Origin of the sequence: Halopseudomonas pelagia CL-AP6 (assembly GCF_000410875.1) — a bacterium.
GTDB lineage: Bacteria > Pseudomonadota > Gammaproteobacteria > Pseudomonadales > Pseudomonadaceae > Halopseudomonas > Halopseudomonas pelagia.
This window is the reverse complement of the sequence record NZ_AROI01000026.1, coordinates 115,344-169,794: the sequence shown is the minus strand read 5'-3', so window position 1 is coordinate 169,794 and position 54,451 is coordinate 115,344. Positions and strand designations below refer to the sequence as shown.

The 54,451-nt window shown below is 57.2% G+C and carries 48 protein-coding genes (1 of these 48 running past the window's edge); 31 read left to right on the top strand and 17 right to left on the bottom strand.

Going from position 1 to position 54,451, the window contains the following annotated elements; all coding sequences use genetic code 11:
- Nucleotides 1–78: 78 nt before the first annotated feature.
- From K787_RS25780 to K787_RS0118150, 9 genes are all read right to left on the bottom strand, one after another.
- Nucleotides 79–609, bottom strand: a complete 531-nt coding sequence (locus K787_RS25780) for a UGSC family (seleno)protein (RefSeq protein WP_306362010.1) — start codon at nt 607–609, stop codon at nt 79–81.
- Entirely contained in the window at nt 606–2,042 is a 1,437-nt protein-coding gene (locus K787_RS0118185) for a hypothetical protein (RefSeq protein WP_022964249.1), read from the bottom strand. The genes K787_RS25780 and K787_RS0118185 overlap by 4 nt, the downstream gene beginning before the upstream one ends.
- Nucleotides 2,043–2,160: 118 nt before the next feature.
- Nucleotides 2,161–3,600: a methyl-accepting chemotaxis protein gene (locus K787_RS23650; RefSeq protein WP_022964248.1), complete on the bottom strand. Its 1,440-nt coding sequence runs from the start codon at nt 3,598–3,600 to the stop codon at nt 2,161–2,163.
- A 309-nt stretch (nt 3,601–3,909) separates the two neighbouring features.
- The gene (gene fabB, locus K787_RS0118175) at nt 3,910–5,127 is read right to left on the bottom strand and encodes a beta-ketoacyl-ACP synthase I (RefSeq protein ID WP_022964247.1); all 1,218 of its coding nucleotides are present in this window, start codon (nt 5,125–5,127) and stop codon (nt 3,910–3,912) included.
- Between the two features lie 11 nt (nt 5,128–5,138).
- Nucleotides 5,139–5,654 carry a 3-hydroxyacyl-[acyl-carrier-protein] dehydratase FabA gene (gene fabA / locus K787_RS0118170; protein WP_022964246.1) on the bottom strand — a complete coding sequence of 172 codons (516 nt, stop codon included), beginning with the start codon at nt 5,652–5,654 and terminating at the stop codon, nt 5,139–5,141.
- A 209-nt stretch (nt 5,655–5,863) separates the two neighbouring features.
- The gene (locus K787_RS0118165; RefSeq protein ID WP_022964245.1) at nt 5,864–7,414 is read right to left on the bottom strand and encodes a class I adenylate-forming enzyme family protein; all 1,551 of its coding nucleotides are present in this window, start codon (nt 7,412–7,414) and stop codon (nt 5,864–5,866) included.
- Nucleotides 7,415–7,508: 94 nt separating this feature from the next.
- Nucleotides 7,509–9,446 (bottom strand): ATP-binding protein, encoded by a 1,938-nt coding sequence (locus K787_RS0118160; RefSeq protein ID WP_022964244.1) that lies wholly within the window; start codon nt 9,444–9,446, stop codon nt 7,509–7,511.
- Entirely contained in the window at nt 9,443–10,366 is a 924-nt protein-coding gene (locus K787_RS0118155) for a hypothetical protein (protein ID WP_022964243.1), read from the bottom strand. Before K787_RS0118155 ends, K787_RS0118160 begins: the two co-directional genes overlap by 4 nt.
- A gap of 61 nt (nt 10,367–10,427) precedes the next feature.
- A complete protein-coding gene (locus tag K787_RS0118150) occupies nt 10,428–12,614 on the bottom strand; it encodes a TonB-dependent receptor plug domain-containing protein (protein WP_022964242.1) in 2,187 nt (728 codons plus the stop codon).
- Between the two features lie 147 nt (nt 12,615–12,761).
- On the opposite strand from K787_RS0118150, the gene K787_RS23645 reads away from it, so the two are divergent.
- From K787_RS23645 to K787_RS0118115, 7 genes are all read left to right on the top strand, one after another.
- Nucleotides 12,762–13,808: an NAD(P)H-dependent glycerol-3-phosphate dehydrogenase gene (locus K787_RS23645; RefSeq protein ID WP_022964241.1), complete on the top strand. Its 1,047-nt coding sequence runs from the start codon at nt 12,762–12,764 to the stop codon at nt 13,806–13,808.
- A complete protein-coding gene (locus tag K787_RS23640; RefSeq protein WP_022964240.1) occupies nt 13,808–14,125 on the top strand; it encodes a DUF4389 domain-containing protein in 318 nt (105 codons plus the stop codon). The genes K787_RS23645 and K787_RS23640 overlap by 1 nt, the downstream gene beginning before the upstream one ends.
- Entirely contained in the window at nt 14,122–14,592 is a 471-nt protein-coding gene (gene sixA / locus K787_RS0118135; protein WP_022964239.1) for a phosphohistidine phosphatase SixA, read from the top strand. Before K787_RS23640 ends, sixA begins: the two co-directional genes overlap by 4 nt.
- A 165-nt stretch (nt 14,593–14,757) precedes the next feature.
- Nucleotides 14,758–16,440: an AMP-binding protein gene (locus K787_RS0118130; protein ID WP_022964238.1), complete on the top strand. Its 1,683-nt coding sequence runs from the start codon at nt 14,758–14,760 to the stop codon at nt 16,438–16,440.
- 61 nt (nt 16,441–16,501) lie between these two features.
- Nucleotides 16,502–16,933, top strand: a complete 432-nt coding sequence (locus tag K787_RS0118125; RefSeq protein WP_022964237.1) for a hotdog fold thioesterase — start codon at nt 16,502–16,504, stop codon at nt 16,931–16,933.
- 156 nt (nt 16,934–17,089) lie between these two features.
- A complete protein-coding gene (locus K787_RS0118120) occupies nt 17,090–17,953 on the top strand; it encodes an alpha/beta fold hydrolase (RefSeq protein ID WP_022964236.1) in 864 nt (287 codons plus the stop codon).
- Nucleotides 17,954–18,107: 154 nt separating this feature from the next.
- Nucleotides 18,108–18,938: a DUF4892 domain-containing protein gene (locus tag K787_RS0118115; RefSeq protein WP_022964235.1), complete on the top strand. Its 831-nt coding sequence runs from the start codon at nt 18,108–18,110 to the stop codon at nt 18,936–18,938.
- A gap of 5 nt (nt 18,939–18,943) precedes the next feature.
- On the opposite strand, the gene K787_RS23635 is transcribed toward K787_RS0118115, so the two are convergent.
- Nucleotides 18,944–21,421, bottom strand: coding sequence for a penicillin acylase family protein (locus K787_RS23635; RefSeq protein WP_022964234.1), 2,478 nt, complete (start codon nt 21,419–21,421; stop codon nt 18,944–18,946).
- A gap of 88 nt (nt 21,422–21,509) precedes the next feature.
- Here K787_RS23635 and K787_RS0118105 point away from each other — a divergent pair, with 88 nt between their 5' ends.
- The 4 genes from K787_RS0118105 to K787_RS0118090 all read left to right on the top strand — a co-directional run bounded on the left by K787_RS0118105 (nt 21,510) and on the right by K787_RS0118090 (nt 25,590).
- Nucleotides 21,510–22,532 (top strand): patatin-like phospholipase family protein, encoded by a 1,023-nt coding sequence (locus K787_RS0118105; RefSeq protein ID WP_022964233.1) that lies wholly within the window; start codon nt 21,510–21,512, stop codon nt 22,530–22,532.
- Between the two features lie 52 nt (nt 22,533–22,584).
- On the top strand, nt 22,585–23,622 hold the full coding sequence (gene selD, locus K787_RS0118100; RefSeq protein ID WP_022964232.1) for a selenide, water dikinase SelD: 1,038 nt from the start codon (nt 22,585–22,587) through the stop codon (nt 23,620–23,622).
- The gene (gene mnmH / locus K787_RS0118095; protein ID WP_022964231.1) at nt 23,622–24,722 is read left to right on the top strand and encodes a tRNA 2-selenouridine(34) synthase MnmH; all 1,101 of its coding nucleotides are present in this window, start codon (nt 23,622–23,624) and stop codon (nt 24,720–24,722) included. The genes selD and mnmH overlap by 1 nt, the downstream gene beginning before the upstream one ends.
- A gap of 106 nt (nt 24,723–24,828) precedes the next feature.
- The gene (locus K787_RS0118090) at nt 24,829–25,590 is read left to right on the top strand and encodes an SDR family oxidoreductase (protein ID WP_022964230.1); all 762 of its coding nucleotides are present in this window, start codon (nt 24,829–24,831) and stop codon (nt 25,588–25,590) included.
- Between the two features lie 20 nt (nt 25,591–25,610).
- Here K787_RS0118090 and K787_RS0118085 read toward each other — a convergent pair whose 3' ends face one another.
- A complete protein-coding gene (locus tag K787_RS0118085; RefSeq protein ID WP_022964229.1) occupies nt 25,611–26,183 on the bottom strand; it encodes a Smr/MutS family protein in 573 nt (190 codons plus the stop codon).
- A 121-nt stretch (nt 26,184–26,304) separates the two neighbouring features.
- On the opposite strand from K787_RS0118085, the gene prmB reads away from it, so the two are divergent.
- Nucleotides 26,305–27,219, top strand: coding sequence for a 50S ribosomal protein L3 N(5)-glutamine methyltransferase (gene prmB, locus K787_RS0118080; protein ID WP_022964228.1), 915 nt, complete (start codon nt 26,305–26,307; stop codon nt 27,217–27,219).
- An 8-nt stretch (nt 27,220–27,227) separates the two neighbouring features.
- Here prmB and K787_RS0118075 read toward each other — a convergent pair whose 3' ends face one another.
- Together K787_RS0118075 and K787_RS0118070 are read right to left on the bottom strand one after the other, a co-directional pair.
- Entirely contained in the window at nt 27,228–28,013 is a 786-nt protein-coding gene (locus K787_RS0118075) for a hypothetical protein (RefSeq protein ID WP_022964227.1), read from the bottom strand.
- 81 nt (nt 28,014–28,094) lie between these two features.
- Nucleotides 28,095–28,868: a sulfite exporter TauE/SafE family protein gene (locus K787_RS0118070; RefSeq protein WP_022964226.1), complete on the bottom strand. Its 774-nt coding sequence runs from the start codon at nt 28,866–28,868 to the stop codon at nt 28,095–28,097.
- Nucleotides 28,869–28,980: 112 nt separating this feature from the next.
- On the opposite strand from K787_RS0118070, the gene aroC reads away from it, so the two are divergent.
- The 5 genes from aroC (at nt 28,981) to K787_RS0118045 (ending at nt 32,891) form a co-directional block, all read left to right on the top strand.
- Nucleotides 28,981–30,072, top strand: a complete 1,092-nt coding sequence (aroC, locus tag K787_RS0118065) for a chorismate synthase (protein ID WP_022964225.1) — start codon at nt 28,981–28,983, stop codon at nt 30,070–30,072.
- Nucleotides 30,073–30,101: 29 nt separating this feature from the next.
- Nucleotides 30,102–31,274 (top strand): MFS transporter, encoded by a 1,173-nt coding sequence (locus K787_RS0118060; RefSeq protein ID WP_022964224.1) that lies wholly within the window; start codon nt 30,102–30,104, stop codon nt 31,272–31,274.
- Between the two features lie 65 nt (nt 31,275–31,339).
- On the top strand, nt 31,340–31,882 hold the full coding sequence (locus tag K787_RS0118055) for a cupin domain-containing protein (RefSeq protein WP_022964223.1): 543 nt from the start codon (nt 31,340–31,342) through the stop codon (nt 31,880–31,882).
- A gap of 55 nt (nt 31,883–31,937) precedes the next feature.
- Entirely contained in the window at nt 31,938–32,129 is a 192-nt protein-coding gene (locus K787_RS0118050; protein WP_022964222.1) for a PLDc N-terminal domain-containing protein, read from the top strand.
- Nucleotides 32,130–32,891: an SDR family oxidoreductase gene (locus K787_RS0118045; protein ID WP_022964221.1), complete on the top strand. Its 762-nt coding sequence runs from the start codon at nt 32,130–32,132 to the stop codon at nt 32,889–32,891. It begins immediately after the preceding gene.
- 158 nt (nt 32,892–33,049) lie between these two features.
- On the opposite strand, the gene K787_RS0118040 is transcribed toward K787_RS0118045, so the two are convergent.
- Nucleotides 33,050–33,823, bottom strand: a complete 774-nt coding sequence (locus tag K787_RS0118040; RefSeq protein ID WP_022964220.1) for a ferredoxin--NADP reductase — start codon at nt 33,821–33,823, stop codon at nt 33,050–33,052.
- 109 nt (nt 33,824–33,932) lie between these two features.
- On the opposite strand from K787_RS0118040, the gene K787_RS0118035 reads away from it, so the two are divergent.
- Nucleotides 33,933–34,814 carry a LysR substrate-binding domain-containing protein gene (locus K787_RS0118035; protein WP_022964219.1) on the top strand — a complete coding sequence of 294 codons (882 nt, stop codon included), beginning with the start codon at nt 33,933–33,935 and terminating at the stop codon, nt 34,812–34,814.
- A 117-nt stretch (nt 34,815–34,931) separates the two neighbouring features.
- Here K787_RS0118035 and K787_RS0118030 read toward each other — a convergent pair whose 3' ends face one another.
- The 3 genes from K787_RS0118030 to K787_RS0118020 all read right to left on the bottom strand — a co-directional run bounded on the left by K787_RS0118030 (nt 34,932) and on the right by K787_RS0118020 (nt 39,956).
- Nucleotides 34,932–35,468 carry a glycine zipper 2TM domain-containing protein gene (locus K787_RS0118030; RefSeq protein WP_022964218.1) on the bottom strand — a complete coding sequence of 179 codons (537 nt, stop codon included), beginning with the start codon at nt 35,466–35,468 and terminating at the stop codon, nt 34,932–34,934.
- A gap of 254 nt (nt 35,469–35,722) precedes the next feature.
- Complete coding sequence (locus K787_RS23630; protein ID WP_022964217.1) at nt 35,723–38,980, bottom strand: EAL domain-containing protein; 3,258 nt, start codon at nt 38,978–38,980, stop codon at nt 35,723–35,725.
- A gap of 103 nt (nt 38,981–39,083) precedes the next feature.
- Nucleotides 39,084–39,956, bottom strand: coding sequence for a LysR family transcriptional regulator (locus tag K787_RS0118020; RefSeq protein ID WP_028615074.1), 873 nt, complete (start codon nt 39,954–39,956; stop codon nt 39,084–39,086).
- A gap of 157 nt (nt 39,957–40,113) precedes the next feature.
- On the opposite strand from K787_RS0118020, the gene leuC reads away from it, so the two are divergent.
- The 13 genes from leuC to K787_RS0117955 all read left to right on the top strand — a co-directional run.
- The gene (gene leuC, locus K787_RS0118015; RefSeq protein WP_022964215.1) at nt 40,114–41,547 is read left to right on the top strand and encodes a 3-isopropylmalate dehydratase large subunit; all 1,434 of its coding nucleotides are present in this window, start codon (nt 40,114–40,116) and stop codon (nt 41,545–41,547) included.
- On the top strand, nt 41,544–42,197 hold the full coding sequence (gene leuD, locus K787_RS0118010) for a 3-isopropylmalate dehydratase small subunit (RefSeq protein WP_022964214.1): 654 nt from the start codon (nt 41,544–41,546) through the stop codon (nt 42,195–42,197). Before leuC ends, leuD begins: the two co-directional genes overlap by 4 nt.
- A gap of 37 nt (nt 42,198–42,234) precedes the next feature.
- Entirely contained in the window at nt 42,235–43,317 is a 1,083-nt protein-coding gene (gene leuB, locus K787_RS0118005) for a 3-isopropylmalate dehydrogenase (RefSeq protein ID WP_022964213.1), read from the top strand.
- Nucleotides 43,318–43,393: 76 nt separating this feature from the next.
- Nucleotides 43,394–44,506 carry an aspartate-semialdehyde dehydrogenase gene (gene asd, locus K787_RS0118000; RefSeq protein WP_022964212.1) on the top strand — a complete coding sequence of 371 codons (1,113 nt, stop codon included), beginning with the start codon at nt 43,394–43,396 and terminating at the stop codon, nt 44,504–44,506.
- Nucleotides 44,507–44,583: 77 nt separating this feature from the next.
- Nucleotides 44,584–45,603 (top strand): aspartate-semialdehyde dehydrogenase, encoded by a 1,020-nt coding sequence (locus tag K787_RS0117995; RefSeq protein ID WP_022964211.1) that lies wholly within the window; start codon nt 44,584–44,586, stop codon nt 45,601–45,603.
- Nucleotides 45,604–45,779: 176 nt separating this feature from the next.
- Nucleotides 45,780–48,623, top strand: a complete 2,844-nt coding sequence (locus tag K787_RS0117990; RefSeq protein ID WP_022964210.1) for a FimV/HubP family polar landmark protein — start codon at nt 45,780–45,782, stop codon at nt 48,621–48,623.
- A 3-nt stretch (nt 48,624–48,626) separates the two neighbouring features.
- Nucleotides 48,627–49,481, top strand: a complete 855-nt coding sequence (gene truA, locus K787_RS0117985; protein ID WP_022964209.1) for a tRNA pseudouridine(38-40) synthase TruA — start codon at nt 48,627–48,629, stop codon at nt 49,479–49,481.
- A 60-nt stretch (nt 49,482–49,541) separates the two neighbouring features.
- Nucleotides 49,542–50,156: a phosphoribosylanthranilate isomerase gene (locus K787_RS0117980; protein WP_022964208.1), complete on the top strand. Its 615-nt coding sequence runs from the start codon at nt 49,542–49,544 to the stop codon at nt 50,154–50,156.
- Complete coding sequence (gene trpB, locus K787_RS0117975; protein WP_022964207.1) at nt 50,149–51,366, top strand: tryptophan synthase subunit beta; 1,218 nt, start codon at nt 50,149–50,151, stop codon at nt 51,364–51,366. Before K787_RS0117980 ends, trpB begins: the two co-directional genes overlap by 8 nt.
- Nucleotides 51,367–51,378: 12 nt before the next feature.
- Complete coding sequence (gene trpA, locus K787_RS0117970; RefSeq protein WP_022964206.1) at nt 51,379–52,182, top strand: tryptophan synthase subunit alpha; 804 nt, start codon at nt 51,379–51,381, stop codon at nt 52,180–52,182.
- 45 nt (nt 52,183–52,227) lie between these two features.
- Complete coding sequence (gene accD, locus K787_RS0117965) at nt 52,228–53,130, top strand: acetyl-CoA carboxylase, carboxyltransferase subunit beta (RefSeq protein WP_022964205.1); 903 nt, start codon at nt 52,228–52,230, stop codon at nt 53,128–53,130.
- Nucleotides 53,130–54,419 carry a bifunctional tetrahydrofolate synthase/dihydrofolate synthase gene (folC, locus tag K787_RS0117960; RefSeq protein ID WP_022964204.1) on the top strand — a complete coding sequence of 430 codons (1,290 nt, stop codon included), beginning with the start codon at nt 53,130–53,132 and terminating at the stop codon, nt 54,417–54,419. The genes accD and folC overlap by 1 nt, the downstream gene beginning before the upstream one ends.
- Nucleotides 54,412–54,451 carry the beginning of an SPOR domain-containing protein gene (locus K787_RS0117955; RefSeq protein WP_022964203.1) on the top strand. The gene runs 545 nt beyond the window's last position, so only the first 40 of its 585 coding nucleotides appear in the window; the start codon lies at nt 54,412–54,414; its stop codon lies beyond the right edge, outside the window. Before folC ends, K787_RS0117955 begins: the two co-directional genes overlap by 8 nt.

Sequence of the window (54,451 nt, the reverse complement as noted above, 5' to 3'; positions counted from 1 at the left end):
TACCGGGGTGCCCCCATCCGCCCTTACGGAGCACCGAGTTCATCAGCCGTCATGCACGGGCCACAAGGCCCGCCATCATCACGAGCCTTGCAGCGTTAACGCCTTCACTATGCTGTCGAATGCGTTGTCGGCCAGTGCGCGCAGTTCGTCATCGGTACGGTCCTGAATCGGGTGGGGTACGAACACCATCTTCGGGTCCATGCCCAATGCCTTGGACTGCAACGCTGCGGCTTCAACGAATTCGCTGGAAGCAATGCCTACACCGGGAATCTGCCGGCCTTCCAAGTCGCCTATATCATGCATACAGCACGAGGTACAGGAGCCTCAGTCGGCCAGGCCTTCCACCAGCAGATTGCACTCACTGGCGATCTGCTGTTTCAGATCGGTGGGCGCGATACGGGCGAAGGTAGGCTTGCGATAGCGTTTTACCTCGATGCCACGCTCGCTGAGCAGCTCATCCAGACGATCCAGCAGCACGTTGCCACGTGCCTTGGAAATATCCAGCAAGCCGACAGTCAGCCCCTCCAGCGTGGCGGGTCTGGCCGTTAACGCGCGGTTGGTCGCCGAACGTTCAGCGGTCGGGTCGAGCAGTATGGTCGGCGATATCATGCCGTTACCTCCTTGCTAACCGGGATGGAGCCGGTAGGGCCGGATGCAGCCCAACCAGCGATAACGGCGGAGAACAGACCGGCCGGGCCACCGGCCCTGACGATCAGTAATCCACCGGGGCGAAACTTGGGTAGATCGGCGCCGGCAAAGTTCTCCGGCATACCTTCGGTAATCTCCTGAGCACCCATCACCAAGTCCTTGCCAGGCAAGGTTAGCAGGCGGGCCAGTTCTTCGTGCAGGCGCGCCTTGCTCCAGCCGGCATCGGTAAATACTCGGCAGTGTTCGGGTGATACTACCAGGATGGCGTCGCCATGCATGACCAGCTTGTAGTGATCGACTGCGCGTAATGACAGGGCAAAACTGCGCGCCAGGGATTCGGGGGTACGTGATTTCTGATCAACAATAGCCTGTACGCCTTCGGCGGCAAATAGCGTGACCACTGACTGATCGGAGCTGAAACCGCGCTCCACCGCCAGGGAGTCCCAGTCGCTGTCTTCAGCTTCGGCAAAGCAAAAGGTGTATTTGCCGGGTGTGCCCATGGTCGCGCGGTCAATCTCGCCGGGACGCCCGCCACCGACATTGCGTACCACCAACTGCAGCGCTCGGCCAATACTGGCATTGGCGCGATTGCCCTGACCCAGACAGTTGACGCCGGCATTCATGCCGATGCGTTTGGTCACCGGACCATTGACCAGCACCAGCGGGCCGGCAAACATGGTGGTGCAGAGTATGCCGTGCATGCCGAACTCGTCGATCAGTGCAGCTTCCACGGCGGCCAGTACCACGGGCATATATTCGGGCTTGCAGCCGGCCATAACGGCGTTGATTGCGACCTTTTCCACGGTGCAGGGCACCAGATCCGGCGGCATCAGCCCGAGTACCTCATCGGCCTTGCGACTGGTGCCCAGCAGCATGCGATAGACGCGTTCAGGTGTTGGCGGGACGACCGGCAGACCATCACTCCAGCCACGCTCGTGGCAGGCTTCGATAGGGTCTTCGCTGTCGCCGATTTCCACCTCGCGGGATTGAAAGGTCACGGCTCCGAAGCGGATCGCCAATGTCTCAGCCATGCCCGGGTCCTGGGTTTTGGAGCCGCAGCCGGGGCGGGAAGGGGGCAGATCCGCACCCAGGTCCGAGATGCCGCTCAGCTGTTCCCAGTCTTCACGGAACCAGCCGTAGGTACGGTTCAGTTCTTGGCCGTTGGTGCGCTGAATCAGGGTGGGGACGATTTCACAGTCCAGCCGCCAGGACCATTCCAGGCTGTCGTCCTTAATCTGCAGACCGGAGCCCACATTGAAATCGGCGGTGTCCTGCACGATTACGGTGAGCGGTTGATCGCCATTGGCCAACTCGGCCAGCACGGGTTCGATCAGGGCGCAGGTCGGACAGGCGCGCTTGAGGATGACGATGAGTCCATCAGGTAATGTTTGCATACCTGAGTTGTAGCAGTTTGAGCGTCACAGGCAAGCACTATCATCGGGTTTGATATTACCTGCCCACTGTCATAGATCGAGACGATTTTGGCGCCAAATCAGTGCGTGCGGTAGTGTCTCAGCTAGCCAGTGCGGTCAATCTGTCCCGCCGACCGCTTCCGCCATGTTCCAGCAGCGCGGAAAGACGTACATCGGCTCCAATCACATATCGCAGTGCCCCATCCTGGGAGAACACCGGTGCTGACAGGGTGAAGCAAAAGGCATCGGTGGCGGAGGACCGGTAAACCGGACTGATATGGGGCGTCAGTTGGTCTTTCGCGCTGCGGAACCAGCTTCGGCTCGACCAGTTGCTGCCTTTCATACTCTGGGCGCTGCTGCTTTCCAGATCCGCCGCCGGAATATTCTCACTGACTTGTACGCCATCCGCGCCTACCAGGTACATCAGTTCGAAGCGGGTGTCCTGGGCCAGACAATCGCGCATAAGTTTCTCTGCGTCATGCACGCCGGCAGACAGACCCGGCTCGCTTGCCAGCGTCACTACACGCTGGCGTATCTGTTGGTGTACACCCAACTGAAATTCGCCCAGTCCTTCCAGTAGCCGGTCGCTTTCCAGGCGAACGGCGTCGCTGTGCTCACGGACTTGGGTCGCGCTCTGCTTCAGTTCACCCGCGACGTCAGCGACCTTTTGCACGTCGGCGCTGACCGAGCGCACCGCCGCACCGATCTGCTCAGTACCACTGGCCATGCCAGCCACACGCTGATCCAGTTGTGCCATGGATCCGGTTGCGTGGGTGAGTCCCTGGTCGACTCTTAGAATGCCGTCACGACCGTCTGAAATGGCCTGATGCATGCTGTCGCCGGCCTGATTCAAACGTTGCATACCGCCGCGCAAACCATTGATGATCTGTCCGACCTGATCCGTCGCCTGGGTGGTATGCCCGGCCAATCGCCGGACTTCATCGGCTACGACGGCAAAGCCGCGGCCTTGCTCTCCGGCACGGGCTGCTTCGATGGCGGCATTTAGTGCCAGCAAGTTGGTCTGCTGAGAAATATTGGCAATCATGGCGATCACCTGGTTGACCTCTTCAAGCTGCTTGCTGAGGGTTTGAATTTCCGCTGCAAGCAATTGCTCTGTTGTCTGTATGGTTTCGACTTGACCCAGAACCAGTTGACTGTCGGTTTCGCAGGCCTGCAGTTGCGCGGCTACGCTGTTGGCCAGGTTGGCCACGGCTGTCGCCCCCGGCACCAGTTCGGACTCCAGGCTTGCACTGATTTCTTCAATTGCGCTGGCGATCATCTCCGACGACTCTGCCAATTGATCGCCCTGGGTTTCTGTCGCTCTTGCAATGCTGGCCAGCTTGGGTGCGTGGGCGGCGATGCCGACGGCTGCGTGCAGGCTGAGGGTGATGCGCTGTTGCAGCTTGCCGATCAATTGACCAAGCTTGCCGCGCAGACCGGTTTGCTCAGGCACGCTGACACTCAGGTCGAGGTGATCGAATAACTTGTCCAGTTGTTCGACATCGCTTCTATCTTTACGCGAGAAGTTAAAAAGACTCATGACAGATTCCTTGGCAGAGTTGAGCTATCAATCTGATATCAGTCTTTGCTGCCAAGCAAATAGAGTGCCACGCTGCAGGCTGCGAATCTGCGTGCAGATCGGCGGATTAGTGCAATGATTTGGTGCGAGCGGTGGTTCGAGAGAGTGAAATAGTGCATTCAGAGCTGCGGGCTTTCTGAACGCAGCGGCCTCCGTGCGAGCGACCGCCTTGCGCCCTGCGTGCGGCATGTACTTATCTGTGCATTAGGCTGTGCCAAAAAAAAACGGGCGCTTTCGGCGCCCGTGTCTTATTGCAGCATCTGTCTTTTATCAGGCGCCGGTCCAGCGCTTGAGTACCAGTGTGGCGTTGGTGCCACCAAAACCAAAGCTGTTGGACATCATCAGATCCGCAGCTTCATCGGCACGCTCAAGCAAAATTGGCAGGCCAGCGGCGTTCTCGTCCAGTTCTTCGATGTTGGCCGAAGCGGTGAGGAAGTTATCACGCATCATCAGCAGGCAGTAGATCGTTTCCTGTACGCCAGCGGCGCCTAGCGAGTGGCCGGAGAGGCTCTTGGTCGAGCTGATTTTCGGTGCCTTGTCGCCAAATACTTCACGGATCGCCTTGAGTTCTGCGACGTCGCCTACCGGTGTGGAGGTGCCGTGGGTATTCAGGTAGTCGATAGTGCCATCAACGGTCGCCAGTGCTTGTTGCATACAACGCACTGCGCCTTCACCGCTGGGAGCGACCATGTCGTAGCCATCGGAAGTAGCGCCGTAGCCAACCACTTCGGCGTAGATTTTCGCGCCGCGGGCCAGGGCGTGTTCCAGTTCTTCAACCACGACCATGCCGCCGCCGCCAGCGATGACGAAGCCGTCACGCTTGTTGTCGTACGCGCGCGAGGCTTTCTCTGGCGTGTCGTTGTATTGGGTGGAAAGGGCGCCCATCGCATCGAACAGCATCGACTGCGACCAGTGCTCTTCCTCACCGCCGCCGGCAAAGACCATATCCTGCTTGCCGAGCTGAATCTGCTCCATGGCGCTGCCGATACAGTGAGCACTGGTAGCACAGGCGGAAGAGATGGAGTAGTTGACACCCTTGATCTTGAACGGGGTGGCAAGGCAAGCGGAGACGGTACTGCCCATGGTCCGCGGTACGCGGTACGGTCCAATCTTCTTCACGCCCTTTTCACGCAGGATGTCGATCGCTTCCATCTGATTCAGCGTGGACGCGCCGCCGCTACCAGCGATCAGGCCGATACGCGGGTGGCTGATGTCCTCAGCACTTAGGCCGGCATCGGCGATGGCCTGCTGCATTGACAGGTAGGCGAAGCCTGCAGCGTCACCCATAAAGCGCTTGACCTTACGGTCAATGGCGGCTTCCAGGTCAATATCAATGGTGCCGGATACGTGGCTGCGCAGCCCCATTTCCGCATAGGATGCATTATGGCGAATGCCTGATTTGCCAGCTTTCAGGCTGGCGGCGACCGATTCCAGGTCCTGGCCCAGGCAGGAGATGATGCCCATACCGGTAATAACGACGCGACGCATGGTGAGTATCCTCAGAAGCTATCGGTAGATGTAAATAGACCTACCCGCAAACCTTCGGCGGTGTAGATTTCACGCCCATCGACGGCCATGCTGCCATCGGCAATGCCGAGGGTCAGGGCGCGATTGATGGTGCGTTTGATATGGATGGTGTAGGTGACTTTCTTCGCGGTCGGCAGCACTTGGCCAAAGAACTTGACCTCGCCCGAGCCCAAGGCGCGGCCCTTGCCTTCATAGCCGAGCCAACCCAGGTGAAAGCCAACCAGTTGCCACATGGCATCCAGACCCAGGCAACCGGGCATGACGGGGTCACCTTCAAAGTGGCAGGCGAAAAACCAGAGATCCGGAGTGATATCCAGTTCGGCGACGATTTCACCTTTGCCATATTTTCCGCCAGTGTCGCTGATATGCGTAATGCGGTCGATCATCAGCATGTTGGGGGCGGGCAATTGTGCGTTTCCGGGACCGAACAATTCGCCACGGCTGCATTGAAGCAACTCTTCCCGGGTATACGCATTCTGTTTAGACATGTTTGCTCCTGCTCAACCCCGTTCGGTGGGGTGCGATTAATTCGGTTCTGCGGTGCTTACGGATTTATCCGCCAGCGTAAGTTCAGACTGCCCGTCCCGGTTTGGAGTCACAACCGGGCACAGACTGACGAGTCAGGCGTTGAGGATACCTGCGATGGGGGCCGAGGACAAAGATTCTCTGCCCCCGACCAAGGCAGTGTTGCGCTGAGTTAATCCAGTTCGCCGTATTCAGCCTGGAATTGGTCGCGCAGTTCGCGCTTGAGCACTTTGCCAATCGCGCTGCGTGGCAGTTCGTCGGTGAGGATCAAGCGGTTCAAGCGTTGGGTCTTGCCGACCCGCTCATTAAACCACTGGCAGATCGTCTGCGCGTCGGCCTGCACGCCGGGTCGCAGCACGGCATAACCTACCGGGGTCTCGCCCCAGTTGCGCGATTGAACGCCGATCACGGTTACTTCCAGCAGGTCTGGATGTTTGCGCAGTTCCTGCTCCAGATCGCTGGGGTAGATATTGAAGCCACCGCTGATGACCATGTCCTTGCGTCGATCCATCAGGGTCAGGAAACCTTCGTTGTCGAAGCGGCCGACATCGCCGGTGCGGATAAAGCGCTTGCCTTCAGCATCGTACCATTCGGCCTCGGCGGTCTTCTCCGGTTTGTTCAGGTAGCCGGTCATCATCGCTGGCGAGTGCCCGACGACTTCGCCGATTTCCCCGAAGGGCAATTCCACGCCGTCTTCATCGATTACGCGCATATCGTGATTTTCCAGGGGCTTGCCGACGGTGGCGAGCTTATCCGGAAATTGATGGGCAGCGAGCATGCACGAGCCTCCGCCTTCGGTCATACCGTAAAACTCGATCAGCCCGCCAGGCCAGCGCTGGAGAATGTCGGCTTTGAGTTCGGCGTGGAAGGGCGCGCTGGTGCTGAACTTCATCTGGAAGGACGACAAATCGTATTGGTCGAAATCCTCGCGGGCCATGATGCGTTGGTACTGCACCGGCACCAGCATGGTATGGGTTGCTGACAGCTGTTCTGCCAGCTTCAGGTACTTGGCTGCATCGAACTTGGCCATCAACACAACGGTACCGCCCAGGCCGATCGAAGGCAGGAAGGACACCAGCGTGGTGTTGGAGTACAGCGGGGTAGAAATCAGCGTGACGCACTCTGGCCCGTAGCCAAATACAATGCCACGCTGAATATGTGACCAGCGCATGCCGTGTGATTGCACGATGCCTTTGGGCTCACCAGTTGTACCGGAGGAGTAGATGATATTGAAGGGCATCTCCGGGGTGATGTTAACCGGGATGGGTTTGGTGTCGGCAAGCCATTGCGTAAAGCCCAAGTCTGCGCAACTATCATCCATGCTCAGCAGTGTGATCTGGTGTTGCTCTGCGGTACTGCGCAGAGCCTGATCAACGGCCTGGTCGACGAAGACCAGCTTGGCGGCAGAATCCCTGATCATGGTGACCAGCCCTTCCGGTGTGGAGGAGGGCGCCAGTGGCGCCACAACCACACCCGCACGCAGCGCGCCGATATACAACAATGCATAGGGGATTGAATTGCTGCCGCAGATGGCGATGCTGTCACCGGGTCGGAAACCGTCCCGTTGCAGCGCAGCGGCCACCTGGTCGACCTTGAGATCAAGCGCGGCATAATCAAGCTGCTGACCGTCCTGAATCAGCGCCGGATGGTTGCCTCGCGTCCTGGCGTGCAGGGCGATGAGGTCAGGCAATACGCTAAAGGGCGTCTCAAGGGTGATAGTCATGGGGACGATACTCGCGGGCAGTTGATGACAGCTGCCTAGTATCGCCGCTCGATGCGGCCTTGCACAGGAGTGAAATAGTGCTGGATCAGTACCGTCAATGATCACCTCTGCCGGGCTGCAGTTGCTCTTCCAAGGCCTTTTGCAAAGCCCGGCGAGACAGCGGTTTGCTGAGAAAACCCTGCATTCCGGCTTCCACACATTGCTGACGATCATCCTGCATCGCACTGGCCGTCAGCGCGATGCAACTGATCGGTGGTTGCTGCTGCTGATCGCAGTACGCCAGGTATCTGCGGTAGACGCTAAATCCATCCATATCCGGTAGCTGCAGGTCCATCAGAATTGCCGAAAACGCCTGCTCGCCATGGGTCAAATGGTCCAGTGCGGCTCGACCGTCTTCGGCGGTCACCACCTTATAAGACAGACTGTGCAGCATGCCCTCAATGACCATCTGATTGACCGGGTTATCTTCGACCAGCAAAATGGGTAGCGCCGGAGTGGCGCCTGTCTGGGCATCAGGCACGGCACTAGAGGCGTCCGGTTGAAGATCGGTGAGCGGCAGAGATAGGCTCAGGGTGAAGCACGAGCCTTGGCCTTCAATGCTTTGGGCATCCAGGCTGCCGCCCATCTTGAGTGCAAAGGTTCTGGCGATCGAGAGACCCAGGCCCGTGCCACCAAAGCGCCGAGAGGTGCTGCTATCGGCCTGCTGAAAAGCATGGAACATGCTCTCCAGCCGCTCGGGCGCAATGCCTATACCGCTATCGCGAACCTCGCAACGCAGCTGAATGCTCCGCCCTTGGTCTTGTAGACGCCAATGGGCGTCAACCTCGATGCTGCCTTGCTCGGTAAATTTAAGCGCATTGCCGATCAGGTTGACCAGTATTTGGCGGATCCGAGTCGGATCGCCAATGACCGCTGGATAAACCGGAGTGCCCTGGGTGGAAACCTTTAACGCGAGGCCTTTTTGGGTTGCAGTATGTTCGAAGACGGTGACCGAGTGATGGATTAATTCGGGCAAATTGAACGCGATTTCTTCAAGTTCCAGCACCCCACGCTCGATTCGCGAAAAATCAAGTATGTCGTTGATTACGTGCAACAGATGGTCCGTCGACTCCCCGGCGATCTGTACATATTCAGCCTGCTCGCCGCTTAGTTCGGTCGTTTCCAGCAGTTGCAGCATGCCCAGTACGCCGTTCATGGGGGTGCGCAGCTCATGGCTCATCATGGCCAGGAAGTCGGATTTGGCCCGGTTCGCCGCCTCAGCTTCTTCCCGCGCGGTATTCATCTGCTCCATGGCTTGCTGTTGTTCCTGGGCGGAGCGTTGTAAGGCGCCAGCGAGCGTATTGATGTTATGCATCAGCTTGCCCATCTCGTGCTGTTGATCTTCGGTGAGCCGCGTATCCAGATGCCCTTCCTGCAACGCCTGTACTGCTTGGCTCATCCGTGCCAACGGGCTGGACAGCGCACTGGCCAGGCGTAGCGCGAGGATCAAGGCAGCGAAAATGACTAGCGTAGCAAGTAGTAACGCGCGCAGGAGAATGTCTTCCTGACGATCATCGAATGCTTCCCTGCTCAGGCCGATGCGTACCTGCCCCAGATAGCGGAACGCGCTATCAAGCTGGGTAACAGGCGCATCCAGGAGATACAGCTCGTTTTGTAGCGGGATACTTTGACGCTGAATATCGGCGGCAAAATACTGTAGTGGCAGGGGCTGCAACTGTTGTTCCACCGATTGCAGAGCCAGCATCAACTGACCTGCCTGATCATATACTTCGACACTGCGTACATGGGGGGTGTCCAGTGCACCCCGGATTAAACTATCGAGGGTCTTCAGGTTGCCGCTGATCACCCCGTATTCTGCGGTGGGTGCCAGTTGCTCGGCAATCAGTGCCCCGGTCTCCTGCATTTGGCGATCCACGTCGTCGAGACGCGCGCTGACGAAGTAGGCAAAGACCACCAGTCCCAGCATCAACGCAGGAGCCAGAGCGATCAGAATCAGCCGGTTGTGAATGCTGCCGGTCTGCCACAGACTCATTGGCGCTCCTCCTGTTGTCTCAGCTTGTCAGCCAGGTCTTCATCATTCGGTGGTGGGAAGCCGAGAGAGCGTGCCACCTGCGCGTTGCTGAGCACTGAAAAATAGCGCGGGTAATCTATTGCTCCTGGTTGCCAGGGGCGAGTGAGCGTGTCATCAACACTCTGGGCCATCTGGCTTGGTGTGCTGTAGGTGGTGCTCAGACTGCCGGCGTTAATAAAAGGCGCACTAGGGCCAATGAGTACCTTGTTACGTGTGTAGCTGCTGAGCAGGATGGCTTTCAAGTTATTGGCGTTGTAAATGCTCGGGTCGTCGATGGCAACCAGTACATCGCTGTTTTCGAGCAGTTCGGTCAGTTGTCTGCTGAGCTGCTGCTGGTTTTCAAGCGGCAGACTGAAAAAATCAACACCTATGGCGCTGGAAGCCTGTTGCCATTCGGCCAACTGCGCCTGATGAGCGGGGCTATACAGGGCACCAATAGCGGATAGCCTGGGTGTTAATAATGAAGCCAGCTTCAGTTGTCTGGATGGTGCCGGGTTGGCCAGGATTATCTGGATGTGATCTGGCAGGGGCAGCCATTTCTGGTCCGCGAGGCTACTGCGGCTGATATAGATGCCAATGGTGGGTGTATCGATATTCTGCTCCAGCCGCCATTGCATGCTAGTGCTGCCCATGACGACCAGCAGTGAGGCGTTGGGTGCTGGATCATTATTCGCGAGGTTATGCACCAGCACCTCATCCTCGCTGCGTTGGGCGCGCAGGTGGTCGATAAATTCTGCGGTCAGGCTGCTGGGGCCGGGGATGATCACCAATAGGGTATCGGCGTTGCTCAGGGAGGATAGCAGCAGGCCACAACCGATCAGCAGCAGGCGGAGGATCTTCATCGCCTGGATGCCAATATGATCAATCTGTTCATGCGACATTCCCTGTCTGCCATTGTAGTTATTCGGGGCAGATAATGCTGCCCAGACTGGCTTGCGAATTTCAGAAATTCAGCTCGGCGCTGAGGTAATACTGGCTGCGGCTGTTAAATACGTTCTCCGGCCAGGTCAGCCCTTCATCATCGAGCCGGTATTGCCAGGTCAGCGCCAGGTTGAGATGGCTGGTGCTGGTTAAATCAAAGCGTTTGGCGATACGGCTGTCAAGCCGTTCGAAGCGGCGCTCATTAAGCATGTCTGCACCATAGTAGATCAGGCTGCTGTCAATCTTGCCTGGCCATTGCCGTAACCACGCTGCGGAGCCGCTATTACGGGCGGTTAGCCGCTGATCCAGTCGATTGGTCGCGACGAAGTCAACGTAGGCATAGGTCAGTCTTAGGCGATCAGCGCGGGTCAGGCTCCAGTCTATTTGAGTTTCAGCGCCGGTAAAGCGGGAAAAACTGTTGTTATTGGGTACGAAGTTCACGATCTGCAGCGGCTGGCTGATCATATCCCTGATCTCGTCATAAAACCCCTTTATATCGATCGATAGACCCAGGTCATGAAAATAGCCGTTATAACCGACCTCGTGCGAGCGCATGCGCTCCTGCTTCAAGTTGCCGGGGCCCTGGGCCAGTGCGTAATACTGGTCACTACCGGAGACAGGACCGCTGAGATTGTCCGCGGTATAGGTCCAGTTAGCATTGTTCTCGTACATATCCGGAGAGCGCACTGCCTCGGAGTACACCGCACGCAGACTGTGGGTGGGACGCAGAAAAAAATGCGCGGCGACCCGTGGCGAGAGAGAAAAACCGCTGAGGCGGTCGTCCTCGGCCATCGCGCCGGCATGTAATAACCAGCGATGGTGCGGCCGGTACTCCAGATGGCCGAATAATTGGCCTATCTGGTTATCTACCCGACCGCCAAACAGCGTATCGGAGCTTGCCTCATCATACCGCAGACTGCCGCCAAACACGGTTCGCAGGTTATCCGCCAGTTGCATGGTGTTCTGTATTTCAATCTCGTAGCGCGTTTCACGCAGATTTTCGTTCAGATCCCAACAGGCAGGCTGGCCGTCGCGCGCGGCGGCATGCTCGGCGACCACGCTATCAACCAACGGCAGTAGCTCTGGTGGCAGACCGTCCTTATTGACCAAATAGTTGGCAGCGAACAGCGGATCGCCCCAGGACCCGCGATTGCGCAAGATGTAGTTGATCCGCCTGGGGTAGACATTACCCGCCTGGTATAAGGTGCGTAGTTCGGGTGAAAAAACCACAGGGGAATCGCAGGCCCGCCATTGGCTGAGGCGCTCCATATGCTGCGCATAGGTCTTGATTTCTAGACGATGTGAGGGAGAGAGGTCATTTTTCCAGTGCAGTTGGGCAAAGTAGTCTCTGGCCGTGACGTCGGAGTTGGCTTGGTGCTCGGACATTACCCGGTCGTAAGTAAAAGCAGTGTTGCTAGGCTCGGCCAGCACGGTGTAGTCGTTGTCGCGCTGGTTCGCGCCCTCCTTGGCACCGAATTGCCAGCTTAAGGTCTGACGGGCTGACAGGGTGGTGTCGCCCAGCAGGTTGACCGCGTTCAGGCGTCGACCGTCACGAAAGTCGTTACCGTCGTCATCGGAATCGAATCCAGTATCTTCCTTGCCGAATACGCTGAGCCGGGCCAGGCTATTGCCAAACTCGAAGCCTTGGCTACCGTACAGATCTTTTACTCCACGATTACCCTGGGTTACTTTCAACCGAGTGCCCTGGGATAATTCGGGGCGGGTGGAGATGATATTGATCACGCCCATCAGCGCATTGGCTCCGTAAGTGACTGTATTGGGGCCGCGAAACACCTCGATGCGTTCGATATCTTCTACAGCCAGCGGAATATCGCTCCAGTCCACTGTGGCCAGGCCAGGTCGGTAGACCGAGCGACCGTCAACCAGTACCTGCATGCGCCGGGCTTCGGTGGTATTGGTGCCATGGTAATTGGCGTTGGCTCGGGTGCCATCCAGGTAGCCTATCTTCATGCCAGGCACCAGACGGAGTATTTCTGGAATGTCTCGAGCACCGGTGGCGCGAATCAGTTCACGGTCGATAACGGTCATGCTGCCAGGTACTTCGGCTGGGGATTGTTTCAAGCGGGTAGCGCTTAGCACGGAAGGGAGCTCTGTGCTGCTAAGCGTCAGGTCATCCATGGCGTAACTGTGCATGCTCGCGGTCAGGCACAGCAGCGGAAAAAACGGTCGGTATAGAGGTGATGCCATTATTTTGCAACCATTCAGGTTTTGTCAGCCCATATTACGCAGAGGTGTGTTTTTTGCCACCGCTGGCTAACTGATGTATCGGCAACATCGCATTTAGCCTTAGCTGTTTTATACTGCTGCTATCAATCACTGTTTCAAGGATTTTAGATGACCGATCACAAGACACCTGTCTGCGTACTGGGTGGCGGGAGCTTCGGTACGACTCTGGCGGCATTAATGGCTGCTGAAGGTGTTCCTGTCACCCTGTGGCTAAGAGATGAAAAGGTCGCCGAAGAGATAACCCGGCTGCGTGAAAATAGCCGTTATATGCCCGGTGTCAAGCTTGACCCCAGATTGACCGTCAGTACTGACATGCAGGCGGCGGTGGCCGCCGCCGAGCTGGTGTTTCTGGCCATTCCAAGTTCGGCTTTTCGCTCGGTACTCAGCCAGATTGGTCCTGCACTGGCGGGCAAGGGTGTCATTAGCACCACCAAGGGCATTGAACAGCCGGGATTTCTGATGATGAGCGACATTGCCGCCCAGGAAGCGCCAGACGCTCGTATTGCGGTGCTTTCCGGTCCCAATCTGGCCAAAGAGATGGCCGCCGGAGAGCTGACTGCCACGGTAGTTGCCAGCGATGATCAGGCGCTGTGTGCGGAGGTCCAGGCGGTGCTGGGCAGTAAGCGTCTGCGGGTCTACGCGAGCCAGGATCGCTATGGTGTAGAGCTTGGCGGCGCGCTGAAAAATGTTTACGCGATTATTTCTGGTATGGCTGCAGCGATGGGCATGGGCGAAAATACTCGGAGCATGCTGATCACGCGGTCACTGGCCGAGATGAGCCGCTTTGCCGTGCATATGGGCGCTAACCCAATGACCTTCCTCGGCTTGGCCGGAGTTGGGGACTTGATCGTTACCTGCATGTCGCCCTTATCGCGGAATTACCAGGTGGGCTTTGCTCTGGGGCAGGGCAAGACGCTTGAGCAAGCGGTAGCGCAACTCGGGCAGGTTGCCGAGGGCGTCAATACGCTAAAGGTACTGCGCCAGAAATCTGAAGAAGAGGGCGTGTATATGCCCTTGGTGGCCGGTTTGCATGCCATCCTCTTCGAGCAACAACCATTGTCCGCGGTGATCAGCCACTTGATGAACGCTGAACAGAAGCATGACGTCGAGTTCGCGGCGTTCATGGCCCCCCTCTCGCAGCAGGAGAAAATCTAATGAGCGCGCTCAAGCAATCCATCGGCTCGGCCGATTTCTGGCTGCGCCTGATATACACTTTGCTGCTGGCGCTGGCCTGGCAGGTCACCGAGCTGTTGCTGATAGTCGTGGTGCTGTTACAGATAGGCTACCGCCTGTTCACCGGTGAGGCGGACGCACGCCTGGCTGATTTCGGCAGCCGCCTCTCGGCCTATGCGGCCCAGATTGGCTGTTACGTGACTGGCGCCTCGGAACAAAAACCCTGGCCGTTCATGGAATGGCCTGCTGGCAGCGGATTACCTCCAGCGGTGCCAGAATCCCCCGCTGACAAGGCATGAAAATCTGGGTATTGCGCCATGGTCAGGCTGAAGCCATGGCGTCCAGTGACGAGCAGCGGGCGCTGACCGAGCAGGGCCGCGAAGAGGCGCTATTGATGGCGGCTCAGTTAATTGGTGAGCCGGTGGATGCCATTCTTGCGAGTCCTTACCGGCGAGCTCAAGAGACCGCACAACTGGTTCAGGCGCAGTTGCAGATTCGCCGCGGAGTCTCGACCGTTGCCTGGTTGACGCCAGATGATGACCCACGACAGGTACTGAATTTTTTGGCAGAGCGCTCGGAAACGACGCTGCTGCTGGTCAGCCATCAGCCTCTGGTCAGTCAACTGATCAGTCTGCTGGTTGAAGGTAGCCGGAACGGGCATTACCCCATGCCAACCGCTGGCCTGGCCTGTATCGAGCTGGATCTGCCTGCAGCCGGGCTGGGTCATCTGCGGGTGTTGACTAGCCCGGCGCACTTGCGAAGCTGATCACGCAGTCAGCATGCTGGCAGATATGCCCGCTATTAGGCGCTTTTGCAGTCTTGTCGGGGCGCTATTGTGGTGGGATAGTGTTCACTCGAACGGGTGGGCATGCGAGTAACAATAGCGCGGCCGCTCATCGCATAATAACAAAACCTAAACCGAGGTGCCGTCATGGGAGAGCAGGTCAGGCTGACCGTGTCATCTGCGTTGGAAGCGTTTTACCAACGTGAGGCAAAGCATCCGGATAAAATCTACCTGGTCCAGCCTCTGGGCGATGGTAGCGTGGAGAATATTACCTGGGGTCAAGCGGGTCAGGAGGCCCGCCGCATAGCGAGCTATCTGCGTAGCCTGGATTTTCCCGAGCGTAGTCATATTGCTTTAATTTCCAAAAACTGTGCGCACTGGATTATTGCCGATCTGGCGATCTGGATGGCAGGGCACATTTCTGTGCCTTTGTACCCCAATCTCACAGCCGACTCTACCCGGCAGATTCTCGACCATTCCGAAGCGCGCGCGGTTTTTGTCGGTAAGCTCGACGACTGGGAAAGCATGCGGCCAGGCATACCGCCCAATCTGCCGATGCTCGGACTGCCTCTAGCTCCCCAGGACCCACAGCTACTTAGTTGGCAATGCCTGCTACAAGCCAACGAGCCAATGCAGGGCGAACCCCTGCCAGATCCAGAACAACTGGCGACCATTGTCTACACCTCCGGCACTACAGGCATGCCCAAAGGCGTCATGCTCAGTTTCGCCAGCATGTACTTTTCGGCGAATAACTGCCTGCGTCTGTTCAATATCAGTGATCAGGATCGATTGCTGTCCTATCTGCCGCTGTGTCACGTTGCTGAGCGTCAATTTGTCGAAGTGGCGTCGTTGCTGGCAGGCGAGACGGTGTTTTTCGCCGACAGCCTGGAAACCTTTCAACGGGATATGCAGCGCGCCAGACCAACCGTGTTTTTCGGCGTGCCGCGGATATGGGTCAAATTCCATATGGGCGTCATCAGCAAAATACCCTCAGGTTTGTTGGATAACCTGTTGAAAATACCTGTTATTGGTCGTGTTATGGCGCGCAAGGTACTCACCGGCCTGGGGTTGGATCAGATCCGCTATGCCGTCTGCGGGGCAGCGCCAGTGGCCGACACCACTATGGCCTGGTATCGGCGCCTGGGGCTGAACATTGCCGAGGTCTACGGCATGACCGAAAACTGTGGTTATTCGCATCTTGGCCGGCCCAGTCGTTTCAAACCAGGCTGGATTGGCTTGCCCAATCCAGGCGTGGAAAGTCGGCTGTCGGCGGAGGGAGAGCTGCAAGTGCGCAGCCGTGCCACCATGTTGGGTTATTTCAAGGAGCCGGAAAAAACCGCCGAGACGCTGACCGAGGATGGTTTTCTGTGTACTGGTGATGTGGGTGAAATCGATAACGAGGGGTATTTGCGCCTGACTGGGCGCATCAAAGATATTTTCAAGACCTCCAAGGGCAAGTATGTAGCGCCTGCACCGATTGAAAATCTGCTGGCAGCGCACAGTCGCATTGAGCAGGTTTGCGTGGTTGGCAACAATCTTGGCCAGCCGCTGGCGCTGCTGCAGTTGTCGGCAGCGGGTCAGCAAGAAGCAGAACAAAATCGAGAGCAAATAGCTAAGACGTTCAGTGTGTTACTTGATGAAGTTAATTCAATGATTGATCGTCATGAACAGCTTTCTTGCCTGGTGGTGGTTGAAGATAATTGGGCCGTTGAAAACGGTTTCATGACGCCTACGCTGAAGATTAAGCGCAACGTGGTGGAAGCGACGTATCAGGACCAGTTTGAACTGTGGTCTATAAGCGGTCACAGGGTGCTCTGGCAGGAACAGTAGAGAACCTCCCCGCTGACCCTGATCAGGGGTCAATAGTGTCGGGTCAGATAATGGAGAACGAATGACAGCTATCTGGTATCAGAAGGTCGATCTTGCGGAGCTTAACAAGCCCGGCGAGCATATTAATTCGCTGCTTGATATCCGTTTTGAGGAATACGGTGACGATTGGATAAGTGCCAGCATGCCGGTAGATGCACGCACTCGTCAGCCCTACGGGATACTGCATGGCGGCGCTTCAGTGGTGCTGGCTGAAACATTGGGCAGCACTGCGGCTTATCTTTGCGTCGACAACAGCGCGGCATACTGTGTTGGGCTTGAGGTAAACGCCAACCATCTCAAAGCCGTGCGCAGTGGCCGGGTGACCGCGCTGGCCCGGCCGGTTCATATAGGGCGTACCACTCACGTATGGGATATCCGCCTGCATAACGATGCCGCTCAGCTCACCTGTATAGCGCGGTTGACTATGGCGGTAGTGCCGGTCGGCAAAGGCTGACGCTCAAACCGCTGCAGTGTGGTCTATTCGGGCGTTATAAGCGCTTATTCATGCGCGGCGCATTGCTTGTCTTGTCTGATTTGGCGGCATAGATTCCTCGTCCGAGCTGCGGCGAGGCTGTCGCACTCCTTGTTCTTTGGTCACTAGGATTCTGTCATGAGTGTCAGCAATCACGAAGTTAGATTTTCCCTTCCATCGCTTGAAGTGGCGGCCAAGGTCTGGGGCAACCCTGATGGTCTGCCGGTGATCGGCCTGCATGGCTGGCTGGATAACGCCGCGACTTTTGACCGGATAGCGCCGCTACTCGGCGACGTGCATTTGGTGGCGCTGGATCTGCCGGGCCATGGGCTTTCCGGGCACATGCCGGCGGCGGGTTACAGCCTGTGGCAACAGGCTGCCACGGTGCTGCAAGTGGCCGAGGATTTGGGCTGGAAACGTTTTGCGCTCCTGGGTCATTCAATGGGCGCCATTATCAGTGGCGTCCTTGCTGGCAGTTTGCCAGAGCGCATTATGGGCGCTTGCTTGATTGACGGGCTATTGCCGTTCACCTCCGAGGCCGAAGATGCGCCCAAGCAGATGGCGCGCTTCTTTGCTGCAAGCCTGGCATTGGAGAGCAAACGCAAACCCTTCTACGACAGTGTCGACAAAGCTATCCAGGCGCGGGCCCAGGGTAGCAATACGCAGATCAGCCATGAGGCGGTAAAGATCCTCGTGGAGCGTGGGCTAATGCCCGAGAATGGGGGCTGGACCTGGCGTACCGATCCGCAGCTTATGCTGCCTTCGCCCATGCGCTTTACCAGCAATCATGCGGTAGCCTTTATTGAAGCTATTACCTCGCCTACCTGTTTGGTGCTGGCCAATCAGGGCGTGATGCATAAACACCCTCAGGTGTTGGACCGCATCGAGCGGTTTCAGCATATCGAGTTGCACCAGTTGGACGGCGGTCACCACCTGCATCTGGAACAGCCCGCTGCGCAGGTTGCAACGATATTTGACAGTTTTTTCAAGAACCTGACTTGACCCGCAAGCGCTCAGGGCAAATGATCAAGTCAACCTACAGAGAACGTTGTTGTGTGTTCGGGTGGCGGCGAGGGAGGTTTCGCCACAGAGGCCGTGCTGAAAAAGCAGTTATAATCCCATGTGCCCCGTTCTGAGGGCGCTAATAGGAGCTTGAATGCCCTTTTTACCCACACTTGGTTTTACTGCGTCAGGCCTGATATTGTCGTTAATGGCCTTGCCCAGCATTGCTGAGGACGATCCTTCCCAGCGCCTTGTAGTTGAGCCTTTCCCTCGAGCTACCCTGGTCGATTCTTCTATTCAGGCGGACGCCGACCACGCGGTTGTGATTGGCAGTATCCGCCGAATTAACAATCAATTACGTGCCGAGCGCGAGGTGCGTACCCTTGGGGAGTTGATCCGCGCTACCTACCAGATCCCCACAGAGCATGGCCGCCAGGAAGCATTTGAGCATGCCAAGGAGCAGTTGCTCGACCAGCCAGGCAGCATGCTGTTTTTTTGCGAGGGCAGAGAATGCGGTAGCAGCAGTTTGTGGGCTAACCAGGTGCTGGGTAATGCGAGGTTGTATGGGCCTGAGGATAATCAGGCTTATATCGTTGTGCAGCTAGATGATGAGCCGCAGCGGTTTGTCAGCCTGTACGCGATCACCCGCGGTAACCGCCGGGTGTATGTGCATGTTGAGCAGTTCACGCCAGCGCAGGCAGTCACTGAGACGCTCTATCCGACGCCGGCAACCTTGCTCAAATTGCTGAACAAGGATGGTGAGGTGCTGGTGCCTGCGGATATGGCAGCGCAGCCTGAATCGGCTGACGCCTGGCTTCATCTGGTTAACCGGATGTTGCGATCCGACACGCGCTTACGTATCTCGGTCAGTGGTGACCAGGCCCCGGCAGCGGTTCAGCAGCTAGTGGATTTGGGTATACGCAATCAGCGCCTGGAGGTAGGTGAGTCCACCCCCCAAGCGGCGCTGCGTATCAACAAGCTGTGATATTCTCAGCGCCCTGCAGGTGACGGTTGCAGGGTGAGTTGATCGGGTAGCGCTTTAATGGCCTGCCAATCAAACAACTGTCCGCGGTAACGTCCCTGATTGAACAGCTCGGCCTGGTCTTGATAATGGTCGTTAAACGGATTGCCTGACTGACCCATGGGATTAATGCCCAAGCTGCGGTTCATATCCGACAGGTCTACCAGGCGCCGCGTCGAGGGGCCGGCCTTGATCCGGTAATGTCCCTCGCCGGTATTGAAGGACATGCTATTGAGGCTTTCTGCGCCACCATCTACGGCCACCTGCTGGCTATCCAAAAAACGCCCAAGCGGCATGCGCTCGCTTAGCGGGTGCGTATGCTGAAGACTGATGACCTGATCCCAGGTCCAGCGGTCTACGTTAGTGCCCAATTCTGCGCTCAATGACTCAATGGTTTTCACCCAGGCCTGCTCGATAGCGGCCTGGCGGCCGTCCATCACCGGCTGAAGGCGGTTGTCCCACCAAGGTGATGCAGGCTTCCAATACAAGCTAAAGAGGCTTTTTTCGGCCATTTCGGTATTGCGAAAGACGGCGAATTGCGGCCCGAGTTCATCTGCAAAAAGCGCTTCCATCAGTTGGTCCTGCCAGCGCTGGAACAGCGTCGCGCCCACTTGTTCACCGGTGAAGGCACCGTTCCATTGGCTGAGTATCTCCGCCGCTTTGGCGGCCGGCACGCGCAGATCGTTGCTGAGCAACTGTTCACTGAGCAGTGGCAGGGCGTCGTCCAGCACCGCCAATGCTTGCGGCCTGCGCGTGTCCAGCTGCATATCCTTGAAGCGCGCCAGGTCGAACTGCTCGTCGTTGTCGAGCAACTCCTTCAGCCGTTCTGCACGCTCGCTGGGTGCGTAATAGCCCGGCAATACGCGGCGGGTGCCGCTGCCTGGGTAGGGGTTGTTGGCACTGAAGATATGCCCGGAGGACGGGTTAATCACTCGCGGGTTGGCGCTGAACGGCTGGTAACCAAGAAAATCATCCCGACCGCTTGACCCGCTCAACAGTGAGTAGCTGTTGTTGCTGCTTGGCCAGCGTTTGAGCGTGCCGATGGCCCACATGGCAATATTGTCGTCAATATCAGCATAGATGAGGTTCAGGCCAGGCGAACCATGCAACGCAGCAGCCTGCTCGAATTCCTCCATTGTGTTGGCTCTGGGCAAGCCATAGAAGGCTTCTGCAGCGTCGTTATCGGGGTTCAGAAAACTCCAGAACAGGCTGACCGGAGGACGCGCGGCGGTCTCGGCATTCAGGGGTATGCCGGGCATGGGGTCGTTGATGATCGGCCCGTGGCGGGAGCTGCGCATACGCAGTAGCCGATCCTCATGGCCGCGCACCTTGATCACTTCTTCATGGAGGGTCAGATTCTGCCAGCCCGCATCTCCGGCGCGCACCTGATTGGGGTTGTCTGGATTGACGCGTTCGCGGTAGAAGTCCACCTCATCATTCATCAGCATGGTCAGCCCCCAGGCGTGGCGGCGTGTCTGACCGAGCAGCGGAAATGGAATGCCGGCAAGAAAGTGCCCGTAAACCTCATGTTCGGGGGTGCGAATGTGTGCTTCGAACCACACCGCTGGCGCGGAGTAGCCGATGTGCGGGTCGTTGGCTAACAAGGGCGCGTTGCTCAGACTGCGCGTGCTGTTGACTACCCAGGCATTGCTGCCTAGAAACTGCCCTGCGGGTAATTGCTCTTCGGCTTTGCTGATCTGTTGCAGTAGAGGATCCAGCAGGCCGCTGACGCCGCCATCGACAATACGCCGGGGCGGCATGGTCTCTGGCCAGCCTGGAACCAGATCTTGGGCATGACGTTCGCCCAGGTTGCCTCTGACATGGTCGATCAAGGCGTCGGTCTTGAACGCTTCAGCGAATGAATAGGCCATGTAGCCCATTACGTGGGCGATGTCGGCAATATCAAAATAGTCAGGTCTGGTCAGTAGCAGGCGGTATTCCAGTGGTACCTTGCCACTGTCTATATAATGATTGATGCCTGCTTGATAGGCCTGGATCAGTTCTACGTGCGGTTTTTCGCTGTTTGTTTCTTGGCGCTGGGCATCCAGGCGCTGGGCATCCAGGCGCTGGGCGTACTGCCGGGCAAAGCGGCTGATCCCCAGTGAGCGGAAAAATCGGTCGGTTTCAAAGGTGTCCTGGCCAAATAGCTCGGACAGGCGTCCAGCGCCAATGCGCCGGAGCATGTCCATCTGGAAAAGGCGGTCCTGGGCATGCAGATAACCCAGGGCACGGTAAGCATCATGATCATTTTGCGCGTCAATGTGGGGTACGCCCCAGGCGTCGTAGGAGACTGAAACGGGTTCCTGCAGCCCGGCCAACTTGAGTTGTCCGCTGCGCTGTGGTTCGGCGGTATATAGCGCCCAGGCTCCCAGGATCCCTACTGCGGCGACCAGAAGCAGCGCCGCCAAAAACCACTTCAAAGAAATCAGCACACGGGTATTGATCACGGGTAACCTTAAGGCTATTGGAAGATGTTTGCGCATGATGCTCAGACAGTCTTCTGCCGTCAATCGGGATTATTTTTAGGGGGGAGTCATGTCCCAACGTGTTGCATTGGTGCTGGGCAGTGGTGGTGCCAGAGGGTATGCCCACATTGGCGTAATCGAAGAAATCGAACGTCGGGGTTATACCATCGATTGTATTGCTGGCTGCTCGATGGGCGCGGTGGTGGGCGGCGTCTATGCCGCAGGCGGTTTGGACGCCTACCGTGAATGGGTCTCCGGATTGGCCTACCTGGATGTACTGCGTTTGCTGGATGTGGGTTTCGGCAATCTGGGCGCCATTCGTGGCGAGCGGGTTTTTGGGCGTATTCGCGAGATTCTCGGCGAGGTGAACATCGAGGATTTATCCATCCCCTTTACCGCCGTAGCGACTGACCTGACCAACCAGCAAGAGGTGTGGTTTCAGCAGGGCTGCCTGCATCAGGCCATGCGCGCCTCTGCGGCGATACCCAGCCTGTTTTCACCTGTGCGCCAGGGTGGCCGGGTACTGGTCGATGGCGGTTTGCTTAATCCGCTACCGATTGTGCCGGTGGTCTCGGCTCATTGTGACTTGATTGTGGCGGTCAATCTCAATGCCACGCATTGCGCCGGTTATACCTTGCCGATAGTGGAGCGCCCCGCGCCCATACGTCAGCAATGGGACCAATGGGTGGGTACGTTGAATGTGCGCAACTGGCTGGCCCGCCGCGAAATTCAGGAGGAGGGCAGCCTGCCGGATCCGCTGGCGTTTTTGCCCGAGGATGATATTGCACAGCAGCCACCTGCCGTGGGTAAGCATCTGCCGAAGAGAGGTGCTGTCGAGCCTGATACAGCAGTCAAGGTGGTCGAGGTTCCGGTGGGTCCTGCCAGTCTGCTGGAATTGGTGAACCTGTCCTTTGAGGCCATGCAAGCTTCACTGACGCAGTACAAAATTGCAGGCTACCCGCCGGATGTACTGATAGAGGTACCTAAACGGCTTTGCCGCTTTTTTGAATTTCACAAGGCGCCAGAACTGATAGAGCTGGGCCGGATGGTGGCTAGCGATACCCTGGATCGTTATGAAGGGCAGAAGCGCTAAGGGGCGACCCCATGCTAAAATGCACGGCTTAAACCATAGCGGGGAGAACCGGATGAGTCACGATATACGTCTGACCGAGTACAGTCACGGCGCGGGTTGCGGTTGCAAGATTTCGCCGCGGGTGCTGGATGAAATTCTCTCTGTGGGTCAGCCTGGCCCCGATTTTCCGCAGTTATGGGTAGGTAATGCGAGTCGCGATGATGCTGCCGTATTTGGCCTGGATGACGAGTTGGGGATTGTTAGTACAACCGATTTTTTCATGCCGATTGTTGATGATGCATTCGATTTTGGCAGGATCGCAGCGACCAACGCGATCAGTGATATTTATGCCATGGGCGGCCGCCCGATGATGGCCATCGCGATTCTGGGCTGGCCAATCAATCTGTTGCCGGCCGCGTTGGCCGGACAGGTGATAGCAGGTGCGCGTGAAGTCTGCACCGCAGCGGGCATGCCCTTGGCAGGCGGTCACTCGATCGACGCCCCTGAGCCAATATTTGGTTTGGCTGTTACCGGCCAGCTGAAGCGTAGCCAGCTCAAGCGCAATGACACCGCGCAACCGGGTGATAGGCTGTTTTTAACAAAGCCGCTGGGTATTGGCATTTTGACCACCGCGGAAAAGCAGAAGAAGCTGCGTCCGGAAGAGGCGGGTGTGGCACGCGATCTGATGTGCCAGCTAAACAGTGTGGGCGCCCGTTTTGCGACCTTGAAAGGGGTGCGGGCGATGACCGATGTCACTGGCTTCGGTCTCCTTGGCCATTTGGTGGAAATGGCTGAAGGCTCCCGGGTCAAAGCGCGCATCGCCGAGTCGCTGGTGCCGCGGTTGTCTAGCGTCGACTACTACCTCAGCCAGGGCTGCATACCTGGAGGCTCAGGGCGCAACTTTGAAAGTTATGGCCACAAGGTCGCACCGATGCCGGACGCCTGGCGTCACCTGCTATGTGATCCGCAAACGAGTGGGGGGCTGCTGGTCGCTGTGGACCCGGCAGAGGAGGGCGACTTTCTGACGCTGGCGGCGCAGGAGGGGTACTCACTACAAGCCCTAGGCGAGTGCGTGGAAGCAGATACAGGCTTCTGCGTCGAGGTGCTTTGATGCGCGATAACACCGAGGACTACCGCCAGTTATTTCTGCGGGCAATACCATTGATGGATGTGCGTGCCCCGGTGGAATTTCACAAGGGCGCTTTTCCGGGCACCATCAATCGCCCGCTGATGGACGATGCTGAGCGTCAGCAGGTGGGTACCTGCTACAAACAGGCTGGGCAGCAGGCGGCCATTGAGCTTGGCAACCGCCTGGTGTGTGGCGATCTCAAGGAAAAACGCATCGCCGAGTGGGTCGCTTTTGCCCAGCAGCACCCCGAGGGCTATTTGTATTGCTTTCGCGGTGGGCTGCGTTCGCAGATCGTTCAGCAATGGCTGGCTGAAGCCGGTGTGCAGTACCCGCGCGTTGTTGGTGGCTATAAGGCTATGCGCCGGTTCCTGATCGACAGTCTTGATGGTGCCGTACGGGATTGCCCGCTGCACGTTGTGGCGGGGCTGACCGGCACCGGGAAAACTGAGGTGATTCATGCGCTGGATAACAGCCTGGATCTTGAAGGGCATGCGCATCATCGCGGCTCCAGTTTTGGCCGTCATGCTACCGCTCAGCCGGGTCAGATTGATTTCGAAAACGCCTTGGCCATTGAAGCGCTGCGCGCTCGCGCAGCAGGCTGTGGTCAACTGGTGCTTGAGGATGAAAGTCGCATGGTCGGTAGCTGCACGGTGCCATTGGAGTTGTACCAAGCGATGCAGTCAGCGCCGCTTATCTGGCTAGAGGACAGCTTCGATAACCGGGTTGGGCGTATTCTTGGCGATTATGTGATCGATATGCATGCCCAGTTCGCTGACCTGTGCCCGGAACAACCCGAGCAGGCCTTCAGCGATTTTGCCGAGCACCTCACCAATGGCTTGTTGCGTATTCGCAAACGTCTCGGCGGCGAGCGCTTCCAGAATTTTCAGGCAATCATGCAGGAGGCGCTGGACGTGCAGCAACGAACCGGCGACGTTCGAGCGCACCGCGAATGGATCGAAGGTCTGCTGACGCATTATTACGACCCTATGTATGCCTACCAGCGCGCCGGCAAGGAGGAGCGCGTGGTGTTCAGCGGGGATCAGCAGTCGGTGATCGAGTATCTGCGCCAGTTCGCGCTATAGATAATGCGTATAAAGCGTGAACATCAGCGCTAATTTGGTCGGATTCTGACGTTTCGAGCTGATACCATCCTGGTAATTCAAATGATCTGTCAGGAGTTGAGACACTATGGGTAACACATTTGCTGGCAAGGTAGCCTTGGTTACTGGGGGGGCAGCGGGTATCGGCCAAGCGACGGCTGAAGCCTTTGCCGCCCAGGGTGCCAAGGTGGTGGTCTCAGATATCAGTCAGGCCGCTGGTGAAGCGGTAGTTCAAGGTATCAAGGCGGCTGGTGGAGAGGCTGTTTTTGTCGCTTGCAATGTTGCCAGGGCTGACGAAGTGAAGGCCCTGATGGAAGCGGTCATAACGCATTACGGCCGACTCGATTGCGCGTTCAACAACGCCGGTATCGAGATCGAGCAGGACAAGCTGGCCGACGGTAATGAAGAGGTGTTCGACAGCATCATGGATGTTAACGTCAAGGGTGTCTGGCAGTGTATGCGTTTTCAGATTCCGCTTATGCTCGCCCAGGGTGGTGGCGCTATTGTTAATACCGCCTCCGTGGCGGCGTTGGGTGCTGCACCGAAAATGAGTATTTATTCTGCAAGCAAGCACGCGGTGCTGGGCTTGACCCGCTCTGCGGCGGTGGAGTATGCCAAAAAATCGATACGTATCAATGCGGTCTGCCCTGCTGTGATCGACACTGAGATGTTCCGCCGTGCTGCCGCAGTTGATCCGCGTAAAGCCGAATTCGCCGCAGCAATGCACCCAGTGGGCCGTATCGGTAAGGCCGAAGAAATCGCCGCTGCAGTCCTGTATCTGTGTTCTGAAGGTGCTGGTTTCACTACCGGGATCGCCTTGCCGGTGGATGGTGGGGCGACCTGTATTTGAATTGAAGCTTGCGCTAATAACTAGTCGTCCCGCCCCTCCATCATCACCCGTTTGAGCAGTATATAAACCGAGCCTGTCCCGCCGTGGCGGGGTAGGCAAGAGGTGAAGCCCAGCACCTGGCTGTGTTGGCGTAACCAGGTATTCACGTGGCTTTTTATGATCGGGCTACGGCCATCTTTGCGTTGCGCTTTTCCGTGCGTAACGCGCACGCAGCGCACCTCCATCTTGTTGGCTTCGGCGAGAAAGGCCCAGAGTAGTTCACGGGCCTTTTCCACTGTCATGCCGTGCAGGTCAATTGAGCCCTCAAAGGGAATCTGGCCGGCCTTCAACTTGCGTAACTGGCTCTCTTGTACGCCATTGGCCGCCCAGCTCAGTTCTTCTTCGGGTAGCACGTCAATCACGAACTGATCCGACAGGCCATCCACCCGGGTGCTTCCGGTTGGCTGCACGGCGCGCTGGCGCTGGGTTTTGATATGCGCGCGGTCAGTACGTGGCTTGCCGGTGTCGGCCTGATCGACTTTGATACGCCTGGCGCCTTGGGTAGCCTGGCGGAAAAGCGCCTGATCGTCCGGTTCGCTGGGGTCTTGGCTCATGGGAAGCGTTCTACGTGATAAAAAGGCAAGTGTATCAGTAGTTTCCCGGCTCATGCAGGGTAGAATGGCGGCCTGTCTACAACCACGTATTGACCTGCGCGATCCCCAAGGAGGTACTGCTATGCACGAACTCACCGCGCTGAATACCATCCGCGACCTGGTGCGCTGGGGTGTCAGCCGCTTTCACGAGCAGGGGTTGTTTTTTGGGCATGGGGCGGATAACGCCTGGGATGAGTCGCGCTTGCTGGTGCTGCACGCGCTGTATCTGGCCTGGGAAACGCCTGAGCAGTATATGGCCTGCCAGATCACGGCCAGCGAACGTGAGCTGGCCGTGGCGTTGCTGTTGCGGCGCATTGAGCAACGGATCCCCGCGGCTTACCTGACCGGGCATGCACGCTTTGCCGGGCTGGATTTTATGGTTGACGAACGGGTTCTGGTACCGCGCTCACCGATCGCGGAATTGATTGGCTCGCGTTTTGCGCCCTGGTTGGAAATTGAGCCCAAGCGGATTCTGGATCTATGTACGGGGAGCGGTTGTATTGGTATTGCCTGCGCCTACGCATTTCCAGAGGCCGAGGTGCTGTTGGCTGACCTCTCAGCTGATGCGCTGGCGGTCGCCGAGGTGAATATTGAAACACATCAGTTGCAGGAGCGCGTCGAGGCGCGCTGGTCAGATGGCTTTGAGGGCATGCCCGGAGAGCGTTTTGACCTGATTGTCAGCAATCCGCCGTATGTCGATGCCGAGGACATGGCTGACTTGCCGGACGAATACCTGCATGAGCCGGAAATGGGCCTGGCCGCAGGGCAGGATGGTCTGGATCTGGTGCGCAGGATGCTGGCTCAGGCCGCCGATCATCTGACCGAGCAAGGTGTGTTGGTCATCGAGGTTGGCAACAGCATGGTGCATGTGATGGCGCAGTGGCCAGAGGTGGACTTTCAGTGGGTTACCTTCAGTCAGGGTGGGCACGGCGTGTTTGTTCTCAGCGCCCAGCAATGCCGGGATTACCAAGCGCTGTTCGCTGCGCCTCGGAGCTGAGGCGCAGGCTAGCTCAATACCACCCAGAGCAGCATTAGCGCCTGGAAAATGGCGAACACAATCAGGCAACCGATCGCAAAGCGTTGGCTCAGGTCGTTATTCTTGAAGTCATCGATCACCCGTTGCAACTGCGATAGCTGGGCCTGTTGCTTGCGATTGGACTGCTCTTGTTCACGCAACTGATTAAGGATGTCGCTGATCTGAATGGCGGCGACTTTTTCGGTATTCCAACTGCTGATAAGGCTGCTTACCCTATTTGCCTGTGCGCGCCCGGCGGTTTGCTCCTCATTGGAGTAGCTGAGGTCAAAGCCTGCGCGTCGCAGAAGCTTTTCTCTGATTAGCCGACTCTCCTCGCTACTGACCTCTTCGGTGTGCAAAATCAGCGGGGTGATGGAATAGTCGCCACAGCTGCGCTGACACCACTCGATCAGTTGTGCCAGTAGGTAACCGCCCAGGCCACGCTGCGCCGGTAGCATGCGTACATTTTCCAGTGGGCCAAAACGCACCCTGCGGTTTTTGTGATCCACCAGCACTTCCAGTACGTTGTCCGTATCGGCTTTGGTTTCTCCATCGCAAACCACTTTGAGGCGGAATAGCTCCAAGTGCGCGGCGCGCTCCTGGATAACCGTAACCCTGGCCAATCGCTCGGCCTGGGCAAGCTGTCGGCCTTTGTAAATTGGTTTGAGCTGGATCCAGTAGACATCAGTAGGCCGGGCCCGAGCAAAGGGGTCGCGGGGCGGACTGACCGGCTTTTGCTCGATCGTGTCCTGCTCAGAGGTGCTGACTTGATTCATGGGCATTCCGAACAACGGTTAGCGGTCAGTGTGTGCTGTATTTATCGGCCGTTAGCCGGCAATCTGCAACCAAATTATTGTTCATACCCACCCGCTACTGGCCGCTTGCCAGATCAAACGCAGGGCCAGTAGGGTTAACAGTAGATTGAAAATCATGCCAAAACGTTGGTCACTGAGTCGGTGGAGCATGCGTAGCCCCGCCCAGGTGCCCAGCACGCCAGCGGCAATCATGATCAGGATCAGCCCCAACCACTCGCTGAAAACAAAGCCGGCAGCGCCATAAACAAGGGCCTTGGGCGCATGCTGCAGGCTCATTGCGGCAGCAAAGGTGGCTACGGTAGAGAGCCTTTCACCCGCCTGTTGCTGTTTGATAAAGGCCGCGACCAGCGGCCCGGTGGCACCGACAAACAGGCTTATAAAGCTGGTTAGGGCGGCAGCGAGTAGAGTGCCGACCCGGCCGGTCGCCACCTTCGGAATAGCCGGGCCCCAGCACAGCAGCAGAATAAATCCAGCAATACAGATCTGCACCAAGGGTAGCGGTAGATCGATCAGCACCAGGCTGGCTAACCAGGCACCGATAATCACCCCGGGCAGAAACCATAGAATCACTCGAAGGTTGATGTACTTGAGGGTCATCAGTGCGCGATTGGCGTTGGAGCCTAATTGCACCATGCCGTGTACCGGGATAATCGCTGCTGGCGGCATGACCAGAGCCATAATAGCCAGTAGCAATACGCCGCCGCCAATCCCCATGGCCGCAGTGAGTGCCGAGGTCGCCATCGCGGACGCAATCAACATAATGATCAGCAGGCCAGACATGTCGGTGGGCAGTATCACATCCAGGGCGGCCTGCATATCAGCTTCCATTTCGAGAAAAACATAGCCTAACGGGAGCCTGGCAGGCTGTCACCTGTCAGGGTGGGGCGGTATACTGAGCGGCCTTGTCACCCGACGTCAGGTTGCGCGTATGTCCGGAAACACCCTTGGCACTCTTTTTACCGTTACCACCGCTGGCGAAAGCCATGGCCCGGCGCTGGTGGCTATTGTCGACGGATGCCCTCCCGGGTTGGCGCTCGACGCAAGCGATTTGCAGCGTGACCTTGATCGCCGCAAGCCGGGCACCAGCCGGCATACGACTCAGCGGCAAGAGCCCGACGAAGTGGAAATTCTCACCGGCGTGTTCGAGGGCAAGACGACCGGCTGCCCGATTGGTTTGCTGATTCGTAATACCGATCAGAAGTCCAAGGATTACTCGGCAATCAAGGATGTATTCCGTCCCGCGCATGCGGATTACACCTATCAGCATAAATACGGCGTGCGCGATTATCGCGGCGGCGGACGTTCCTCTGCGCGGGAAACCGCCATGCGCGTGGCCGCCGGTGCCATCGCCCGCAAGTACTTGGAAGGGCAAGGTATCGTGATCCGCGGTTTCATGAGCCAGTTGGGCCCTATCGAGATTCCGTTCAAAAGCTGGGATGCCGTGGCGGAGAATGTTTTTTTTAGTGCCGACCCTGACAAGGTGCCAGAGCTGGAAGCCTATATGGACCAGTTGCGTCGCGACCAGAATTCGGTTGGGGCAAAGATCACCGTGGTCGCCGAAGGCGTCCCTCCGGGCCTGGGTGAACCGGTGTTTGATCGGTTGGATGCTGAGCTAGCCTATGCACTGATGAGTATCAATGCGGTCAAGGGCGTGGAGATTGGTGCAGGTTTTGCGTCGGTAGCGCAACTGGGTACGGAGCACCGTGACGAACTCACCCCCGAGGGTTTCACCAGCAATAATGCCGGTGGGGTGCTGGGTGGTATTTCTTCCGGGCAGCCGATCGTCGCACACCTGGCGCTCAAACCGACCTCAAGCATCACCACGCCGGGGCGCTCTATCGATGTTGACGGTAACCCGGTGGAGGTGATCACTAAAGGCCGGCATGACCCCTGTGTGGGGATTCGAGCGACGCCGATCGCCGAAGCGATGATGGCCATGGTGTTGATGGACCATCTGCTGCGCCAACGTGCGCAGAATGCAGACGTCCGCGTTACGACACCGATACTCGGCCAGTTGTGACCCGCCATGTTGCCTAGCATGGGGCGCTGATGCTGCCTTATTGGCGCTTATCTGGGTTCTACTTCGCCTACTTTGCATTGCTCGGCGGAGTAGCACCCTTTCTCGCATTGTATTTCAGTCATCTGGGCTACAGCGCTGCGCGAATCGGCGAGCTGGTGGCCATTCCCATGCTGATGCGGTGCCTGGCCCCCAATTTATGGGGTTGGTTGGGGGATGTCACCGGGCAGCGCCTGGCGATTGTAAGGCTGGGGGCGCTGTTCACCGCTTTGGCATTCACGGGTATTTTCTATCGCCAGGACTACCTCTGGCTGGCGATGATCATGGCCCTGCACAGCTTTTTCTGGCATGCGGTGTTGCCGCAATTTGAAGCCATTACGCTGAGCCATCTTGGCGCGCAGTCGTCGCGTTACAGCATGATCCGTTTGTGGGGTTCGGTCGGCTTTATTGCTACCGTCATCGGTCTGGGCCTGGTATTGCAGGTCTTCAGTCTGGACGTATACCCGCTGGTCATGCTCGGTATCATGCTCGGCATTTTCTTCTGCAGTTTGACAGTGCCGGCCGCGCCGGCAACCAAACCCCAAGGCCAGGTGCTGAACGCAGACGGCTTCCTGCGCTTGCTGCGCCAACCTGGGGTGTTGGCGTTCTTCCTGTGCGCGGGGCTGATGCAGTTTTCCCACGGACCTTACTACACCTTCCTGACCTTGCATCTTGAGGCGCTGGGTTATAGCCGTGGGCTGATTGGCTTGCTATGGGCGCTCGGCGTAGTCGCGGAGATTTTGCTGTTTCTGGTTATGGCCAAGGTGTTGGCGCGCTTCACGCTCAAGCAGTTGTTAGTGAGTAGTCTGCTCCTCGCGGCGGTGCGCTGGATGATGTTGGGCGCGTTAGCCGATTTTCTCAGTGCGCTGCTGATTGCCCAGTCATTGCACGCCGCAACCTTTGGTTGTTTTCATGTGGCGGCGATTCATTTTATTCAGCGTAGCTTTAACGAGCGGCTGCAAGGCCAGGGCCAGGCCTTGTATGCGACGCTTTCAGGTATGGGCGGGGCGCTGGGTGCACTCTACGCAGGCTATAGCTGGAACAGCCTGGGCGCCTTCTGGACCTTTGCTGTCGGCGGATTGGCTGCGCTGATCGCAGCGTTTGTGCTGTTTCGTTGCTTGCCCCCCGCGCAAGCGGATGCCACCCGGAGTCAGACTTTCAGCTGACTGTCAGGGGCAGGGTAGGGGCTTTATACTGTTCCCACATTCGATTTCTACAGGTGACGTCCAGGATGAACATCCTCGCTGTTTACGACCACGACCAGCTCCAGTTACCCAACAAGGTGCTGACTCACCGCGAGGACATTGACCCGCTGTTGGCAGAGTTCGGCGTTCGCCTTGAACGTTTGGAGCAATTGCCCAGTGTCAGAGACGCGGGCGACGATCAGGACATTATTGCAGCGATCCTGCCTCGTCTGGGCAATAGCGGTTTTGACTGCGCGCTGGAGTGCCTTGCTGTGCAGCGGATTGTGGCGCTACCTGGCTATGCAGACGAACCGCAGAAGGTCGAAGCTGAACAGCACTTCCAACAGGCCACGGCAAAGTTGCTCGTCAGCGGCGCGGGCGTTATGTGTTTGCATCAAGGGGATCGGCTACTGGTTTTGCGCTGTCAACGCGGTGATCTGCTCCGCCTGCCGGAGCGTCTCGGCCATTGGTTTGTCGCCAGTGCTGGACAGCCTTGCCTGATTATCCGCGCGGCTGCGACTGAGGAAGGGCTGGCGGCAGAACAGACCGGGGATAATATTGCTGCTCGTTATCAGGTGCTTGAATTGTAAAACCCTGTTCGCATCGTTGAGCTATAGTGGAGGCTCACTTTGAAAGGAGTTTTATATGAATGTGAGCGTCGGTAACGGCTTTCTTGGGTTGGTTATTCTGATTCTGGATATCTGGGCGATTATCAATATCGTGCAGAGTAATGCCAGTAATGGCGCCAAGGTGCTTTGGGTGGTGTTGGTACTGCTGCTGCCAGTGGTCGGTCTTATTATCTGGTTCTTTGCCGGGCCGCGCGGTAGAAAAGCCTGAATGGAGTCTGAACGCTTTCCGGTGGCTCTGGTTACCGGTGCTGCCAGAGGCATAGGTAAGGGTATTGCCGCCAGTCTGCTGCGTGCAGGCTGGTCGGTGGTGCTTACCGATGTGGATGAGCCAGCGGGTCAAGCTGCGGCAGAGGAGCTTGCCCGGTTGGGAACGGTTGAGTTCATTGCCATGGACGTCGCCGATGAGGCGAGTGTGATGGCCTGCATCGAGCGTATCGAGGAGGATTTCGGTCAGCTTGATGGTCTGGTCAACAATGCGGGTATCGCCGATCCGGATAGTGGGCCGATTGAGCAGCTTAGCCTCGACGCCTGGAATCGCAGATTGGGGACCAATTTGACTGGCGCCTTTCTGGTTGCCAAGCATTCTATTCCCATGCTCCGGGAAACCGGTGGCGCGATCGTCAATATTGCCTCTACGCGAGCGGTGCAATCAGAAGCACATACCGAAGCCTATGCCGCTAGCAAAGGCGGGTTGGTGGCATTGACTCATGCGCTGGCGGTAAGTCTTGGGCCGACCATTCGGGTAAATGCAGTCAGCCCTGGCTGGATAGACACACGTGAGAACGCACAACAACAGAGCGATCCGTTGCGGGCTGTCGATCACCAGCAGCACGCGGTAGGTCGGGTCGGCCAGCCTCGTGACATTGGCGCTCTGGTGGTGTTTTTGCTCGGGGCTTCTGCTGGATTTGTGACGGGGCAAAATTTTGTTGCAGACGGCGGCATGACGCGTCAAATGATCTACGTAGAGTAGGGTTCTAATGTACTGCAGGTCAGCGTCATGAGTCTAACTCGTAATTTTCTCGCCGCTCTGGCGCTAGCGCGGCTCCTGTCTAACCCGCCGTGCCGGCTCCGGAAGCTTAAGCCGGCACGGACTCCGTGATGCAGTGGCTCAGCGCTGGAAGCTGCAGTTCACTTTTCAACAAAGGCCCGTTCGATAACGTAGTGGCCCTGGTCGCCATGGCGAGCTTCCGTAAAACCGCGCTCATCCAGAATGGTACAAAAATCCTTGAGCATGCTGGGGCTGCCACACAGCATGAAACGGTCTTGTTCGAGATCAAATGCGGGTAGACCGATGTCATCGAACAGCTTGCCGCTGGTCATCAGGTCAGTTAGACGCCCCTGGTTGCGGAAAGGCTCCCGGGTCACGGTGGGGTAATAAATCAGTTTTTCTCTGATGTCTTCACCAAAATACTCGTGATTGGGCAGCTCGTCGGTGATCAGATCCTGATAGGCCAACTCGCGCACGTGCCGGCAGCCGTGGGTGAGAATGACTTTGTCGTATTGCTCATAGGTTTCAGGGTCCTGAATGATGCTGATAAAGGGCGCCAATCCGGTGCCGGTGCTGAGCAAATAAAGGTTACGGCCAGGCAACAGATGATCCAGCACCAGCGTGCCGGTTGGTTTGCGGCTGATGATAATTTGGTCACCTTGCGTAATATTCTGCAAGCGTGAAGTCAAGGGGCCGTCCGGGACCTTGATGCTGAAAAACTCCAAGGTGTCTTCGTAGTTGGGGCTGGCGATGCTATAGGCGCGCATCAGTGGCCGACCTTCAACCTCCAGGCCGATCATGATGAAATGTCCGTTTTTGAAGCGGAACGCCGGATCACGTGTGGTACGAAAACTGAACAGGTTATCCGTCCAGTGATGAACGCTGAGCACTGTCTCGGAATTGAAACCTGCCATTGAAATACCCCTATTACCATTGATTGCCTTTAGTTGCGCTTAGTCTACGCCTTAGCTAACCTATCGGTTAAATTAATTGTATAGCTATATATAACCGGAAAAACCGATAATGAAATACAGCTTCAGGCAGCTTGAGGTGTTTCTGGCGACAGCTTTCCATGAGAATCTGACCCGCGCAGCCGAGAGCTTGGCCATGTCTCAGTCGGCAGCCAGCAGTGCACTCAGAGATCTTGAACGGCAATTTTCAGTGCAATTGTTTGATCGGGTGGGCAAGCGCCTGCAGCTCAATGAGCTGGGCCAAAGTGTCAGGCCGCGTGTCGAAGCGTTGCTGGAACAAGCTCGCAGTCTGGAGCAGGCGCTGGCGCGGCATGAGGAGCCTGGGCACTTGAAGGTAGGCGCGACCTTGAGTATTGGTAATTATTTGGCGGTGGAGATTATGGCTCAGTATATGCTCGATCAGCCGGGGGCCAAGGTTCAGCTGGAAGTGGCGAACACCGCAACTATCGTGCAAAAGCTGCTTAATTTTGAGTTGGATATAGGGCTGATTGAGGGTGAGACTCAGCACCCCGATCTGGAGATGCTGCCGTGGAGGGATGATGAGCTAGTGGTTTTCTGCGCACCCGACCACCCTTGGGCGGGGAAGCCCTGGCTGAGTGATGAGGATTTGCTGGCGGCGCAATGGATTATTCGCGAGCCTGGATCAGGCACGCGTCAACACTTCGAATGGGCCATGCACGGCTTGTTACCGCAATTACAGATCAAGCTTGAGCTGCAGCATACTGAAGCCATCAAACGCGCCGTTGAGGCGGGTTTGGGGGTAGGTTGTCTGTCGGCGATCACCTTGGTGGAAGCGTTTCGCCGGGGTAGCCTGGTGCCGTTATCGGTCCCACAAAGGGATTTTCACCGCGGGTTTTATTTCGCGCTGCATCGCAGCAAATTCCGCACTGCGGGATTAAAAACCTGGCTAGATCTCTGCCGTGCCTCAGCCTGAAGCGGAGGGGCTAGTAATACGGGGTAGTAAGGAGAAGGGAATACCTGTAAGTCAGATATAAAAAAGCCTGGCGGGAGAGCATGTATGCATCCCTGCCAGGCTGATATCGGCGTTAGATTACTGCTTGGAGAGGACCAGTTGGCCTTCTTGCAGAGGAATCTGATTGCCTGGGTTATGGTCCATGCGAACGCTGCCCGCTTCATCACCAATGGTGTAGTCGACCTGATAGCCCACTACTTTGTCGCTGCTATCGTAAACCGTTTCGCAACGGGTTTCGGTAGTAGAGTAGGTGTTATTGGCCTGCATTCTTTCCTGGGTCTTGTTGCCAGCATAGCCACCGGCCGCAGCGCCAGCAACGGTGGCGATCTTCTTGCCGCTACCGCCGCCTACCTGGTTGCCGAGCAGGCCACCAACCACCGCGCCTGCTACTGAACCGAGCACCTGGTGTTGATCCTGAACAGGCTTCTGCCGATTGACTACTACATCCTGGCATACCTGCCGGGGAGTTTTCTCGGTTTTCGTGATTTCTTCCACGTTAACCACTTTGGCATGCGTAGGCTCTTTGTCTGAGAGCGCGGTATAGCCAGCAATGGCACCGCCGGCGGTGGCGACTACAGCACCGAGAATGATGCCCGACAGCATTGACTTGTTCATGATGAAACTCCAGTGCGTTGAAATAGGTGCATTTTTTAGTACGCACTTTTATGACCCAATACAATGACATAGGTTCAGTATTAAGTATGTAACTATTGTGACGCAGGCCGCATTTTGACGTACGGGCTAGGCTCGGTGTGGGAACACACTAAAGGCGCCGGGTGGACAGGGTCGCCGGTAGGGCTCTTAAATGAGGTGACGGCATTCTGTGGTAGTCGAAATTTTGGCGTTCAAGATCGGGCCAGTACATTTACTTAAACCACTGGTAGCCTGTGAGCGCCGCGTCTGAGGATGCTGACAAAATCTTCCTCGGACACCGGTGGGCTGTACAGATAACCCTGAAAAGCGTGGCAGGACTGGGTCTGCAGAAAGTCCAGTTGCTCCTGGGTTTCTACGCCCTCTGCAATCAGCTCGAGCCTCAGGTTGCGCGCCATCGCAATGATCGCACGCACAATTTCTGCGTCATTGGCGTCGCGGGTACAGTCGCGAATAAAGGATTGGTCGATTTTCAGCAGATCGAGTGGCAGGCGTTTGAGATAACTTAGCGAAGAATAGCCAGTACCAAAGTCATCCAGAGCAAACCTGACGCCCGTATCGCGTAACTCCTGCATCTTGGCGACGGTGTCGTTGATGTTCTGGATAATGATGTTCTCGGTTATTTCCAGCTTCAAGCAGCGCGCCGGTACGCCACGGCTATCGATCGCATGGCGGACCTGCTCGACAAAATCGGGTTGGCGGAATTGCCGGGGGCTGATATTCACGCTCAGGCTGAACTCGTCAGAATTGACATGGCCCTGTCGCAACAGCTCAGCAATGAACTGACAAGCCCGCCCGAGCACCCAGGTGCCGACTTCGAGGATCATGCCGCTCTCTTCAAGCACGTGGATGAATCCCGTGGGGCTGGTAAGCCCTTTGCTTGGGTGCATCCAGCGAATGAGGGCTTCGGCGCCAACGATGCGTTGTTCAAGGGCGTCAAACTGAGGTTGGTAAAAGAGTACGAACTCACATTTGCTGACTGCGACGCGTAACTCGGTTTCGACTGATAGCCTCTCACTGGCAGCGATTTGCATGGCCTGCTCGAAGAAGGCGATGCCGTTTCGCCCATTTTCCTTAACCTTGTAGAGGGCTATGTCGGCGCGCTTTAGCAGGTCGTCCGGGTTGCTGCCGTGCTCCGGCAATAGGGCAATACCAATGCTACAGCTAATATGCAGGCTGTGTCCTTCGATGAGCATGGGTGAAGACAGCTCGGTGAGCAGCTTCTGAGCACTATGCAGTGCTTGTGGGCGCAATGTGTCGGGTGCTTGATCCAGCCCGCATAGCAGTACTACAAATTCATCGCCTCCGAGTCTGGCCACCGTGTCCACCTTGCGCACCTGGGCCAATAAGCGGCGAGTGACTTCCCGCAACACGGCGTCACCGCAGGAGTGGCCGAGTGAATCGTTGATATGTTTGAAATGGTCGAGGTCAAAGAACAACAGCGCGCTGGTCTCGCCGTGGCGTTCGCAGGCGGCCAGGTTCTGCTCTAGGCGGTCAGTCAGTAGCAGCCGATTAGGCAAGTCGGTGAGCGCATCGTGATAGGCCAGATGCTTGACTCGAGCCTCGATAAGCTTCTGCTCAGTGATGTCTCGGGCGGTTAACAGCATGCAATCAACATTCTCGATGACCACCGGTTCGATCGAAACCGACACCAGCAGCTCCTGGCCAAACTTGCCGTTGATGCGCATTTCCTTTTGCCGCACACGGCCATACCGCTCCAATTCATCGATCAGTACTGTGCGTTCAGAGTAGTCGGCCCAGATATTCATTTCTCTAGCGGTTTTGCCAATCGCCTCAGCGGCGCAGAAGCCGGTTAGCCTGGTAAAGCCCTCATTGATTTCCAGGTGTCTGCCACTGGCTTTCTCGCTGATACTGATGGAATCAGGGCTCGCCTTGAAGGCGCGCGCAAATTTGTCTTCGGAGGCGCGCAGGGCCGCTTCAGCCTGCTTGCGGGCGGTAATATCCTTGAACGTCGACAACATACATAGTTGCCGATTGATGGTAATAAAGCGGCTGGATACCTCGCAGGTCAGAGGTAGGCCCTCGCGCGTGAGGAAATCGATCTCTATGCTTTCCAGACCATTATCGCGCTCAATCGCCGCTACAATCGCGGCGCGGTCCTGGGGGTTGCGCCAAAAACCCACCTCCAGCGCAGTCTTGCCAATAATATCCTGCAAGCTGTAACCGAAAATCCGACTGAAGCTCTGGTTAATCTCGATGACCAACTGAGTTGAAGCGTTAACCAGGATATAGGGATCGGGTGAGCCTTGAAACAGGGCGGAAAACTTGGCCTCGCTGCGCATCAGTGCCTGTTCGCTGCGGCGCTGTTCGGTAATGTCTTTCAGCGTGCCGACCATACGCTGAAAGCTGCCATCGGTATTTCTATGCAGCGTAGCGGTCACCTCCAGCCAGCGCAGTCCGCCGTTGTTTGGCTGCAGGCTGTACGCCAAGCGGTAATAAGACTGCTGCCCGCGACAAATGGCGATAAAGCTGCGACGCAGCTGCCGGCGATGCTTGGCCGGGATATCTGTCATAAATTCGATCAGCGGCCCATTCCACTCCACCGGCTGCCGTCCATGCAGGGCTGCGGCGCGTGCGGAGCAATGCAGCATCCCGCTGGATGGGCTCCAATCCCAGATGCCCATCTGCGCGGCTTCGAGCGCCATGTTGAGACGTTCCTGGCTTTCCCGCAGGGCAGTGTCGCGCAGCTTTTGTTCGGTAATGTCATGCGCGGTCATGACCAGGCAATTATTGCCAGCGACCATTACCGGCTCAGCATACAGACGGATATCCCGACTAGCGCCGTCGCTGCGGCGAATACTGAGTTCATGGTCACGAACACGGCCGGTTTGGCTCAACTTGCTATGCAGTAGCGCCATGGACGCCCTGTCGATGATGCCGAGTTCGGGCAAGGTATGTCCGATGGCATCTTGGGCAGCAAGGCCACTGAGTATTTGAAAGGCGTTATTGGCTTCCACCAGCAATTCGGTCTGCAAATCCATGACCAGTACTGCATCGTGGCTGGCGTTGAACGCTTTGTGGTATTTCTCCTGCGATACCTTCAGCTCCCGTTCTGTGTGGATGCGTGCGGTTATATCATGGGCCATCGAGAGCCGACATTCGACGCCGTGCACCACGATGCTTTCCATTGAAATAAGACAGGTTTTCAATTCGCCGCTTCGGCAGCGCAGGACGCCTTCGAATTTGACCAGGCGGCCTTTTATAGTAAACAGATTGAGTAACTGCTGGCGTTGTTTTTTACTTGCCCAAAGCGGGAACTCTGAAGACAGTTGGTTAATGATGTTGTCCGGTCGCCAGCCAAATAGGTCTTCAAAAGCCGGATTGACATCAATCACACGACTTGTGGCCGCCTCGGCAAGCATGCTGGCGATGGGCATGCGGTGGAATAGAAGTCTGAAAGCTTCGTCTGTATCCGATCCGCTGGTGTGAAGATCTGCCCCTGGTAACTGCCGCATGAGACCCTTCCTGGATCGAGTTCATTAACAAAGTAGAGTCCGTAGAACCTATATTGCAATTGTATTAAAAATAGACCCAGAAGGGCTTGGCAACAAGGCGTGATTACATTTGCTTGCGATCCAGTTGGCTGACCAACGCCCGGGCGGCATTAGATAGGGTTCTGCCGCTGTGCCATATCACCCCGAGCTGGCGCTGCAGATTGACGCCTGGCACGGTCAGGGCGGTGACCTGCTGATCAAGCATGGTGCGGGGCAGCACGCTCCACGCTAATCCGATTGAGACCATCATCTTGATCGTTTCCAGATAATTGGTGCTCATGCTTATCTGTGGCGTCACCCCGCGCTGCTGGAATAGCTGGCTTACGACATTGTGAGTAAATGTATTGGCTCCCGGAAATACCGCAGGGTAAACCGCCAGTTGCGCCAGACTGACCTGTGGCAGAGCGGCCAGTGGATGCTCTGGGGCAACCACAAAATCCAGAGGGTCGTCCCAAATGGCGCGCGCTACTATGGGCGGCTCCACAGCGGGTGCGAGCGTAATAACGGCGAGCTCTATTTCGCCATGCAGGACCTTGGCGTAGGCGACTTCAGAATCAAGGAAGTCGATATCCAAGGCCACGTCCGGATAATTCACCGTGTAACTACGCAAGACCGGAGGTAGCCGATGCAGTCCGATATGATGACTGGTAGCCATGCTTAGTCGGCCCTGTACACGGCTGGATAAATTGCTCAGCGCTCGCTGGGTATCACTCAGGGCATTGATGATTTGTTCGGCACGGGGTTTCAATGCCCGACCGGCTTCGGTTAGCGTCACATGGCGGCCAATGCGGTCAAATAATCGCGCGCCCAGCTGCTGCTCGAGTGTTGCGATCCGCTTGCTGATCGCAGGTTGGGTCAAATGCAATTGGTCGCCGGCGCGAGAAAAGGACGCGTGTTCAGCAACAGCGAGGAACGCCGAAAGATTGGCAGTATCGATGATCCGTATTCCGAAAGGTTATTCAATCCATGAATAATATGAATTTGTGTTATCGATTGCCAGCTTTTAAGCTTGCTGGGTGAATTGACATAACAGCACCGCAGAACGGACGCTTATTGTTTTGCGTGGCAGCATTAGCCTGATTCAGGAGTACAGCATGTCCGCCAAAACCCTTTACGACAAGCTTTGGGACAACCATCTGGTCAAGCAGCGCGACGATGGTTCCGCATTACTTTATATAGACCGCCACCTGTTGCATGAAGTGACCTCGCCGCAGGCCTTTGAAGGGCTGCGGCTGGCCGGTCGCAAGCCTTGGCGCATCGACGCCAATCTGGCGACGCCGGATCACAACGTGCCGACCACCAACCGTGCAGCTGGGGTATCCGGCATCAGCGACCTGGTGTCCAAGCTGCAAGTGACTACCCTGGACGACAATTGCACGGATTTCGGCATTCTCGAATTCAAGATGACCGACCGCCGTCAGGGCATTGTGCATGTGGTCGGGCCGGAGCAGGGTGCTACCCTGCCTGGCATGACCGTGGTCTGTGGTGATTCACACACGGCGACGCACGGGGCCTTCGCTGCGCTGGCGCATGGTATTGGCACCTCTGAGGTCGAGCATGTGCTGGCTACCCAGTGTCTGGTGGCCAAGAAAATGAAGAACATGTTGGTCAAGGTCGAAGGTGAGCTGGGCTTTGGCGTCACTGCCAAGGACGTGGTGCTCGCCGTCATTGGCCAGATCGGCACCGCCGGCGGTAATGGTCATGCCATCGAGTTCGCCGGCTCGGCGATCCGTGATCTGTCGATGGAAGGGCGCATGACCATCTGCAACATGGCCATTGAAGCGGGTGCGCGCGTCGGCATGGTTGCATGCGATGCTAAAACTATCGCCTATGTTGAAGGCCGGCCCTATGCACCCAAGGGCGCAGACTGGGATATGGCCGTGGCTGCCTGGAAAGAGCTGGTATCCGACGAGGGTGCGGTATTCGATACCGTTGTTGAGCTGGATGCGGCTAGCATCAAGCCACAGGTGTCCTGGGGAACCTCTCCGGAAATGGTCGTCGCCGTGGACGCGCTGGTGCCAGACCCGATCCAGGAGTCAGATGCGGTCAAGCGCGATGGCTACGAGCGCGCCCTCAAGTATATGGGGCTGGAGGCCAATCAACCGATCACCTCGATCAAGCTGGATAGGGTATTTATCGGTTCCTGTACCAATTCGCGAATTGAAGATCTGCGCGCCGCCGCTGTCGTGGCCAAAGGTAGGCAGGTATCGTCAAGCATCAAGCAGGCCATGGTCGTGCCGGGCTCCGGTCTGGTAAAAGAGCAGGCAGAGCTGGAAGGGCTGGACCAGATTTTCAAGGCCGCCGGTTTCGAGTGGCGCGATCCCGGCTGCTCCATGTGCCTGGCGATGAACCCGGACCGTCTTGAGTCCGGTGAACATTGTGCCTCCACATCCAACCGGAACTTTGAGGGGCGCCAGGGTAACGGCGGGCGTACTCATCTGGTCAGCCCGGCCATGGCTGCGGCGGCGGCGATCGCCGGTCATTTCGTTGATGTTCGTGACATGCTTAACCAGGAGGTCAGCGCATGAAGCCTTTTACTCAGCATACCGGCTTGGTCGCGCCGCTGGACCGTGCCAATGTGGATACCGATCAGATCATTCCCAAGCAGTTTCTCAAATCGATCCGCCGCAGTGGTTTTGGCAAGAACCTGTTCGATGAATGGCGTTATCTGGATGAGGGTTTGCCGGATCAGGATGCGTCGCATCGCCCGCTGAACCCGGATTTTGTGCTTAATCAGCTGCGCTACCAAGGCGCCAGTGTGCTGCTGGCGCGTAAGAATTTTGGCTGCGGCTCCAGCCGTGAGCATGCACCCTGGGCGTTGGAAGAGTATGGCTTTAGAGCTATTCTGGCTCCCAGCTACGCCGATATTTTCTATAATAATAGCTTTAAAAATGGCCTGTTACCCATTGTTTTAAATGAAAAAGATATTGAAGATCTGTTCGTGCAGGCGGAGCAGAATCCGGGTTATCAACTGACCGTCGATCTGCAGGCGCAGACCGTCACTCGGCCCGACGGCGAGCAGTACAGCTTCGAGGTCGATGCCTTCCGCAAGCATTGCTTGCTCAACGGTCTGGACGATATCGGTTTGACGCTGGAAGACGCGGAGGCAATTCGCGCTTTTGAAGTCGGCCACAAGCGAGACAACCCCTGGTTGTTTGGCGCCATCAAGGGCGTCTGATACAGCCGGCAACGGTTCTGATTGGAAGGAAAAGACAATGAGTATGAAGATTCTGATTCTGCCTGGCGACGGTATCGGCCCCGAAATCATGGCCGAAGCGGTCAAGGTGCTGGAGCTGGCTAACGACAAGTACAGTCTAGGCGCGGAGCTAAGCTACGACGATCTGGGCGGTGCAGCCTATGATCGCTACGGCAGTCCGCTAGCGGATGAAACCTTGGCGCGTGCGCGCCAGGCTGATGCCATTCTGCTCGGCGCGGTGGGCGGCCCCAAATGGGATAGCATCGATCCTGCACTGCGCCCGGAGCGCGGCCTGCTGAAGATTCGCTCGCAACTGGGGCTGTTTGGTAATCTGCGTCCGGCGATTCTCTATCCGCAATTGGCTGAGGCCTCCACGCTGAAGCCAGACGTGGTGTCTGGGCTCGACATTCTTATTGTTCGTGAGCTGACCGGCGGCATTTACTTTGGTCAGCCGCGCGAGCGCAAGGTGCTGGAGTCAGGTGAGCGCTTTGCCTTTGATACGCTGCCTTACAGCGAATCTGAAGTGCGGCGCATCGCTAAGGTTGGTTTTGACTCGGCGCGCCTGCGCGGCAAGAAGCTCTGTTCGGTGGACAAGGCCAACGTGCTGGCTTCCAGCCAGCTATGGCGTGAAGTGGTCGAGGAGGTAGGCAAAGACTATCCGGATGTCGAGCTCTCGCACATGTACGTTGATAACGCGGCGATGCAACTGGTTAGGGCGCCCAAGCAATTTGATGTAATCGTCACCGATAACCTGTTTGGCGATATTCTCTCCGATCAGGCGTCCATGCTGACTGGCTCGATCGGCATGTTGCCGTCGGCGTCGCTGGATGCCAACAATAAGGGCATGTACGAGCCTTGCCACGGCAGCGCGCCGGATATCGCCGGCAAAGGCATCGCCAACCCGTTGGCGACCATCCTGTCGGTAGCCATGATGCTGCGCTACAGCTTTAACCAGGTAGCGGCGGCGGATGCGATTGAGCAGGCGGTCAGCCTGGTGCTTGATGAGAAGCTGCGCACTGGCGACATCATGTCAGAGGGTTGTCAGTTGGTGGGAACGGCGCAGATGGGTGACGCCGTGGCCGCAGCCCTTAAAAACCTGTAAACTGTACGGCTTTGCGTTGCGCCCGGCATGTCCGGGCGTAATTGTCTTTGAATTTACCCCACGGGGGGTTGTAGTTATGAAACAAGTAGGTCTGGTTGGCTGGCGTGGCATGGTTGGTTCGGTGCTGATGCAGCGCATGCGCGAAGAAAACGATTTTGCCGGCATCGAGCCGGTGTTCTTCACCACCTCGAATGTAGGCGGAGCAGGTCCGGATATCGGCAAAGATACTCCGCCGCTGAAAGATGCCTTTGATATCGAGTCGCTGAAGCCGCTGGACGTGATTATTACCTGCCAGGGTGGTGATTACACTCAGGCGGTCTACCCGAAGCTGCGTGCTGAAGGCTGGAATGGCTACTGGATTGATGCGGCTTCTACGCTGCGCATGGAAGACGAAGCAGTGATCATCCTCGATCCGGTGAACCGCAAAAGTATTGATCAGGCGCTGCGTGACGGGGTTAAGACCTACGTCGGCGGCAACTGTACGGTTAGCCTTATGCTGATGGGGCTCGGCGGACTGTTTGAGCAGGGTCTTGTGGAGTGGATGAGCGCCATGACCTACCAGGCCGCCAGTGGCGCGGGTGCGCAGAATATGCGCGAGCTGATCAATCAGATGGGCACTATCAACGCCTCGGTAGCGGACAAGTTGGCCGATCCGGCCAGCGCTATTTTGGAAATTGACCGCCAGGTAGCCGCAACCTTGCGCAACGAGTCATTCCCGGCCGAGCACTTCGGTGTGCCACTGGCAGGCAGTCTGATCCCCTGGATCGACAAGCAGTTGCCCAACGGGCAGAGCCGTGAAGAGTGGAAGGCCCAGGCGGAGACCAACAAGATCATTGGTCGCAGTGGCCGGCCGATCCCGGTCGATGGTATTTGCGTGCGCATAGGCGCCATGCGTTGCCACAGCCAGGCGCTGACCATCAAGCTGAACAAGGATGTGCCGCTGGCGGATATCGAGTCCATGCTCGCCGAGCACAATCCCTGGTCCAAGGTGGTGCCCAATACCAAGGAAGATACGCTGCGCGATCTGACGCCGACTGCCGTCACTGGCACCTTATCCGTACCAGTCGGGCGCCTGCGCAAGCTGAACATGGGCTCGCAGTACCTGTCGGCATTTACTGTTGGTGATCAGCTTCTATGGGGCGCGGCTGAACCGCTGCGCCGCATGTTGCGGATTCTGCAGGAGAGCTGATCCGCTGGCCGGTGTTTTTTCAGGGGCACCCAGGCATTCGCTTGGGTGCCCTTTGTTTTTTCAGTTGAGGAATACGTATGAGCAAGACCTGTGATGTGGCGATAGTCGGTGTGACCGGCATGATCGGTGACGTGCTGATCAATGTGCTGGAAGATCACGAATTCCCTATCGAAAGGCTTTATCTAGTCGATGAAGAGACTTCGGCCGGCGGCCGGCTGATGTACAAAGGTCAGAGTTTGCGTGTGGAACCACTGGAACGCTTCGATTTCAGCAGCGTGCGCGTCGCGCTGTTCTTTTGCGCCGAGTCGGTAACGGCGATCTGGGCGCCGCGGGCGGTCGAGGCGGGCTGCAGCGTTATTGATGGTAGCGGGCATTTTCGCGCGGATACCTCAGTGCCGCTCATGGTAGCGGGCGCCAACCCTGAGGTCCTGGAAGGGCGTACCTGGCCAGGCATCGTCGCCTGTCCGGATAGTCAGGTTGTGCAGGCTGTGCTGGCTCTGCGTGCCGTAGCGGGTTCCGGATTGAAAGCGCTATCTATTGCCACTTACCAATCCATGTCGACTCGGGATCTGGACGCTGTCGAAGGCCTGGCATTGCAGACGGGTCGTCTGCTCAACGGGCAGCCGCCTGAGGCCGGTGCTCTGGAAAAACAGGCCGCTTTCAATCTGATACCTCGCACTGGGGATGTGGACGAGCAGGGTTATACGCGTGATGAAATTCGTCTGACAGAAGATCTGCGGCGTATTTTTGAAGCGCCGGATATGCCTATTAGCGTTACATGCATTCTGGTGCCGGTATTTTATGGCAATGCGGCAGTAGTTCATGCTAAAACGGCTGAATTGGTTGACGTCAAACGACTGGCGGGGCTGATTCGCAAGGCGCCCGGTGTGAAGCTGCTGGATAAGGCTGCGCCTGGCGGTTATCCGACACCGGTTTCGGAGGCTACTGGCAGTGACTCGGTATGGATAGGTCGGTTGCGTCAGGATTTAACCGATCCTGACGGACTAAATATGTGGATTGTGTCTGATAATCTGCGAAAAGGTGTAGTACTTAACGGTCTTCAAACCCTCGACCTGTTGATAAAAGACTATTTGTAATCAATACTTGCTGTGGATTTCGTATTAAGCAGATTAGGTTTGAGTATTTAGTTGCTCATACCTAATAAGTGTTGCCAGGTTGCTGCGGACCGAATGGGGAGCTGTTGAAGGGTCGGTACGCGAGCAACGGGATCTGTTGACGCGAGAGAAAACGATAAAAGCAAAGGAACTTCGCTATGGTTCGCAAACTGGTTTTGGCTATCGCCGCAGCAAGCGCTCTGATGTCATCGAATGTTGCCCAGGCATTGGGGGTCGGGGAGATAAACCTGCGCTCAGCCTTGAATCAGCCGTTAGATGCAGAGATTGAGTTGCTTCAGGTCAGGGATTTATCCAGTCAGGAGATTCTTCCTGCTCTCGCATCGCCCGATGAGTTCGGCAGGGCCGGTATCGCGCGGGATTTCTTCCTCACCGATCTGGTGTTTACACCGGTTGTTCGACCCGATGGTCGCGCCGTGATTCGGGTGACGTCCAGCAGGCCAGTCAAGGAACCGTTTCTCAACTTCCTGATGGAAGTGCGCTGGCCTTCAGGTCGCGTATTGCGCGAATTCACTCTCTTGCTTGACCCGCCGCTATACAGCCCGACACCGGTTACTGCCGCAGCGCCCATCGCGGCTCCCGTTCAGCGCCCGGTGCCCACGGTGGCACCCGGACAGCCAAGGCGGCCGCAAGCCCAGGCACCAGCGACGGTTGCAGCTGCGCAGCCAATTCGCCAGCCAACCCAGCAGGGTTCGGGTGAATGGCGTACCAGCCGCTCCGATACCCTGTGGGAAATAGCCTTGCGTAGCCGTCCATCAGGTGCCTCTGTGCACCAGACGATGCTGGCTATTCAGGAGCTTAATCCGAATGCCTTTATCGACAACAATATCAACCGCCTAAAAGCTGATCAGACCCTGACTCTTCCCGATGCAGAGCAGGCGCGTCGGCTCGGTCAGGCCGAAGCTGTGGCGCAGGTAGCTGCGCAAAACCGCGCTTGGCAGGCCGGCCGGCAGGCGACTCCCGCTCAGCGCCAGCTGGATGCGCGGCAACAGGCGTCAGCCGCTGCGGCTCCTGAAACCGCCCCGGCAGGCGATTCGCTGCGTTTGGTCGCCGGCAGCGCCGAGCAAGGCAATGGCTCTTCGGAAAGTGCCCGCACCGATGCTGACAGTCGCTTGCGGGATCAGTTGGATGAGACAAAAGAGCAGCTTGATTCGCTGGAGCGGGAAAAGACCGAGGCTGATAGCCGCCTGGCTGATATGCAGACCCAAATGGAAACCTTGCAGCGGCTGCTGGAGCTCAAGGATGCCCAGCTGGCCGCTATGCAGGAGCAGCTGGGTGATGCGGCCGAAACGCCTGACGTAGCACCGAGCATAGCGCCGGAGCTAGAGACTAGCGAAGAGTCGACTGCAGCTATGCTCGCAGATCAAGAGGTTCAAGACGCAGAGCTGCCAGCCGTTGATGAGTCCGGGTTGCCTGCTGAAGGAATAGATGCCCCTGCTGATAGCCTGGCGGACATGCCTGAGGGGGCCGAAACGCCGATCGAACTGGATGCAACCGCTGCAGATACAGGCCTCGCATCACCGGCCAGTGCAGAAAGCGATCCGGCGCCTGCGCCTGTGGTGGCTGAGCAGGAATCCGCAGATGAAAATGGGATTGAGGCGCTATTGCAGCGCATGATGCAAAACCAGACTTTCCTGATAGTCGGGGGCGGCATTGTTCTTTTGCTTCTGCTGTTGCTGCTCATGGCCTTGGCCCGGCGTAACGCACGTCGCGAAGCGGAGATGGCGGACAACTTTATTGCCCGCGCCGCAGAAAAGAAAGATTACGACGGTTCGGATGATTCCGATGCCTTCAATGTGGCTCTGGCTGGCTTCGACGATGAACCGTCCGCGCAGAATCTGGGTATCAATCACGATCCGATCACCGAGGCCGATGCGCTGATTGCCTATGGCAAGCTGGCTGAGGCCGCTGAGGTGCTCAATGCAGCAATAGATGTCGAGCCGGAGCGCATTGATCTGCGCTTCAAGCTACTGGAAGTACAAGGGCTGCTTGAGCATAGCGAGGGTTACGCCGAACAGGTTGTTGCCTTGCGCAATATGGGGGCGTCGGAGTCGCAGATTGCGGCAATGAATGCGCGCTTCCCGATAATGGCGGCGGCCCTCGCGGGTGGTGCGGTTATAGCGGATGAGTATCCTGCTCAGGATCCATTGCTGGATAGTCAGACGCTGGATGTTGAAGAGGTTGCCGAGGAAGATGATCTGGGGGTTATCGATTATGACCTGGATGGCCTCGATATAGATGAAGCGGCAACGGGTGATACCGCAGCGCCCATGGTTGACCTGGATCACGATCTCGACCTGGACTTTGATCTGGATGAGAATTTGGCCAAGGATCTGGCAGACCCGGGGGTAACTACGACTGCCTCGCAGAGCTCTGACGACGATTTCGAGCTGGGCTTTAATCTCGACGACAATCTCGACGACGTATCGCCAGCGCCCAAGCCCGGCCCTGACTTGGATTCGGACTTCACTCTGGACGAAGATTTCGACCTGTCGCTAACCGATGACCTGCAGGCTGATAGCCTGATGGCTGAAATGGACGCCATGGGTCAGTCTGGTGCTGACACGGCTGAGGAAACGGAGAAGACTGACGGTACTCTGAACCTTTCGGATGAAGAGTTGATGCGCTTCGAGCAAGAACTGAATGAGGCCGAGAGCGACGAGATCAGCTTTGTCGAATTAGAGGCCGCCGAGCCGGACAATGCGGCTGCCGAGTCAACCGAGTTGGACGATCTGGAGGAGGATGAGTCAGCACCGTCATCTACCGCCGAGCAGGTTCTGGCCGACAGCATGGCGGAGGAGGATGAAGATGAGTTTGATTTCCTCTCCGGTACGGATGAGTGCGCCACCAAGCTCGATCTCGCGCGTGCCTACATCGACATGGGCGACCAGGAAGGCGCCCGCGATATCCTTGCCGAGGTATTGGATGAAGGGAGCGACCAGCAGAAGCAGGATGCTCGTGAGATGATGGGGCAACTTGACTGACAGATGAGTAGTTTAACTTCAGACGCGGCCGCCCAAGGGGCGGCCGCTGTTGTTTTCAGGGTGGCAGCCTGCGTGGAGTATCGCGGTACGGCCTATCGTGGTTGGCAGCGGCAGCAGCCTGGCGTCAAGAGCGTTCAAGAGACGGTTGAAAAGGCACTGAGCCGGGTCGCCAATCATCCGGTCAACCTCTTCTGCGCTGGGCGTACCGACGCGGGCGTCCACGCGTCCTGTCAGATTATTCACTTCGAGACCGATGCCGTGCGTACTCCGGTCAATTGGGTTCATGGTGCCAATGCCAATTTGCCCGCCGATATCAGTGTTGCCTGGGCTAAGGTCGTGCCAAAGGATTTTCACGCGCGGTTTTCAGCTGTTGCCCGGCGCTATCGCTATGTTATCTACAGCGACCCGGTCAGGCCTGCACACTTGGCCCACGAGGTCACCTGGAACTACCGGTCACTGGATATTGAGCGCATGCGTCGGGCCGCCGAGGCCTTGGTGGGAGAGCACGATTTCACCTCTTATCGCGCCCTCGCATGCCAGGCGAAATCACCGATCAAGCGTGTACATCATCTCAAGCTGCATGAATTTGGCCGGTTTATCGTGATTGATATTCGCGCCAATGCTTTTCTGCATCACATGGTGCGCAATATAGCCGGCGTATTGATGCAAATAGGCTGCGGCGAAAAGCCAGTCAACTGGGCTGGCGATGTGTTGGCGGCCGCCTGCCGTCGCGAGGGTGGGCTAACGGCACCCGCGTATGGGCTGTATCTGGTAGATGTGACTTATCCTGAGCGCTTCGATTTGCCCGTGCGTTACATGGGGCCTCACTTTCTGTCGGCGCTCAATACGCTCGACTGACGCTGCGGGGCTGATCTGCTACTATTCAGGGCCAGATCAGATCAGGTATGTCTACGTACTATGGTGCGAATCAAGATATGCGGTATTACTCGGGTTGAAGATGCCCTGGCCGCAGCGCAGGCCGGGGCCGACGCCATAGGCCTGGTATTCTATGCACCCAGCCCCCGTGCGGTCAGCCCCGCGACTGCTCGTCAGATCCTTCGCGCATTACCCCCTTTTGTTACTTCAGTGGGCTTGTTTGTTAATGCCTCCGCGCAAGAGATCAATGCGGTGTTGGCAGAGGTGCCCTTGGATGTATTGCAGTTTCATGGTGACGAGCCCGCCGCGTTTTGCGATCAATTCAACCGGCCGTATCTCAAGGCGCTGCGGGTGCAGGCCGGGGATGATCTGAATACGTTGGCTGGCCGCTGGCCCGATGCCTCAGGTATCCTGCTTGACAGCTACAAGGCCGGAGTGCCCGGCGGTACCGGTGAAATATTTGATTGGTCGCTGATTCCCTCTGCGCGTACCTGGCCACTGATATTGGCGGGCGGTCTGAGCGCAGAGAATGTCGCGGAGGCCATTAGCAATACCTTACCCTGGGCAGTTGATGTCAGTGGTGGGGTAGAGCAGGCCAAGGGCGTCAAAGATGTGGTCAAAATCAATTCTTTTATTCAAGAGGTGAAGCGTGTCTGACTCAAATGCAGTGGATTACGCCACTATTCCCGATCAGCGGGGCCACTTTGGCCCTTACGGTGGTCGGTTTGTTTCCGAGACCCTGATGGATGCGCTGGAAGAGCTGGAGGAGCTGTACGAGCGCTTGTCAGCGGACGCGGGTTTTCAGGCGGAGTTCGATCATGATCTGGCGCACTACGTCGGCCGCCCTTCGCCGCTGTATCTGGCTGAACGGCTGACAGCCAAGGTCGGTGGCGCGCAGATCTATCTCAAGCGCGAAGATCTTAACCATACCGGCGCACACAAGGTTAACAATACTATTGGTCAGGCGTTGTTGGCCAAGCATATGGGCAAGCCGCGAGTGATAGCCGAGACGGGTGCTGGCCAGCACGGGGTGGCCACCGCTACCGTAGCCGCGCGACTGGGGCTCAAATGCCAAGTGTATATGGGTGCAGAAGACGTCAAACGGCAGTCTTTGAACGTCTACAGGATGAAGCTGCTGGGTGCCGAAGTGATACCCGTGACCTCAGGCTCCAAAACGCTGAAAGACGCCATGAACGAGGCGATGCGGGACTGGGTGACGAATATTGATGACACCTTCTACATCATAGGTACAGTGGCGGGACCGCATCCCTATCCCAAGCTGGTGCGTGATTTCCAGTGCGTGATTGGTCGCGAGGCGCGAGCTCAATGTCTGGCCCAGTACGGCAAGCTGCCTGACGCGCTGGTGGCCTGTGTGGGTGGCGGATCCAATGCGATCGGGCTGTTTCACCCCTTCCTGGAAGACAACAGTGTGGCTATGTATGGCGTTGAAGCGGGCGGATTGGGTCTGGAGACCGGCCAGCACGCAGCGCCGCTGGCCGCCGGCCGGCCCGGCGTATTGCACGGTAACCGGACGTATTTGATGGAAGATGACGCTGGCCAGATCATTGAGACTCACTCGGTCTCCGCCGGCCTGGATTATCCGGGCGTTGGCCCTGAGCATAGTTGGTTGAAGGACATTGGCCGGGTCACCTATGTCAACGCCACAGACGAAGAAGCATTGACCGCGTTCCGCGAATTGACCCGCATTGAAGGGATCATGCCGGCGCTGGAATCGGCCCACGCGGTAGCCTATGCAATGAAGTTGGCGGCCACCATGCGCCCGGACCAGACCATCGTGGTCAACCTGTCAGGTCGCGGGGATAAGGATATTCATACCGTCGCCGGCATTGACGGCATCAGTCTTTGAACAGAGTGTGATATGAGCCGAATACAAACGTGTTTTGAACAACTGCGTGCAACAGGTCGCAAGGCCTTGATTCCCTACGTGACTGCGGGCGATCCCGACCCCGCCATGACGCTGCCATTGATGCACGAGCTGGTGGAAGCGGGCGCCGACATTATCGAGCTGGGGATCCCGTTTTCCGACCCCATGGCCGACGGCCCGGTAATCCAGCAAGCCATGGAGCGAGCACTGCTCCACCATGTCCGCCTGATCGACGTGCTCGAGATGGTTCGCCAGTTCCGCGAAACAAATCAGACCACTCCCGTGGTACTGATGGGTTATCTCAATCCGGTTGAGCGCATGGGTTATGAGACCTTCGCCAATGCGGCGCTAGACGCTGGAGTGGATGGCGTGCTCACCGTTGACTTGCCGCCCGAAGAGGCCGACGAAGTGGCGGCACTATTCAAGGAGCGCGGATTGGACGTGATTTTTCTTTTGTCGCCGACGACCACCTTGCAGCGGGCGGCCAAGATCTGCAGGCATGCCAGTGGGTATGTTTACTATGTTTCGCTCAAGGGTGTGACCGGGTCCAATACTTTGAACGTCACTGATGTGGCAGCCAAGCTGGAGCAGTTGCGTACCGTCACCGCTTTGCCGATTGGCGTCGGCTTTGGTATTCGTGATGGAAAAACGGCAGCGGCCGTCGGCGCCGTAGCGGATGGTGTAGTGGTTGGCTCGGTACTGGTCAACCAGATTGCCGATCATGCAGCACATCCCGAGCGGGCACGTGAGGCAGTTGGCGCTATTATCCGTGAAATGCGTCAGGCAATGGATCGGTAACAGAAATTCCCTTTGGTGTAGCAGACAACGAAATAAGGATTGGCGATGAGCAACTGGCTGGTAGATAAGTTGATACCCTCCATAGTGCGTTCCGAGGCGCAGAAGAGCAGTGTGCCTGAAGGCCTTTGGCGCAAGTGCCCTTCCTGCGATGCCGTGCTGTACCGCCCGGAGCTGGAAAAGAATCTGGATATCTGCCCGAAGTGCAGCCACCACCTGCGGATCAACGCCCGCCGTCGACTGGATATTTTTCTCGACCCGGAAGGTCGGACCGAGATTGCCAGTGAGCTGGAGCCGGTTGATCGACTGAAGTTTCGCGATAGCAAGAAATACAAGGATCGCCTGACGGCCGCGCAAAAGGACACTGGCGAGAAAGATGCGCTGGTAGTCATGCAGGGCTCGTTGAAGGGTAATCCGATTGTTGCCAGTGCCTTTGAGTTCAGCTTTATGGGCGGCTCCATGGGTAGTGTGGTGGGTGCGCGCTTTGTCCGTGGTGCCGAGATCGCGCTGCGTGAACGGATTCCTTATGTCTGTTTCTCTGCCTCGGGTGGCGCACGTATGCAGGAAGCGCTGTTCTCGTTGATGCAAATGGCCAAGACCAGTGCCGCATTAGCGAAGATGAAAGAGGAGGGCATCCCGTTTATTTCCGTGATGACTGACCCAGTATATGGTGGGGTATCCGCTAGCCTGGCGATGCTAGGTGATCTGAACGTGGCTGAGCCAAACGCGCTGATCGGCTTTGCCGGTCCGCGGGTTATCGAGCAGACGGTGCGCGAGAAGTTGCCAGCAGGTTTCCAGCGCAGCGAGTTCCTGCTCGCTCACGGCGCTTTGGATATGATTATTCCCCGTGCCGAAATGCGTGATCGCCTGTCCAGCATGCTGGCCATGCTCACTAACTTGCCAGCCCCGGAACCAGATCAGCCACTTGAACCCTTGAACGGCGAGGGCTGATGTCGAGCGCCGACCTGGCAGGCTGGTTGGCGCGGCTCGAGCAGCTGCATCCGACCGAAATTGACATGGGGTTACAGCGGGTCGCCAGCGTTGCTGCGCGCTTGGGGATTTCGCGCCCTGCACCGCTGGTGTTTACCGTCACTGGGACTAACGGCAAAGGCTCTACCTGCGCAGCTCTGGACCAGCTATTACAGCAGGCCGGGCTGCGCACTGGGGTTTATACCTCTCCGCACTTGCTGGTGTATAACGAGCGAGTGCGTATTGCTGGGCAGAATGTCTCTGACCAGATGCTCTGTGAGGCTTTTGCCCGCATAGACGCTGCCCGGGCGGAGGTGTCTCTAACCTATTTCGAGTTCGGCACGCTGGCGGCGCTGCTGCTGTTCCAGCAGTCCGGGCTGGATGCCGTGGTGTTAGAGGTAGGTCTGGGCGGGCGCCTGGACGCGGTCAATATTGTCGACCCGGACGTGGCAGTGGTCACCAGTATCGGTCTTGATCACCAGGAGTATCTTGGCGACACCCGGGAATCAGTCGGTTATGAAAAAGCCGGTATCCTGCGGCCCGGTATCAAGCTGGTGTGCAGTGAAACTGATATGCCATCGACCTTTCAGGTTGAGGTCGAGCGTCAGCACGCGCAGTTGCTGCAGCGCACAGAGCATTATGGCTGGCGATCCACGGGATCATCCTGGCAGTTGTTCGGGCAAGACCAGCAGAGCCAGCGCCGCTGCATAGACAAGGTTCCAGCCACTTCAATACCGAAAGACAATCTCGCGACGGCCCTTCAGGCCTTCTGGGCGGCAGGTCTGGCGCTGTCCGACGAGCAGATTATCGATGCCTTGAGCAGGGTCAGCGTCACGGGCCGGATGCAGCGTCGCACCGTCAGTTGGCGGGGCCAGCCGCGGCGTCTGCTGCTGGATGTGGGGCACAACCCGCATGCGGCCAACTTTCTGGCACGTGAGCTGGCTGCGGATCGGGTACCGCGCGTGGCTGTTTTCGGCCTCTTGGCCGACAAGGACCTGGCTGGAGTGATTGCACCGCTGGCGGGTACTTTCTGCCATTGGGCTCTGGCTCCTTTGCCAAGCCCGAGAACGCGCCCAGTTGTTGACCTGGTTACCTGCTTGACGACGATGGGGGAGAGCTGCCGCAGCTACGGCTCAATTGCCGAGGCGCTGAAGGCCAGTCTGGACGATACCCCCGCAACGACCGAAATCGTGATTTTTGGGTCGTTTTTCTCGGTCTCAGCAGCCATACTCTGGTTAAATCAACAGTCCCAGGATCTGAACAATGGATGACAAATTGAAGCAGCGCCTTATTGGCGCATTGG

Bases quoted from the DNA above. Each gene is read 5' to 3' on its own strand.
- K787_RS0118185 (WP_022964249.1), bottom strand. From the start codon at position 2,042: ATGCAAACATTACCTGATGGACTCATCGTCATCCTCAAGCGCGCCTGT.
- K787_RS23650 (WP_022964248.1), bottom strand. From the start codon at position 3,600: ATGAGTCTTTTTAACTTCTCGCGTAAAGATAGAAGCGATGTCGAACAA.
- fabB (WP_022964247.1), bottom strand. From the start codon at position 5,127: ATGCGTCGCGTCGTTATTACCGGTATGGGCATCATCTCCTGCCTGGGC.
- fabA (WP_022964246.1), bottom strand. From the start codon at position 5,654: ATGTCTAAACAGAATGCGTATACCCGGGAAGAGTTGCTTCAATGCAGC.
- K787_RS0118165 (WP_022964245.1), bottom strand. From the start codon at position 7,414: ATGACTATCACCCTTGAGACGCCCTTTAGCGTATTGCCTGACCTCATC.
- K787_RS0118160 (WP_022964244.1), bottom strand. From the start codon at position 9,446: ATGAGTCTGTGGCAGACCGGCAGCATTCACAACCGGCTGATTCTGATC.
- K787_RS0118155 (WP_022964243.1), bottom strand. From the start codon at position 10,366: ATGTCGCATGAACAGATTGATCATATTGGCATCCAGGCGATGAAGATC.
- K787_RS0118150 (WP_022964242.1), bottom strand. From the start codon at position 12,614: ATGGCATCACCTCTATACCGACCGTTTTTTCCGCTGCTGTGCCTGACC.
- K787_RS23645 (WP_022964241.1), top strand. From the start codon at position 12,762: ATGACCGATCACAAGACACCTGTCTGCGTACTGGGTGGCGGGAGCTTC.
- K787_RS23640 (WP_022964240.1), top strand. From the start codon at position 13,808: ATGAGCGCGCTCAAGCAATCCATCGGCTCGGCCGATTTCTGGCTGCGC.
- sixA (WP_022964239.1), top strand. From the start codon at position 14,122: ATGAAAATCTGGGTATTGCGCCATGGTCAGGCTGAAGCCATGGCGTCC.
- K787_RS0118130 (WP_022964238.1), top strand. From the start codon at position 14,758: ATGGGAGAGCAGGTCAGGCTGACCGTGTCATCTGCGTTGGAAGCGTTT.
- K787_RS0118125 (WP_022964237.1), top strand. From the start codon at position 16,502: ATGACAGCTATCTGGTATCAGAAGGTCGATCTTGCGGAGCTTAACAAG.
- K787_RS0118120 (WP_022964236.1), top strand. From the start codon at position 17,090: ATGAGTGTCAGCAATCACGAAGTTAGATTTTCCCTTCCATCGCTTGAA.
- K787_RS0118115 (WP_022964235.1), top strand. From the start codon at position 18,108: ATGCCCTTTTTACCCACACTTGGTTTTACTGCGTCAGGCCTGATATTG.
- K787_RS0118105 (WP_022964233.1), top strand. From the start codon at position 21,510: ATGTCCCAACGTGTTGCATTGGTGCTGGGCAGTGGTGGTGCCAGAGGG.
- selD (WP_022964232.1), top strand. From the start codon at position 22,585: ATGAGTCACGATATACGTCTGACCGAGTACAGTCACGGCGCGGGTTGC.
- mnmH (WP_022964231.1), top strand. From the start codon at position 23,622: ATGCGCGATAACACCGAGGACTACCGCCAGTTATTTCTGCGGGCAATA.
- K787_RS0118090 (WP_022964230.1), top strand. From the start codon at position 24,829: ATGGGTAACACATTTGCTGGCAAGGTAGCCTTGGTTACTGGGGGGGCA.
- K787_RS0118085 (WP_022964229.1), bottom strand. From the start codon at position 26,183: ATGAGCCAAGACCCCAGCGAACCGGACGATCAGGCGCTTTTCCGCCAG.
- prmB (WP_022964228.1), top strand. From the start codon at position 26,305: ATGCACGAACTCACCGCGCTGAATACCATCCGCGACCTGGTGCGCTGG.
- K787_RS0118075 (WP_022964227.1), bottom strand. From the start codon at position 28,013: ATGAATCAAGTCAGCACCTCTGAGCAGGACACGATCGAGCAAAAGCCG.
- K787_RS0118070 (WP_022964226.1), bottom strand. From the start codon at position 28,868: ATGCAGGCCGCCCTGGATGTGATACTGCCCACCGACATGTCTGGCCTG.
- aroC (WP_022964225.1), top strand. From the start codon at position 28,981: ATGTCCGGAAACACCCTTGGCACTCTTTTTACCGTTACCACCGCTGGC.
- K787_RS0118060 (WP_022964224.1), top strand. From the start codon at position 30,102: ATGCTGCCTTATTGGCGCTTATCTGGGTTCTACTTCGCCTACTTTGCA.
- K787_RS0118055 (WP_022964223.1), top strand. From the start codon at position 31,340: ATGAACATCCTCGCTGTTTACGACCACGACCAGCTCCAGTTACCCAAC.
- K787_RS0118050 (WP_022964222.1), top strand. From the start codon at position 31,938: ATGAATGTGAGCGTCGGTAACGGCTTTCTTGGGTTGGTTATTCTGATT.
- K787_RS0118045 (WP_022964221.1), top strand. From the start codon at position 32,130: ATGGAGTCTGAACGCTTTCCGGTGGCTCTGGTTACCGGTGCTGCCAGA.
- K787_RS0118040 (WP_022964220.1), bottom strand. From the start codon at position 33,823: ATGGCAGGTTTCAATTCCGAGACAGTGCTCAGCGTTCATCACTGGACG.
- K787_RS0118035 (WP_022964219.1), top strand. From the start codon at position 33,933: ATGAAATACAGCTTCAGGCAGCTTGAGGTGTTTCTGGCGACAGCTTTC.
- K787_RS0118030 (WP_022964218.1), bottom strand. From the start codon at position 35,468: ATGAACAAGTCAATGCTGTCGGGCATCATTCTCGGTGCTGTAGTCGCC.
- K787_RS23630 (WP_022964217.1), bottom strand. From the start codon at position 38,980: ATGCGGCAGTTACCAGGGGCAGATCTTCACACCAGCGGATCGGATACA.
- leuC (WP_022964215.1), top strand. From the start codon at position 40,114: ATGTCCGCCAAAACCCTTTACGACAAGCTTTGGGACAACCATCTGGTC.
- leuD (WP_022964214.1), top strand. From the start codon at position 41,544: ATGAAGCCTTTTACTCAGCATACCGGCTTGGTCGCGCCGCTGGACCGT.
- leuB (WP_022964213.1), top strand. From the start codon at position 42,235: ATGAGTATGAAGATTCTGATTCTGCCTGGCGACGGTATCGGCCCCGAA.
- asd (WP_022964212.1), top strand. From the start codon at position 43,394: ATGAAACAAGTAGGTCTGGTTGGCTGGCGTGGCATGGTTGGTTCGGTG.
- K787_RS0117995 (WP_022964211.1), top strand. From the start codon at position 44,584: ATGAGCAAGACCTGTGATGTGGCGATAGTCGGTGTGACCGGCATGATC.
- K787_RS0117990 (WP_022964210.1), top strand. From the start codon at position 45,780: ATGGTTCGCAAACTGGTTTTGGCTATCGCCGCAGCAAGCGCTCTGATG.
- truA (WP_022964209.1), top strand. From the start codon at position 48,627: ATGAGTAGTTTAACTTCAGACGCGGCCGCCCAAGGGGCGGCCGCTGTT.
- K787_RS0117980 (WP_022964208.1), top strand. From the start codon at position 49,542: ATGGTGCGAATCAAGATATGCGGTATTACTCGGGTTGAAGATGCCCTG.
- trpA (WP_022964206.1), top strand. From the start codon at position 51,379: ATGAGCCGAATACAAACGTGTTTTGAACAACTGCGTGCAACAGGTCGC.
- accD (WP_022964205.1), top strand. From the start codon at position 52,228: ATGAGCAACTGGCTGGTAGATAAGTTGATACCCTCCATAGTGCGTTCC.
- folC (WP_022964204.1), top strand. From the start codon at position 53,130: ATGTCGAGCGCCGACCTGGCAGGCTGGTTGGCGCGGCTCGAGCAGCTG.